The sequence below is a fragment of the Salinicoccus hispanicus genome, assembly GCF_009831115.1.
Lineage (GTDB): Bacteria > Bacillota > Bacilli > Staphylococcales > Salinicoccaceae > Salinicoccus > Salinicoccus hispanicus.
The window spans coordinates 1-57,671 of the sequence record NZ_WUUK01000004.1 but is presented as its reverse complement, the minus strand read 5'-3'; the positions used below and the strand labels follow the sequence as shown (position 1 = coordinate 57,671).

The window sequence follows — 57,671 nt, the reverse complement described above, 5'->3', positions numbered from 1 at the left end:
GAGGCCTGTATAGTCTTCAAATGAATCTTCATAATCGTTGACGATGGATAGCAGATAATCGCTCTCCATGTCCGTCTGTGCAACCGCTACACGGTCCAATGCTTCATTCAGCATGAAGAAAGTGACTTGAGGGGAGGCAATATCCACGACAATCCGGTCGAATTTGTAGTCCGGCAGCGTTTCTTCGTACTCGAATCCGAGTATCTGGAACAATGACTTTGCAGGCATCTCCGATGGATAGTCGACAATCAGAAACTCCTCACTGCCATCCTCCTTTACGGTAGGGTCAAGGCGGTTCATATTATTGTACACATTGATATCAGTGATTCTGGTACCATCCAGAAACTCCCTGACACCGACAACAGCATCTTCATCTATCGTGCCTCTCGCCTCTTCTCCATTCACCCAGATGAGCTGATAGGCACGCATGACACTTTCAAACGGCAGAGGTTCCCCCTGGCCGGTATTCGAGGTGGATTCAATTGAAGTATCAATCTGTGAAAACTCTGGCTGATAGCTCCATACCATATATGTCAGTATGGCACTGCTCACAACCAGAGTGAAAAGGATGATGGATTTGACTGTCTCTCTATACACCCCAATCATCCTCCTCAAGTGTTTCACACGGCAGATTGATGAAGATTGTTGTACCTTTATTTTCTACACTGTTGGCCCAGATCTTACCATCATGGGCTTCTATGATTTCTTTCGAGATGGCCAGTCCAAGTCCCGTGCCACCCATCTTGCGTGCACGGCCCTTGTCGACACGATAGAAGCGTTCGAAAATGCGATCGACCTTGCTTGCCGGAATTCCAAGACCATTATCCTTGATCTGTACCGTCATACGGTTGTAGAGACGGTTCTGTTTCACATGGAACTCTACTTTTTTATTCGTTCTGCTTGAATATTTGATGGCATTCGAAATGACATTATCAAGCACCTGACCCATCTTATCCACTGCGACTTCTGTAAATATTGGAGTGGAGGGGATATTGCGTACAAACTCGACCTCATCCTTATGGGTCATCTCGAAGCGGTCGATGATGCGGTTCAGGAACATATTGAAATCGACAATTTCACGCGTCAGTTCCTCTGCTTCATTATCCATCCTCGAGAGTTGAAGGAGATCTTCAACCAGACGTATCATGCGGTCCGTCTCTTCGCGTGTCACACCGAGGAACTTCGGTGCGAGGGTATCATTCTTCCAGGCACCTTCCTGCAGTGCTTCAATATAGCTTCTCATGGAAGTAAGGGGTGTTCTGAGTTCATGGGAGACATTGGCGACAAATTCCCTGCGCTCGTTATCCACACGCTCCTGCTCAGTGACATCATGCAGCACCGCGATATAGCCGTTGATAAAACCGGTATCCTTCACGATAGTGGAGAAATTGACACGGATTGTCGTCTCTTCCTCATCGTTATCGAGGAACAGCAGCTGGCTTTCATTCATCTCCTGAATGTCTTCAACTGCCATATCCACGTCCAGCTTCAGAATTTCGAGCATATCCTCGCCGTGAAGGTCCTGGCCGGACATGCCGAGCATATCCAGTGCCATTTCATTGACGACCCGGACACGCCCTCTGCGGTCTGTAGCAATGATGCCATCCGACATGTGGGTGATGACGGAGTCGAGACGCTTCTTCTCGCTCTCGGTATTGGCCTGGGCCTCCTGTACACGTTTCGACAGTATGTTGAAAGATCCTGCGAGTTCACCGATTTCATCACTGCTGTATATTTTCACCCGTGATGTATAGTCACCCTCCGACATGAGCAGTGCCTGGTTTCTCATGTCCGTAATCGGTTTTGTAATGGTCCGTGCAATAAAGATTCCGAGAATGCTCGTAATGATCAATGAAATCAAAGTGGCAATGATGAAAGTATTGTTGATCGATTCAAGCTGCTGGTAAACCGTCTCGATATTCGAGGCAGCATAGATGGCACCAAGAATCTGATTGTCCTGGATGACAGGCTGGTTCAGTAGCCACACACGCTGATGGTCCTGCTCTACATTGACATAGATCTCCTCGTTCGGCGTACCGGTGGTGACGGCTTCTTCAGTCAGCGGCGCGTTGATCCGAGAACCGATACTCGATTCATTGGATATGCGGCTTGTCGCCATCAGGACATTATCGGAGTTTACATATCTGATTTCTTCGATTTCCGGCCTGTTTCCATAATCGGAAAGCAGACTCTGAACCTCTTCCCTGAACTGTTCACCGTCATCACCATGTTCCGTGTACAGTTCCTTGACCCTCGTATCTATAAGGCTGACCTGGGTTTCGATATTATCCTGGAAATTCCCGGTCAGTTCCTTCTCAAGCGTATTCGTAAAATACAGACCGATGATCTGCATGCCGATGACGATGAGGAGCACATATATGATTACAAGCTTTATATGAAGAGATTGCAGATTTCTAAAAAACTGCTTCATTAAGTGTTAACCCCTTTATTCGTCACCTTGAATGTAATACCCGACACCTCTTCTTGTCATCAGGTATTCCGGATGGGAAGGATCATCTTCAATCTTCTCCCTGAGTCTTCTGACCGTTACATCTACGGTACGGACGTCACCAAAATAGTCATAGCCCCATACAGTTTCGAGCAGATGCTCCCGCGTCATCACTTGGGAGAGGTGCTGCGCCAGATAATTGAACAGTTCGAATTCACGATGGGTGAGTTCAATGTCCCTGTCATTCTTCTTGATGGCATAGGAATCCGGTATGACCGTGATGGCCTTGACCTGGATGTTGTTGTTCTCCGGTTCCTGATCCTTCGCCGCCGTCTCGACATTTCTTCTCAAGTTGGCTTTGACACGAGCAATCAGTTCACGTGTTGAAAATGGTTTTGTCACATAGTCATCGGCACCCAGTTCGAGACCAAGCACCTTGTCTATTTCGGAATCCTTGGCTGTCAGCATGATAATCGGCATATCATGTGTCTTGCGGACTTCGCGGCACACTTCCATGCCATCCATCCCCGGCAGCATGATATCAAGCAGTACGATATCCGGCACGACTTCAAGTATCAGTGCCAATGCATCATTGCCATCATAGGCGCAATGCACTTCATAGCCTTCCTTCCCAAGGTTGAATTCCAATATATCAGCGATGGGTCTTTCATCATCCACTACAACGATTTTCTTAGGCATTTCATTCCCTCACTTTCGTTAAGTGCCTGTTTGCATAGTCATATCCACTATAAATGTATCACTTTTCCATATTTATTTCCATCCGGGCATAGTAAAAAAGCCATCAGCGTTATGTGCTGATGGCTTTTGAGCTACGGTCCCGACGGGAATCGAACCCGCGATCTCCTGCGTGACAGGCAGGCATGTTAACCGCTACACCACGGGACCATGGTGTTGAATGAAATATGAAAAGTGACCCGTACGGGACTCGAACCCGTGTTACCGCCGTGAAAGGGCGGTGTCTTAACCGCTTGACCAACGGGCCTTGATATTGATCGGCATTGAACACAAAAGTTATTATAGCATGATATAAATTTCATTTTCAACTGAAACTTCAATTTTATTGAAAAATAAATATCCCATGGCATGCCATGGGATATTTGCTAGCTCCAGAAATTTTTCAGGAGATTCGTCTGGTTGCGATCGGGACCGACAGAAAAGATGGAAATGTCGACACCAGTCAGGCGCTCGATCTCCTCCAGATAGTTTCTTGCATTATCCGGAAGGTCCTCGATGCGTTTAATAGCTGTAATGTCCTCTTTCCAGCCGGGCATTGTCTTGAAGATCGGCTTGGCACGATCCAGTGCATGCAGCGTAGCCGGATATTCCGTCACTTCCTTGCCGTCGATCTCATAAGCTGTACAGATCTTTACTGTATCCAGACCACTCAGCACATCAATGGAGTTGAGGGAGAGGTCGGTAATGCCGCTGACGCGTCTTGCATGGCGTACAACGACACTGTCGAACCATCCGACACGTCGCGCGCGACCTGTCGTCGTTCCATATTCACGTCCGATTTCACGGATATGCTCGGCATTTTCGTCAAACAGCTCCGTTGGGAATGGACCATCGCCCACACGAGAAGTATAGGCTTTGCAGACACCGACAACATTTCTGACAGCTGTCGGACCGACACCACAGCCGACCGTTACGTTGCCGGCAATCGGGTTGCTGGATGTAACGAATGGATATGTGCCATGGTCGATATCCAGCATGACACCCTGGGCGCCTTCAAAAAGGACCTTCTGGTTGTTCTGGAACGCATCATCAAGCACTTTTGCAGTGTCGGTCACGTAAGGTGCCAGACGCTCTGCCGCTTTCTGATATGGTTCGAAGATTTCATCGAAAGTGAATCCTTCACGCTCGTAAAGTGCTGTGAACATATGGTTTTTCAGCTTGAGGTTCTCTTCCAGTCTTTTTCTGAACGTTGCTTCGTCAATCAGATCTGCCATACGGATGCCGATTCTTTGTGCCTTATCGACATAGCATGGTCCGATGCCTCTTTTTGTGGTTCCGATCTTATTATCTCCACGCGCTTCCTCTTCCAATTCATCCTGAAGCAGATGATAGGGTAGGATGACCTGCGCACGGTTTGAGATTCTGAGGTTGTCGACGGATATGCCACGTTCGATCAGTCCATCAAGCTCCTTGATGATGGAGATCGGATCGATTACGACACCGTTGCCGATCAGTGAAATTTTATCGTCATAGAATATACCTGAAGGTACAAGGTGCAGTTTATAAGTTTCGCCACCGAACTGGATGGTGTGTCCTGCATTGTTACCTCCGGAAAAACGTGCAATGATATCTGCGTCTTCTGATAGGAAGTCTGTAATCTTCCCTTTGCCTTCGTCGCCCCACTGTGTTCCGACTACTACTGTTCCAGACATGTCTTTGCCCCCATTTACTTTGAATTACCGTAATCATTCTAACAATAAGCACTATAAAAGGCAATAAAAATACGAACGTTTTTATAAGTGGTATATAAAAACATTCGTAAATTTAATTAGGTGGGATATAACTATCGTCATATCCACGGTTATCCTGATCAAAGAAACTGCTGTAGGACTTGTTGAATATCAGTTTTACCGTTCCTGTCGGACCATTCCTGTGCTTGGCCAGTATAATCTCGATTTCATCCTGTTCCCTCTGGGCACCCTCTGCATCATCCTCGCCGTCACCCCGGACATAGTAGTCTTCCCGGTAGAGGAAGGCAACGATATCCGCATCCTGCTCGATCGAGCCGGATTCACGCAGGTCACTCATCATCGGACGCTTGTCCTGGCGTGTTTCCACACTTCTCGAGAGCTGGCTGAGTGCAATGACCGGACATTCCATCTCACGGGCCAAAGCTTTCAGCATACGGGAGATTTCGGAGACTTCCTGCTGACGGTTGTCACTTCTTTTATTGCTCGACCCCTGGATCAGCTGGAGATAGTCGATGATGACCATGTCCATGCCATGCTCCTGCTTCAGACGCATGCATTTGGAACGGATGTCACTCACCCGGATGCCAGGTGAGTCATCTATGAATATCTTGGATTCCGCCAGGCTGCCGATCGCCGTGGTGAAATTATCCCAGTCATCATGGTTGAGATTCCCCTGACGTAGTTTAGTTGCATCAATCATGCCCTGGCTTGAAATCATACGCGACACAAGCTGGTCGGCTCCCATCTCAAGAGAGAAGATGGCGACAGTATACTTTTCGCGGGATGTACCGACATGCCCTGCAATATTGAGGGCAAATGCCGTCTTACCCATGGAAGGGCGGGCAGCCAATATGATCAGATCGTTCCGGTTGAACCCGGACGTCATGAAGTCAAGATCACGATAGCCTGTTGGAATACCCGTTGTACTATCTGTCTGGCCGGCACGTGCCTCGACCTGTTCATATACTTCGTGGACGACGGACTTCATGGATTTGAAGCCTTCATTCCTGCGGCTCTCGGAAATGGACATGATCCTCGACTCGGCTTCAGTGAGGAGATCTTCGACATCCATCTCTTCCGAGAAGCCTTCATTCGCAATTTCTTCCGCTGTCTTGATCAGCGTCCGTTTCAGCGCATATTTCGCCACGATATCCACATAGAAGGCGACATTCCGGCTCGTCGGCACAACATTGGACAGTTCTGCAAGATATCTCGGACCACCGACGGAGTTCAGTACTTCCATGCTTTTCAGCTGGTCGATCAGTGTGACAACATCAATACTCTGATGATTTTCACTTAGAAAACCCATTGCACGATAGACGTGCTGATGCTCTGAACGATAGAAATCTTCCGGCTCCAGCGTTTCCGCTGTGGAAATGAAAATTTCGGGATTGATCAGTATGGCACCAAGGACAGACTGCTCCGCTTCCATGTTATGCGGCATCTGCTGATGTATATCCAAAATCAATCCCTCCCTGATCTACTATTGCTCAATAACATGCACCTTGATTTCTGCAGATACTTCCGGATGCAGTTTGACACTCATCTTGTGGTAGCCGAGACTCTTGAGCGGCTGGGACATGTCGAGCTTCCTTTTGTCGAGCTTGATGCCATGCTGCTTCTCATACGCTTCAACGACCTGTTTGGAACTGATGGAACCGAATAGACGACCATCGTCACCGGACTTCGTCTTTATTTCGACTTCCTTCTGTTCAAGTTCTTCTTTCATCGATTTGGCATCTTCCAATGCCTGCTCTGCCTTTGCTTCCTCAGCATTCTGCTCTTCTTCGAGTCTTTTCAGATTGGCTGGCGTTGCTTCTTCAGCCAGACCTTTCTTGAGCAGGAAATTCTGTGCATAACCTGTAGCGACTTCTTTCACTTCGCCTTTTTTGCCTTTATTTTTAACGTCATTCAGAAAAATTACTTTCATTCCTCTTCACTCCTGTTATCAAGTATTTCTTCAATTGCTTCATTCAGATCATCATAGAGCTCATCCATCGATTTGCCGCTCACCCGTGTTGCTGCATTGGACAGGTGACCACCGCCTCCAAGGGCCTCCATTACGAGCTGTACGTTCATTTCTCCAAACGACCGGGCTGAAATGCCGATCGACTCGTCTTCACGTGCTGCCATGACGAACGAAGCCTGTACACCCTCGATCTGCAGCAGCTGATCGGCTGCCTGGGCCACTGTTACAGGGTGGTATGTCATCATGGAGTCCGCTTTGACGATGGCGATGCCGTTATCCTTGATTTCGGCTGATTTGATCAGATCACTTCGTGCGATATACGTATCAATATCATCCTTCAGGAAGGTCTGGGCAAGCACCGGATCGGCACCGCTGCTTCTCAGGAAGCTGGCTGCATCGAATGTTCTTGATCCGGTACGCAGCGTATAGTTTCTTGTATCCACGATGATGCCTGTCAGCATGATGGTCGCTTCCAGACGGGAAAGCTTCTGTTCCTTGTTCTGATATTCGAGCAGTTCTGCAACAAGTTCACTTGCACTGGAGGCATACGGCTCCATATAGACAAGGAGAGGATTTGAAATGAAGTCATCGGCACGTCTATGGTGGTCGATGATGACCTTGCGGGCTGCCTTGTTGAGGATCACTTCGTCGAGCACCATGTTCGGACGGTGCGTATCCACGACAACAACGGTTGTTTTCGGATTCATCTTCTCCCACGCATCCTCGGATGTAATGAACATCTTCATCAGATCTTCCCGGGCTTTAAGCTCCTTCATCATCCGCTGAAGTGTTTCATCGATGTCTTCCTCGTTCAGTACAATGTTCGCTTCAATGCCGTTCATGGAAGCAATCTTGGCAACACCGATTGCTGATCCGAGAGCATCCATATCCGGATTTTTGTGGCCCATGATGAGCACATTGTCGCCTTCAAGCAGAATATCTCTCAGTGCGTGGGAAATGACACGTGCTTTGACACGCGTTCGTTTTTCCATTGGATCCGTCTTGCCGCCATAAAATCTGGCGTTGCCGTTTACTGCCTTGATGGCCACCTGGTCGCCACCGCGCCCGAGTGCCAGATCGAGACTCGACTGGGCCAGTTCACCGACCTCTATATAGTCATCCGAACCTTCACCGACTCCGACACTCAGCGTAATCTGGGCACCGAGCTCCTGGGAGCGGTCGCGCACTTCATCCAGCAGATTGAACCGTGTCGATTCGATATCTTTCAGACTGCTGGAATTGAGCAGGATGATGAAACGGTCCTGGGAGAATCGTCGGATATAGATATGGTGCCGGTTCGCCCATTCGTTGATGGTATTTGTAATGCTGTTGTTGAGCTCGCTTTTCAAAGCCTCGCTCATGTTCTGGGTCACTTCATCATAGTTGTCGAGAAACAGGATGCCGATGACAGGCTGTTTATTTTCAAGCTCGGTTTCACGGTTGCGCTGGCTTGTAATATCGATCAGGTGGAGTGCCTGATGCTTTTCATCCCAATAGATCTTGAAGTATTTGTCATTATAGGTCGATTCCGTCCTATGGATGTTATTAGCTTTCAGCGTTGTCATGATATTCGGGAACAGCCGGTTGATCGGCGTGTTCAGTTTATCCTTTGAAATTTCCTTGCACATATAATCGTTCATCCACTCGATCTCATCGTCGTCATTCAGTATGATGAGCCCCATGGGCAGTTCATCGATGGCGTACTGCTTACTGCCGGCAATATCGACCACCATCTGCCGGAAACGGTTCTCATTGATGACAAAGGAACGGTAGAGGTACAAGAATAGAAGTGTCAGGAGAATGGTACTTACGATCAGAAAGAGCAGGCCGGTTCTGAAATGGTTCGTCAATACAAATATATTCATTACCAGAATATGAAACGCTGCAATTGCAAAAGGTATGAAGACCATTTTTCTGTCCAGCACGTTATACATTCCCATCACTTCCTTTTCAACTGTAGTAGAGTCCTTATCCTGAAGATCATTTCGAATACACCAATCAATAGCGTGAGCGGTCTTAGAATGATCAATGGAATCAGCAGCAGTACGGAAAGCACCACATTAATCTTCTTCTCCATGAAGAAGAAATAGCTGAAGCTGAGACCATGAATGTAGAGTATCCATTCCACGACAATCAGCAGGTTGCCGACTGTAGACTGGGCCGTCGTTCCTTCAGTTGTAAAAAATGATACTATAAATAGTGTCAAAAATAAATAAAGGATAAATCGTGGGAAAGCCCAATCTTTGAATGAACGGTAATTCCACATTTTTACAGACGAGGAACTGAATAGCACACGCTGCATTAATACAGTATAGAGTGCAAGCATGAACGCAATCACTGTAATATACGCAGGGAGATTGATGAAGATCTGGTCCATCGAAGCACGTATAAGATCGGTATCCAGATCAGAGGCAAGGGTGCCGTACATCTCCAGCTGCTCCATATACCAGCTGCGGATACCCAAGTAGGCATCGGATATCGGCTGGATGACTCCGAATCCCTGGAGCAGATTCAATATGCCGATGAATGAAAGCATCAGCGTGGCAGTCACATAGAACAGTGCCAGCTCCTGGGATATTTCCTTTTTCAATGTGTGGTGAACCACTGTCGCCACTATATATAATACCACAAACCAGGCCCAGGCATCCGGCGAGAGAAGCAGTGCAGCAGGTATGAGAAAGCTGGCAAATGTCAGCCAGAAATGATAGTTTGACTGATGCTTCAGGTTGACCAGAAAATAAACGGCAAACGGCAGCAGGACTGCGCCGAAAAGCAGACTGATGTCGGTAAGTGTGATGAACACGAATACAACAAGCAGCACCAGCATCAGCTGAAGCATCGATACTCTTTTATCCAATTTTTCACTCCTCCAACCATAAAATAAAGCTCCTAAACGAATAGGAGCATCCAATATTACTATTATAACGCTTCAAGCTTTTCCTGACCACTCATATAAGGTCTCAGAACTTCCGGGATTGTCACTGAACCATCCGCATTCTGATAGTTTTCGAGCAGGGCGGCCATCGTCCTGCCGACCGCAAGTCCACTGCCGTTCAATGTATGCAGCAGTTCCGGTCTGGCATCCTGCTCACGCTTGAACTTGATGTTCGCCCGGCGGGCCTGGAAATCGGTCATGTTCGAGATTGAACTGATCTCCTTGTAGTCTTCATAGCTCGGCAGCCATACTTCAACGTCGTATGTCTTGGAAGACCCGAAACCGATATCTCCGGTGCAGAGCAGCACGGTACGATGAGGAATCTCAAGCAGGTTCAGTATATTTTCCGCGTGCGTCGTCATCTCTTCGAGCGCATCCCAGGAATCTTCCGGACGCTCGACCCGGACCATCTCGACCTTGTTGAACTGGTGGAGGCGGATGAGGCCGCGTGTATCCCTGCCGGCAGAACCGGCTTCACTTCTGAAGCATGCCGTCTGGGCAGTGAATTTCACCGGCAGCTGCTCATTGGATAGTGTTTCATCCTTATGGAAGTTCGTCAGAGTAACTTCAGATGTCGGAATGGTATACATCTCCATGCCGTCGATTTTGAAAAGATCCTCTTCGAATTTCGGCAGCTGGCCTGTCGAGTACATCGCTTCCGCCCGGACAATCTGCGGCGTCATCATTTCCCTGTAGCCGTTTCTGCCATGGACTTCAAGCATGAAGTTCATCAGCGCACGCTCAAGACGTGCACCATCGCCGGTATGATACACAAACCGTGCACCGGAAACTTTGGCACCACGTTCAAAATCGGCAAGTTCGAGGTCCTCAAGAATATCCCAGTGGGCTTTCGGCTTGAAGTCGAACTGGCGGGGTTCACCTGTTCTGCGAATTTCAACATTCTCAGAATCATCCGCACCTTCGGGAGTATCGTCATGGATCAGGTTCGGCACACGGCTCATCCTGTCCTCGAAATCGGCTCTGATCGTGTTCAGCTGTGAATCGATGCTTTTTATCTCTTCACCGACTTCTCGCATTGACGCGATGGCATCATCCGCATTTTCCTTATTACGCTTCTTCTGAGCAATCTCTTCGGATACTTTGTTGCGTCGACCTTTCAGTTCCTCGGTTTTCTGAATCAGCTGTCTACGGGATTCATCCAGCTCGAGAATCTCGTCTATGATTGCAGGATCCGTACCACGTTTCTGCGTCTTTGCCTTCACCTGTTCAACATCGTTGCGAATCACCTTGATATCCAGCATAAGTCTACCTCCATCTTTATAAAAAATAAAAGATACCACGTCCCCCGGAAAGGGACGTGGTATACGCGTTGCCACCCTAATTTGATGCACCTAGCATCATCTCATTCAAATAACGGTACGGGGTACCGGCCACTCTTATATAGAAGGATGGAAATTCGTATTCCACTGTGGTCATTTTCACCATCCATGACCTCTCTAAAAACAGGGGAAGACTACTGTTTCCTTCAAGTGACTCATATTCAACTTAGCCCCATTCTATAATGAAAGCCTCTAAAATGCAAGGCTACCTGATCGGTTCAAGACCCGGCTGCTGATATACGACCTGACCTTGGGCAATGACAGTATACGCATGATTGACACCGTAGTGGTAGGGGATGTATTCATGATTCGGCGCATCCCAGATGACGAGGTCTGCCTGATCACCCACTTCAAGCGTTCCTTTATCCGCATCGATGGCATGGGCTGCATTGACAGTTACAGCATTCCATATTTCATTCGGTGTCATTTTCAGCTTGAGACTCGCAATCGCCATGATCATCTGCAGATTGTCCGTGACACAGCTGCCCGGATTATAATCGGTCGCGAGACTGACTGCGCCACCGTTCTCGATCATGCCGCGGGCATCCGCGAACTGGTCTTTGCCGAGATAGAATGTCGTGCCCGGAAGCAGTACGGCAACAGTATCTGTGTCAGGCAGCATCTTTTTGCCTGCTTCGCTTGCGGCAACCAGATGATCGGCACTGATGGCATTCTGCTCGATGGCAAGCTCGAGTCCGCCGAGCGGATCGATTTCATCAGCATGAATCTTCACACGCATGCCGCGGGCATTCGCCGCTTCCATATATTTTCTGGACTGCTCGATTGTAAATACACCCGTCTCACAGAAGATATCGGCAAAATCAGCATAGTCTTTGGCTTCATCCAGCAGACTGATCATCTCATTCAGAAATGCATCTCCATCTGCGCCTTTCGGGATGGCATGCGGACCGAGGAACGTATGTCGCATCGTAACTGGAAATTTCTCGGATATTTCCCGGGAAACTTTGAGCTGTTTCAATTCATTTTCACGATCGAGACCATAGCCGCTCTTGCTTTCGACTGTAAGCACACCGTGCTGGATCATGCGTGTGATGCTTTTGGATGCCTTGTCCATGAGTTGCTGATGGGTTGCCTTTCTCGTCTGTTCCACAGTATTCAGTATGCCGCCGCCTTGTTCCAGTATGGTGAGATAGTCCACACCCTGGCGCTTCAGTGACATCTCATGCTCCCTTGAGCCGCCATGGACGACATGGGTATGCGGATCGACGAGGGCAGGAGAGGCAATCATGCCGCGAGCGTCCATTTCTTCCGAGGCTTCGTATTCATCCGTCTCCGGACCCCGATAGACGACCTGCCCATCCTTGATGACGATCATCGCGCCCTCGATGATCTCCAGTTCATCCATTTCCTTGCCTTTAAGCGGTCTGTCGCTCTTCTTAGGCAGAATAAGTGCATCTATATTTCTGATGATGATATCGTTCATTATTGATCCTCCTTGAGCATTGGAATATTGACGCTGCGTTCTTTAGCCGTGTCGATCGCAATTTCATATCCTGCATCGGCATGTCTTGCCACGCCCATCCCAGGGTCACTTGTCAGTACGCGTTCAATACGACGCGCTGCGTTCTCAGTCCCATCCGCAACCACGACCATGCCGGCGTGAAGCGAGTAGCCCATGCCGACGCCTCCACCATGGTGTACACTGATCCAGGAACCACCGGCAGCAGTATTGACCAGGGCATTCAGAATCGCCCAGTCGCCGACAGCATCACTACCATCCTTCATGCTTTCCGTCTCGCGGTTCGGACTGGCAACGGAGCCACTATCAAGATGGTCGCGTCCGATGACGACCGGCGCGGATATTTCACCACTTGCGACCATTTCATTCAGAGCCATGCCCATCTTTGCCCGCTCACCATAGCCGAGCCATGCGATTCTTGCAGGCAGTCCCTGGAAGGCAATCTTCTCCTGGGCCATATCAAGCCATCTCAGAAGCTTTTCATTTTCAGGGAACAGTTCACGCATCTTTCTGTCCGCCGCTTCGATGTCCTTTGGCTCTCCACTCAATGCAACGAAACGGAATGGTCCCTTTCCTTCACAGAAGAGGGGACGGATATAGGCGGGTACAAACCCTGGGAAGTCGAAGGCATTGTCCACGCCCTCATCTTTTGCCACCTGACGGATGTTGTTGCCATAGTCGAAGACGACTGAACCGTTTTTCTGGAACTCGAGCATCGCTAGCACGTGGCCGGCCATGGATTCGGAGGACAGTCTGACATATTCCTTCGGATCTTTTTCCCTTAAAGCATCCGCGTCTTCAAGACTGTACCCGATAGGGACATAGCCATTCAAAGGATCGTGTGCAGACGTCTGGTCGGTCACGATATCAATCTTGAAGCCGCGCTTCAGAATTTCATGATGGATTTCAGCCGCATTGCCGAGTAATCCGATGGAGAGTGCTTCCCCTTTATTTTTAGCTGCTTCCGCCATTTCGAGTGCTTCATCCAGCGAATCGGTCTGCGTATCCAGATAACGTGTATCAATACGCTTCTGGATCCTTGTCGGGTCGACTTCGACACAGATGGCGACCCCATCATTCATCGTTACTGCAAGTGGCTGGGCACCGCCCATGCCACCGAGACCTGCAGTCAGAGTGATGGTGCCTTTAAGGCTGCCATCATAGTTCTGGTTCGCCAGTTCTGCGAATGTTTCATATGTGCCCTGGACAATGCCTTGGGAACCGATGTAGATCCAGCTGCCCGCCGTCATCTGACCGTACATCATGAGGCCCTTTTTATCCAGCTCGTTGAAATGATCCCAGTTCGCCCATTTCGGTACGAGCACGGAGTTCGACATGAGTACGCGCGGCGCTTCCTCATGTGTTCTGAAAACCGCGACCGGCTTGCCGGACTGGATCAGCATTGTTTCATCCTTCTCCAGATTACGCAGCGTATTCTCGATCGCTTCGAAAGATTCCCAGTTGCGTGCCGCCTTGCCGATACCCCCATAGACCACCAGGTCCTCAGGGCGCTCCGCCACTTCAGGATCCAGATTGTTATGGAGCATCCTCAATGCCGCTTCCTGCTCCCATCCCTTGCATTCGATTTCCAATCCTTTTTTTGCAGTGATTTTTCTAGACATATCTATCTCTCCTTAGAATATTAATAGTGTGAATGGTATGACGATCAACAGTGAAAGTATTACTCTGATCAGCCAGATCACGACCATTTTCCATACTTTCATATTTATTTCAGTCGCAAGAATGCATGGTACAAGTGCTGAGAAGAAGATGATGCATGAAACAGAGATGACAGCTGTAATGAACCGTGTCTCCAATGCTGCATCAACCACAAGCAGTGAAGGGAGAAACATCTCTATGATTGAGATGGTCGCTGCCTCGGCCAGCAGGGGTGCATCCTGTACAGGGAAAATATAGAGTACAGGGTAGAAAATGAAAGATATCCAGTAGATGATATCGGTGAACTCCACGATGATGAGCCCAAGCAGCCCGATGGATAGGATGGTCGGCACAACAGTCATCGTCATTCTGAATGCATCCTTCAGGTTGGTGATGATATTTTTCATAAGCGGATCACTTTCATAGGACTGCTGCTTTGCCTTGTACCAGGCGTATTTCAGACGTCCGCCTTCGAAGTTTTCCTGCTTTGCATTATTCTGGCCATCATAGTAATGGTCCTTTTCCGTTCTGAGTGGTGGAATCCTGACAGAAATCGCTGTAACCAGAAAAGTGATGACGAGCGTTGTCCAGAAGAACAGATTCCAATGGTCCATCAGATCCAACGTCCGCCCGATGACAATCATGAATGTCGCTGAAACCGTCGAGAATCCTGTCGCAATGATCATTGCTTCCTTTCTGCTATACATGCCATCCTTGTAGACCCGGTTGGTAATCAGGAGACCGACGGAATAGCTCCCGACGAACGAAGCCACCGCATCCACTGCGGATCGTCCTGGTGTCTTGAAAAGAGGACGCATGACCGGTTCCATGATGACACCGATAAAAACAAGCAGGCCGTATCCCACAAGCAGGCCAAGTACGGCGCCTCCCACCGGGATCAGAATGCTCAGATTGACTGCCAGAGAGTTGAAAAGAAACGGACCGATATCTTCCCTCAGTATGAAGGCAGGTCCGATTCCGAATACGACCAGCACCCCAACGACAACACCCAGAATTTTGAATATGGTGATGACGATATCAGTGAAGCTTCTGTTCCATTCCTTTGCAAAGAATGGATAGATTGCGCCTAGTACGATGACCAGCAAAGTGTAGTATTTGATGGCATCGCCAAATGTATTTCTTACTAAAGTAACAAAGTGATCCAGCAGTATGGAGCTGCTTTCAAACAACGTCACCGGTATGAAAAACATGATGACACCGATGGCGCTGTATAGAAAAAAGCGCCACATTCCTTTTCCTTTCTGTGCCTGCATCTGCTTTTCTGTTATCATATCTCCACCCCCATGGAATTTATGAATACTTATCTCACCTCTTCTGAAGCAGTTCCCACCCCTTTGATCTGTTTAAGTTCGTCCGATAGGATCTTGATGTCTTTACTGAAATTGCGGTCCTGGCTGATGAATGCGACGTGACCGCGGTAGATGTCGAACTTGTCTCGCGTCCGCGGTGATAGTTTGTCTTCCCCTTTGATCTCAACTGCTGTCAGTGCGATGAACAGTTCGATTGCCAGTACGTTTCTGACGTTGTCGATGATATCGCGAGCATGTCTTGCACCAATGGTGCCCATCGAAACATGGTCCTCCTGATTGGCTGAAGACGGAATGGAATCGACGCTTGCCGGATGGGCGAGTGTCTTGTTTTCCGAAACAAGGCTGGCTGCGGCATACTGTAGAATCATCGCCCCGGACTGCAGGCCTTCCTGTGGACTCAGAAATGCTGGCAAGTCACCATTCAAGGCCGGATTGACAAGACGTTCGATGCGACGTTCTGATATGTTGGCGACTTCACTGACTCCGATTTTGAGCAGGTCCATGGCGATCGCTATCGGCTGGCCGTGGAAGTTTCCGCCTGAAATGACTTCTTCCTCACCGAATATCAGCGGGTTGTCGTTGGCGGCATTCATTTCGATTTCGATCTTTTCCTTCACATAGGCGAGCGTCTGCAGCGAAGCGCCGTGCACTTGTGGAATACATCTGAGTGAGTAGGCATCCTGCACCCTGATTTCGCCCTGACGTGTCGTCAACTCGGAGCCTTCCAGCATGTATCTCATCCTCTCTGCGACTTCAACCTGTTCCTTATAGCCGCGTGACAGATGTACTTTCTCGTTGAATGCATCTGTGATGCCATTCAGTGCCTGGTGGGTAAGTGCGGAGATCCAGATGCTGTCGTCCATGATCTTTTCCGCTTCGATGTAGTTGATCAATCCCTGTGCAGTCATCGGCTGGGTACCGTTGATCAGTGCGAGCCCTTCCTTTGCCTGCAGTGTGAGCGGGCGGATGCCGAGCCGGTCCAGTACTTCGCTGGAAGGGGACAAGCGACCTTCATGGAAGACTTCTCCTTCTCCTATCAGTGCGATGGCGAGATGGGCGAGTGGGGCAAGGTCTCCGGATGCACCGAGTGATCCCTGCTCCGGCACTTTCGGGATGATGCGCTGGTTGATGAATGTCTTGAGCTGGTCGACCAGGTCTACTGTTACACCAGAGTGACCTTTCAGCAGGGTATTGAGTCTCAATACCATCATGGCCAGCACCGTCTTCTCTGCGAATGGTCTGCCGACACCACACGAGTGGGAGCGGATCAGGTTGACCTGCAGTTCTGTCGTCTTGTCACCTGAAATTCTTACATCGCTGAACAGTCCGAACCCTGTAGTGATGCCGTAGATGGTGCTTCCATTTTCAATGATACGTTCAACGGTCTTTCTGGATTGCCTTACATTCGCGTAGGCTGCCTCTGAAATTTCGATGGTGCTTCTGTCATCGTTCAGAAAAGCCTTCATCTTTTCAATGGTCAGTTCCTGTCCGTTCAATGTTAAAACTGTCATGTTTACGCCTCCTTTTTGCATTAAAAAAAGACACATTCATCCCTTTGGGATGTAAAGTGTCTCTAATGGCTGATGTCTATGACATGTGTATTCAATTGTGAGCTAGATATGGTTGATGCCAAGGCCGAGTGTTTCATGCTCCTTGCCTTTGATGGGGGCACCGATGGTACCGTAGAAGCATACTGCAATCCATTCCCCTTCAGCGGTCTCCGGGTACGGTCGTCCTCTGACGACTGAAAATGTCAGTCCGACAGTACGCATCACTTCCCCGACGCTCAATTTTCCGCGTGTCACACCTTCTGCCGCTTCGATGATGGCATGATAGAGTGCGTGGGTTTCACGGTAGATATCTCCATTGATCAGCTGGTTGCGTTTTGACGCCGTCTCAACTGAAGAGATGACCTTCTTCAGGTCCATCGACCCGACTTTTCCTGTCACCACTTTGAAAGACTTGTATTCAGGCATGAGCCCGAGTGCCGTGTCGGCATCTGTCAAAGCGACCAGTGTAGCATATTTGCCGAATGCCTGCTGCTGATTCGAATCCATGGGCATCCCTCTCCGAAATCCATCTATGATTATTTCTCTGATTGACTAATGACTATTTTTATTATAGCGCTTTCACCATGTAAGTGCAATTGCATTCATAATCAAAAAAACCGGTCCATGATATGTCATGGACCGGAGAGACTCAGAAAATGCATTCTATTCTTCTTCAGCTTCCTCAGATTCCATATCTGCATCGGAATCCTCTATGTCCGCTTCAATGACTTCCTTCACTTTCGCAACTGTCGCGACCTGCTGATCGTCACTCATCTTGATCAGTCTGACACCCTGGGTATTACGGCCGGTGGAGGAGACTTCCTCCATGACCAGGCGGATGATGACGCCATGGTTTGTCACGATCATCAGATCTTCATCGCCATCGATGGCAGCAATATAGACAAGCGCACCGATACGCTCTGTCAGATTGGCGGTTTTCACACCCATGCCGCCCCGATTCGTAATACGGTAGTCCGCTTCAGGTGTGCATTTTCCATAACCATTGTCGGTGACAACAAGAATGGACTGGCCTTCAGTCAGAACATCAAGTCCGATGACATAGTCGCCTTCGCGCAGCTTGATTCCTTTCACACCTGCTGCAGTACGGCCCATCGTCCGTATCTGTGTTTCCTCGAAACGGATCAGATTGGCATCTCTTGTGCCGAGGATGACTTCCTTGGAACCATCCGTCAGACGCACTGCCAGCAATTCATCATCGCCACGGAATGAAATGGCGATCTTGCCGTTCTTATTGATGCGTTCAAAGTCGCTCAGAGGAGAGCGCTTGACGAGACCGTTCCTCGTTGCGAATACAAGGAATTTATCCTCAGTATCCTCATCCTTCACACTGATCATCGTACCGATGACTTCGTCCTTGTCGATTTCAAGCATATTGACGACTGGAATACCCTTGGACTGGCGGGAAAATTCGGGAATTTCATAGCCTTTCAGACGGTATACCCGTCCTTTATTCGTAAAGAACATGATGTAGTCATGTGTACTCATCGTCACAATCTGGCTGACGAAGTCATCTTCGACCGTATTCATTCCCTGCACGCCGCGTCCGCCACGATGCTGGGCACGGTAGGTGGAGGATGGCAGGCGTTTGATGTAGTTGTTGTGGCTCAACGTGACAACAATCTGCTCCTCGGGAATGAGATCTTCATCTTCGATGTCGGACAGGCTGCCGAGTGTAATTTCGGTTCTGCGTGCATCGCCAAATTTCTCTTTGATCTCAGTCAGTTCATCACGGATGATCTGAAGCAGTTTTTCATCATCTGCCAGAATCTCCTTGAGATACTGGATGGTCTTCAGTATTTCGTTGTACTCGTCTTCGATCTTACCTCTTTCAAGACCTGTCAGACGTCTGAGACGCATATCCAGGATGGCCTGTGCCTGGCGCTCGGACAGATTGAATTGTTCCATCAGGCCGGTTCTCGCCGCCTCATCATTCTGGGAACCACGGATGAGCGCGATGATCTCATCAATGTTATCAAGAGCGATCTTCAATCCTTCAAGGATATGCGCACGGTCTTCCGCGCGTTTCAGATCGAATTTCGTACGTCTTGTAACGATGACCTTCTGGTGCTCGAGATAGTGTGCCAGTACTTCTTTCAGACCGAGTATTTTGGGCTGTCCTTTGACAAGTGCCAGCATGTTGATTCCAAAAGAGGTCTGGAGAGGTGTCTGCTTGTAGAGATTGTTGAGAATGACATTGGCATTCTTATCCTTGCGGATCTCTATGATGATTTTCACACCTGCTGTGAGACTTGTTTCATCGCGCAGATCGGTGATGCCTTCAATCTTCTTGTCACGTGCAAGTTCTGCAATCTTTTCGACCAGTCTTGCCTTGTTTACCTGATACGGAATTTCGGAGACGACAATGCGCTCCTTGCCGTTGCTCATCATCTCGATTTCACAGCGTGAACGCATCATGACCGAACCGCGTCCTGTTTCATACGCTTTTCTGATGCCACCCTTACCGACAATCAGGCCGGCAGTCGGAAAATCAGGACCTTTCACATGCTCCATAAGTTCAGATAGGGTGATTTCCCCATCTTCCGAATAGGCGAGGACGGCATCGATCACTTCTATAAGATTGTGCGGTGGAATATTCGTGGCCATGCCCACTGCGATTCCGCTCGTACCATTGACGAGGAGATTCGGAAACCTTGAAGGCAGTACGACCGGTTCGCGCTCATTTCCGTCGTAGTTGTCCTGGAAATCGATGGTATCCTTGTTGATGTCCCGCATCATTTCCATGGAGATCTTACTCATTCTTGCTTCGGTATAACGCATTGCAGCAGCACTGTCGCCATCCATGGAACCAAAATTCCCCTGGCCGTCGATCAGCGGATTACGATAGCTGAAATCCTGTGCCATACGGACCATGGCATCATAGATGGAGGAGTCGCCGTGCGGGTGGTATTTACCCATGACGTCTCCGACAATTCTGGCAGACTTCTTATATGGCTTGTCGGAAGTCATGCCATTATCGTGCATGCCATACAGTATTCTGCGGTGTACCGGCTTCATACCATCCCTGACATCCGGCAGTGCCCTTGAGACGATGACACTCATCGCATAGTCAAGGAAGGATGTCCGCATCTCTTTGCTTATATTTACTTCTTTCAACCTATCCGTTCTATCACTCATTCAATTACCTCCACTAATTAGACGTCAAGATTCTGAACGTATAACGCGTTTTCTTCTATAAAGTTTCTTCTATGCTCGACAATATCGCCCATCAGCATTTCGAATGTCTGGTCTGCGTCCACAGCATCATCCAGTGTGACCTGCATGAGCGTTCTGAATTCCGGATCCATCGTTGTTTCCCACAGCTGGTCTGCGTTCATCTCGCCAAGACCCTTGTATCGGGACAATGAGATTTTAGGTGTTTCATTAAGCTCTTTCCTGAGTGTTTCAAGTTCTCTGTCATCAAATACATAGTATTTGTTCTTGCCCTGCTCGACCTTATAGAGTGGTGGCTGTGCGATATACACATAGCCCGCTTCCAGGAGCGGCTTCATGAATCGGTAGAAGAATGTCAGCAGCAATGTACGGATGTGCGCACCATCCACATCGGCATCGGTCATGATGACGATCTTATGGTAGCGGGCCTTGGACAGGTCGAATTCTTCGCCGATGCCTGTACCGAGTGCTGTGATCATCGAACGGATCTCGTTATTGTTGAGGATCTTATCGAGTCTTGCCTTCTCCACGTTGAGGATCTTGCCTCGGAGCGGGAGAATCGCCTGGGTAGTGGAATTACGTCCGGATTTGGCAGAGCCGCCTGCGGAATCCCCCTCGACGATGAACAGCTCACTTTTTGCCGGATCCTTGCTTGAACAGTCGGCGAGCTTACCTGGCAGACTGGATATTTCAAGTGCAGATTTCCTGCGCGTCATCTCACGGGCCTTTTTGGCTGCGACTCTTGCGCGCTGGGCAGTAAGTCCTTTTTCGACGATGATTCTTGCTGCCGTCGGATTCTCGAGAAGGAACCGGTCGAATCCTTCAGTGAACAGCTGGTCTGTGATGAGTCTTGCTTCCGAGTTGCCGAACTTCGTCTTTGTCTGACCCTCAAACTGAGGGTCAGTATGCTTGATGGAGATGACCGCGGTCATGCCTTCACGCACATCTTCACCGCTCAGACGGTCTTCATTCTCCTTGATGATGCGGTTTTTCACACCATAGGCATTGATGACTTTCGTCAATGCACGCTTGAAGCCATCCTCATGCGTCCCGCCTTCATACGTGTGGATGTTGTTTGCGTAGGAAAGCAGCGTGGAATTGTAGCCGTTATGGTACTGCAGCGCAATCTCCACTTCCACATCATCCTTCTCGCTGTGCATGTAGATCACTTCTTCATGCAGAACGTCACGTGTCTCGTTCATCTGCTCGACATAGGATTTGATTCCGCCTTCGTAATAGTACTCGAAAGATTCATCCTCTTCGCCACGTTCATCGATCAGAGTGATTTCAAGTCCCTTATTGAGGAAAGCGAGTTCTTTGATGCGTTTCTGCAGTATTTCGGTATCGTATGACGTCGTTTCGGTGAATATTTCGTCATCTGCCTTGAAACGGATGACAGTACCAGTCTTATCGGTATCATCGATAACCTTGAGATCGAAATCAGGTACACCTCTCGTGTAGCTCTGATGATGGACCTTGCCGTTAAGATGGACATAGACTTCGAGTGTTTCACTCAGCGCATTGACGACGGAGGAACCGACACCATGGAGTCCACCGGACACTTTATATCCGCCACCGCCGAATTTACCACCGGCATGGAGTACAGTCAGAATGACTTCGACTGCCGGACGTCCCATCTTCTCCTGGATATCCACCGGGATTCCGCGGCCGTTGTCAGTCACTTTGACCCAATTGTCTTCTTCGATCGTCACAGTGATGCGATCGGCGTGGCCTGCCATCGCTTCATCGATGCTGTTGTCCACAATTTCCCACACAAGGTGGTGCAGTCCTTTTGAAGCTGTGGAGCCGATATACATCCCTGGACGTTTGCGGACTGCTTCCAGCCCCTCCAGTACTTGAATCTGACCTGCACCATACTGTTCCATATTTTTTTCAGCCATATTATCACCTTCCATTATACTTTCACATTGCCTTCTTCTATGCCGAATACCTGCATTTCATCCATGATTGCGTGATTGATATCACTGATTGATGTCGTTGTGACAAAGGTCTGCACCCTGTTGCGGATCGAGGTCAGCAGATGCGACTGCCTTGTCTCATCCAGCTCGCTCAATACATCGTCCAGAAGCAGTATCGGATACTCACCGACCTCTTCATTGATCAGTTCAAGTTCCGCCAGCTTTACAGAAAGTGCCGTCGTTCTCTGCTGTCCCTGGGAACCGTACGTCTGGACATCATAGTCATTGATGTGGAACGAAATATCATCCCTGTGGGGACCAATCAGCGCCTGGCCTCTTTCAATCTCCCGTTCGAGCGTCTCATCGAGCAGCAGTTTCAGCTCCTGTTCAAGCATCTCCACATCTGTCGCTTCGTATCTGACATTCGGCCTGTATCTGACCGACAGGATCTCCTGGCCATTCGATATGTCACCATGGATTTTCCGGGCATACTTCTCGATGGTATCTACGAACTGCTGCCTCTTTAAAATAATTAAACTTGCATAATATGCAAGTTGTTCATTCAATACATCGATCATGACCCGATCGACATTCCTCTGTTTTAAATAGTTGTTTTTCTGGGCAAGCACCTTCTGGTAGCCGCTCAGCATACTGATGTATACCTTTGAAATCTGTCCGCATTCCATATTGATGAATTTGCGTCTGATCTGGGGAGAGCCTTTGACGATATTAAGATCCTCCGGTGCAAACAGCACCACATTCAGATGTCCGATATACTGGCTCAGCTTCGATACTTCCATATGATTGACTTTCGCACGCTTCCCTTTTCCGCTGACACTGAGGGACAGGGGGAGGGTACTGTAGGCAGTCGTAATATTACCATTGACGTATGCTTCATCCTGACCGAACCGGATGAGTTCCTTGTCCTTTGAGGTGCGATGGCTCTTGGCCAGGGCGAGGAAGTAGATCGACTCCAGAAGATTCGTCTTGCCCTGGGCATTCCTGCCGATGAAGATATTGAGCTTTGGATGGAATTCAAGGTCCAGTGTTCCATAATTTCTGAAATCTCCAAGATGTACTCGATTCAGAATCATTTGGAATATTCTATCCTGAACTGGCCGAATTCTCCCAGATCCAATACGTCGTCTTCATGCAGCTTCTTTCCTCTGCGGTTTTCAGGCTCCCCATTCAGAAGTACTTCATTCTCCTGAAGGAACCACTTGGCTTCTCCGCCGCTCCCTATGATGCCTTCGTGCTTCAGAAATTTTCCTAGTGTAATCAGTTCGTCGAACCGGATACTTTCCATGCACTCATCCTCCTTAATCTCACTTATACATTATACTACATTTTTCAATAAATTTCATCCTGGAAGCCCAAATAAAGCCCTAGGAGCGTTTTGGGGTATAAATAAGGGTTTCCCCCTGAAAATGAAAAAGCGACTGAGAACCCCTTTTTCTAAATTTCTAGGGCTCAGTCGCAGTTTTAACTGAAATTCTAATATGTGCGGATCGGAAGGATCAGCTGGACGACCGCATCCGATTCAGCCGCCTTCAATGTAAATGGACGCATGGTGCCGAAGAACTCGATTGTCACTTCGTCATCATTGATCGCCTTCAGCGCATCCATCATGTATCTGGAGTTGAAGGAGATCTTCAGGTTTTCACCCTCAACATTGCCGGTACTGATATCCTCATGTACCGTACCGACTTCAGGGGAATTGGAGGACAGGGCGACGTTGCCGTCATCCACACTCATACGGATGACGTTGTTGCCGCCTTCTCTCGCCAATAGGGATACGCGATCGATGGCATGATAGAATTCGCCGTTGTTCACAGTAACCTTCGTTTCGTAGTTCTCCGGGAACAGGCGGGATGTATCCGGATAGTTGCCTTCAAGTAATCTGGAAATGAAACGCATGTTGCCATAGCTGATCAGCACCTGGTTTTGTGAAAAATGGATTTCCACTTCATCATCGGAATCGTTGATGATCTTGTTGAGTTCATTCAATGATTTTCCTGGGATGATTGCATGCATACTGTCCATGCCGAACTGGTCACCTTCAAGTCTTCTCAAAGCCAGTCTATGGGAATCTGTTGCCGTGAACTGGATGCCTTTATCATCGAACTGCCAGTTTACACCTGTCAGTACAGGCCGTGTTTCTGAAAGTGATACTGCAAAATTGGTCTGATTGATGATTGTTTTCAGAACTGCAGATGGCAGGATGATACTTTCCTCATCATTTACTTCAGGCAGCAGTGGATACTGGTCAGGATCATTGCCGCTCAGATTGAATTCCGATTGGGAAGCTGTGATCTTGGTCTGGAATGCATCATTGGTTTCAAGCTGTACAAAGTTGCCGGAAAGCTTCTTGATGATATCCACAAAGAATCGACCGGATAGTACAACGGTACCTGTTTCACTGATTTCGAGTATTTCTTCATTATTAATTTCAGTTGGTATGGTGATTTCAATTGAAATTTCAGAATCACTGCCGGTAAGAAGCAGATGATCTTCTTTTACTTCCAGTTTTATGCCATTAAGAATCGGTAGAGTTGTTCTTGGTGAAATTGCTTTAAGACAGTGATTCAGCTGTTCGATGAAGTACTGACGGTTAATACTGATTTTCATAAGTTAGCGACTCCTTATTATATATATTAAGTAGTATTTAAAGTAATAATAGTAGTAAGCCCTGTGGATTTGTGGATAAGTCCAATCAAGCCATATTACATGGGTTATCCACATGTGGGTAAGCTGTTTGTTACAGTGTAACATCTATCCACATCATTCACATCTCTAACTGATCCGGTTTTCAACTTCCTCAAGCTCCTGTTTGAAGCGTTCGTCTTCGGTAATCATTTTTGAGATTTTTTCATGAGCATGGATGACGGTCGAGTGGTCCCGGCCGCCAAAAACTTCCCCGATTTTCGGTAGGGAGTAATCTGTAAGTTCACGTGCGAGATACATCGCAATCTGACGCGGGAAAGCGATGGATTTTGTCCGTTTTTTGGATGCAAACGACTCGATCTGTACGTCATAGAAAGAGGCGACTGCTTCTTGTATGTCCGTAATCGTAATCTTCTTGGATTTGGTCTGGGTGACGAGGTCCTTCAGTGCTTCCGAAACCATTTCTGGTGTCAGTGGCTGGTTGACCAGTTTCGAGTACGCTGCAACCCGTGTCAATGCACCTTCCAGCTCACGGATGTTCGTATGGATATGGTTGGCGATATAGATCATCGCTTCGTTTGGAATTTCAACTTTCTCTTCTTCACATTTTTTTCTGAGAATCGCAATACGCGTTTCAAGATCAGGAGGTGTAATATCAGTGATCAGGCCCCATTCGAATCGGGAGCGCAGCCTGTCTTCAAGTGTTGGAATCTCCTTCGGCGTACGGTCGCTTGAAATGACAATCTGCTTATTGTCTTCGTGAAGCGCGTTGAAGGTATGGAAGAATTCCTCCTGTGTCGATTCCTTTCCGGCAAGAAACTGGATATCATCAATCAACAGCACGTCGACATTACGATAGCGGTTCCTGAATTCCTCTGTTTTATTGTCACGGATTGAATTGATGAATTCATTTGTAAACTTTTCACTGGAAAGATAGGCCACTTTGGCATTTGGACGGTGTTCCAATACATAATGTCCAATTGCATGCATCAGATGGGTTTTGCCTAAGCCGACGCCACCATAGATGAAGAGAGGATTATAGGCCTTTGCCGGTGCTTCGGCCACAGCGAGGGATGCGGCATGACTGAAGCGGTTCCCATTGCCTATGACAAATGTTTCAAATGTATTGTTCACATTCAGCTGGCTGTTTACTGGAACTTCAGGTTCCGATTTTGTTTTCTCGGGTGCCTTTGCCGGTACTGCCTCTTCTTCTGTGACAATCCTGATTTCAGGTTTTTCCCCCATGACTTCATAAAGCTGCTCCTGAATCAGTCCGCTATAGTTCTTCTCAAGCCAATCTCTTTGAAACTGGGTATCTGCTTTGATGACAGCCGTGTCATTGTCCAGATGAATCATTGAAGTATCCTGGAACCATGTCTTATAACTGGCATTGGCGATGGTTTCTTTGATTCCCTTCAGTGTATTCTCCCAGATTTCCTTAATACTACTCATACGATTGTCCTCTTTTCCTATTCACATAATCACAGTGTGTGGATAATAATTTCCACAGTGCTGAACAACTGTCCACAGGTTACTCACAATCTGTGGACAAATCTAGTCATCAGGACGGTTTTCCCACAAATTCATACTCAGAAGTATAACGAAAAAAGTGAGTGATATCAACATCTTTGTAAAGATATAAACATTTCAGGGAGTTATCCACATGACATCTATCAACGTGTGTGGAACTGGGGATAAGTAATGCAATAAGCTGTGGAGAAGAGTTATCCACACATTATTTATCCACATTGTGGGTTATCCACAAAACGGATCTTTAAATTCCCGGTGAAAAATGTATTGAAATCTGTTGGCTCATCTGTTATTCTTTAATAGTTACAATTCTAAAAGCTACACACAGGCAATAGGTATCATGGAGGTGTATTTAATATGGTAAAACGTACTTACCAGCCAAATAAACGTAAGCACAGCAAAGTGCACGGTTTTCGTAAAAGAATGAGCACAAAGAACGGACGCAAAGTATTGGCCCGTCGTAGAAGAAAAGGTAGAAAAGTACTTTCAGCCTAATCCCCAAGATCATCTGATATAGGTGATCTTTTTTTGTGCATACAGGCATGCTGTTTTATAAATATCGTGTAATTTTGTATAATGAAATATCATATGTGAGAGAGCGTAATAGCGATGAAAAAGAGATTCAGAATAAAAAAAGAACGTGATTTCCAACTTGTCTTCAAAAAAGGAAAATCCTACGCAAACAGGCAGTTCGTCGTCTATCTGGCTGATCATCCGAAGACCGATCATATGCGCCTTGGCATCAGTGTGTCGAAGCGTCTTGGCAATGCTGTAAAACGCAACAAGATCAAGAGACGGATACGTGTTTTCTTTCAGCATCACCAGGACAGGCTCAAGCCAAGGGAATATGTGGTCATCGCCAGACAGCCGGTCAGCAGCATGGATTACCATCAGATGGAGAAATCATTACTACATGTGCTGAAAATCGCAAAATGCATAAAATGACACGGGAGGCGCCGTCATGGACAGAGTTTACAGGGATGAAACTGTAGATCGTGCAATCGCAAAAGGGCTGGAAGAACTGAAAGTATCAGAAGCGGATGTCAAAATCGACGTTGAGGAAGAGGGCAGGAAAGGACTGCTCGGTTTCGGTAAAAAGGACGCGGCAGTCAGACTGACTGTCATCAATCCCGAACTGAAGCTTTATGACTCGATCGATGCGCTGGCCGCAAGAGATGCACAGAAGACAAAAATAGTCAGGTCCGAAAAACCACTTGAAAATGAAGTGCAGGAACGAACCCCAGCACAGCATAGTACTATGGAAGAAACAGAACCGGCTCCTTCAGATATAAAGGAACAGGAAGATACTGTGGTCCAGGAAGAGGAACCGGTCGAGACGGCAGGAACCGAGATGTCCATCGAGGACGCGGCAGAGGAAACAAGACGCTATATCGACCGGATCATTCGGGACATGAATATCCAAAGAAGCAGTGAAGTGAAGATCAGGCAGAATGAAGTCCACATCGAACTGTCCTCACCCCTGGCAGCCAAGCTGATCGGCAAGCGCGGAGCGACACTCAATGCTTTGCAGGAAGTAGGGCAGCAGTTTTTCAATTCAATCTACAAGAGCTATGGTTCGATCTTGCTGGATGTCGAGAACTATCGGGAAAAGCGTCGTGAGACGCTTGAGCATCTGGCAGTCAACATGGCCAGAAAAGCACAGCGGACGAATGGGGCGGTGCGTCTCGATCCGATGCCTTCAGCGGAACGAAAGATCATGCACCATGCATTGAGCAGAATCGAAGGTATCCAGACCCATTCCGAGGGATCGGAACCGAACCGCTATATCGTAATAGAAAAGAAGTAAAGGAGTATTGCATCATGCAATTAGAAACAATATCCAGCATTTCCACTCCGGTGGGTGAAGGTGCCATCGCAATCGTACGTCTATCGGGCATCGATGCCGTTGAAATTGCAGACCGTCTCTATAAAGGGGCAAAATCTCTGTCATCAGTGGATTCGCATACAATCAACTACGGGCATATCATGGATCCGGATACACAGGAATCTGTGGAAGAAGTCATGGTGGCAATCATGAGGGCCCCCCGCACCTATACGCGTGAGGATATCGTTGAAATCAATTGTCATGGTGGCGTACACACGGTCAACCGGGTACTTCAGCTGACACTGAAGCATGGTGCACGTATGGCGGAACCGGGTGAATTTACAAAACGTGCTTTTCTTAATGGCAGAATCGACCTGTCCCAGGCGGAAGGTGTCATGGATTTCATCAGATCGAAGACGACTGAAGCGTCCAAAGTGGCCAATCAGCAGATGCAGGGCAGGTTGAAGTCCTATGTCGAAGAACTGCGGCAGAGCATCCTCAACATACTGGCCCAGGTGGAAGTGAATATCGACTATCCTGAGTATGATGACGTTGAGGAAGCGACGACTGAATTTCTCCAGGAAGAATCCCGGAAAGTCAAAAAGGAAATCGAGAAGCTGCTGAAAAGCAGCACACAGGGCAGGATTCTGAGAGAAGGGCTGAGCACCGTCATCATCGGCAAACCGAATGTCGGCAAAAGTTCTCTGCTCAACTATCTCATTCAGGATAACAAGGCCATCGTAACGGATGTTGCAGGGACGACACGTGATATTCTGGAAGAGTATGTGAACGTCAACGGCATTCCGCTCAAGCTGATAGATACGGCCGGTATACGCGATACCGACGACATCGTTGAAAAGATAGGTGTCGAGCGCAGCCGTCAGGCTCTGAAGGAAGCCGAACTCATCCTGTATGTCCTGAATAATAATGAAACACTGACAGATGAAGATGTGGAGATTCTCAATTCCATGTCGGATCAGAAGGTCATCAATATTGTAAATAAACTGGATCTGGAAGCAAAACTGGACGTAGAAGACCTGAAATCAAGATATCCGGAAATGCCCATCGTCAAGACGTCCATCATCAACAGTACGGGCGTGGATGAACTCGAGGACAGGATTGCCGCATTGTTCTTCGAAGGTGAAATACAGTCTGTGGATTCCACCTATGTATCGAACAACCGTCATATCCATCTGCTTGAACAGGCAGCGTCATCAATATCTGATGCGATAGAGTCCGCCGAAATGGATATTCCGGTGGATATCATCCAGATCGATCTTGTAAAAACGTGGGAACTGCTCGGAGAAGTGATTGGCGAGGATGTCAGCGAACAGCTGATCGACCAGCTCTTCAGCCAGTTCTGTCTCGGAAAATAAAAAGGAGGATAACTATGGCAAGTAATATGAAATACGATGTTGTTGTCATCGGTGCAGGACATGCCGGCGTTGAAGCGGGACTGGCCTCTGCACGAAAAGGGCTTAGAACGCTCATGCTGACAATCAACCTTGATAATATCGCCTTCATGCCCTGCAACCCTTCCGTAGGGGGGCCTGCAAAAGGCATTGTAGTCCGCGAAGTCGATGCACTCGGCGGAGAGATGGCAAAAGTGATTGATAAGACGCATATACAGATGCGTATGCTCAATACCGGCAAAGGTCCGGCAGTCCGGGCGTTGCGTGCACAGGCGGATAAGGTCCTGTATCAGCAGGAGATGAAGCGTGTGCTTGAAGACGAACCGAACCTGGATATTCTTCAGGGCATGGTGGATGAAATGATCATTGAAGATGACGAAGTCAAAGGTGTCAGAACGAATATTGGCACAGTATATGAAGCGGATGCAGTGATCGTAACGACAGGTACGTTCCTGCGCGGGGAGATCATCCTCGGAGATCTGAAGTACTCCAGCGGACCGAACCATCAGATGCCTTCCGTACCGCTTGCCGACCAGATGAAAGATCTCGGTTTTGATATTGTAAGATTCAAGACAGGAACACCACCGAGAGTCAATTCCGACTCCATCGACTACTCCAAAACTGAAATTCAGCCGGGAGACGATGTTCCGCGTGCATTCAGCTTTGAAACGACGGAATTCATCATGGACCAGCTGCCATGCTGGCTGACCTATACTACCGAGAATACGCATATCATCATCAATGACAACCTGCACCTCTCAGCGATGTATTCCGGCATGATCAAAGGGACAGGGCCACGCTACTGCCCATCCATCGAAGACAAGATCGTCCGTTTTAATGACAAGCCGCGGCACCAGATCTTTCTGGAGCCTGAAGGCCGGGGCACGAAGGAAGTCTACGTACAAGGACTTTCCACGAGTATGCCTGAAAATGTCCAGAGAGAAATGCTTGCTTCAGTTCCAGGCCTTGAAAATGCCAGAATGATGCGTGCCGGCTATGCCATCGAATACGACGCGCTCGTACCGACGCAGCTGTGGCCGACCCTTGAGACGAAGAAGATCAAGAACTTGTACACGGCAGGTCAGATCAATGGGACAAGCGGTTACGAGGAAGCAGCAGGCCAGGGACTCATTGCAGGCATCAATGCAGCAAGCAAGCTGCTCGGAGAAGAGGAGCTGGTACTCAGCCGCTCGGATGCCTATATCGGCGTACTCATCGATGACCTTGTAACAAAAGGCACGAATGAGCCGTATAGACTCCTTACTTCAAGAGCGGAACACCGTCTGCTGCTCCGTCACGATAATGCGGACATGCGTCTGACAGAGATCGGCCATGACATTGGTCTGATCTCCGACACCAGATATGATGCTTTCCAGGTGAAGAAGCAGAACATCGAAAATGAACTTGGACGTCTGAAAGGCATCCGCATCAAACCGAATGAACTTGCCCAGTCCATCATTGCTGAAAAAGGCGGCACAGCACTCAAGGATGGTATTCTTGCCATCGAACTGCTGAGACGCCCGGAGATGGATTATGATTCCATCATGACTATACTGGAAGATGAAACGACGTTGACACAGGAAGAGTATGAACAGGTAGAGATCCAGGTGAAATATGAAGGCTACATCAAAAAGTCGCTTCTGCAGGTCGATAAGGTGAAACGCATGGAGAAGAAGAAGATACCGATGGACATCGACTATGACGTCATCCATTCACTCGCCACAGAAGCGCGTGATAAACTGAAGACGGTCAAGCCGCTTGATATAGCCCAGGCTTCAAGAATATCGGGAGTCAATCCTGCAGACATCTCCATTCTGCTTGTCTATATTGAACAGGGTGACATCAAACGGGTGAATGCATGAGAGAAGGACAGTTTATCGACGCACTGAAGCAAGAGGGCATTGAATTGAATGATGTTCAGATCGGCCAGTTCAGGAAGTATTTCGACCTGCTTGTCGAATGGAATGACAAAGTCAATCTGACAGCAGTAACCGATGAAGCGGACGTCTATCTGAAACACTTCTATGATTCACTGACACCACTGTTCCATGTGGACATCCCGGAAGGTGCAAGCATCTGCGATGTAGGTGCTGGTGCCGGCTTCCCGAGTATCCCAATGAAGATAGTCAGGCCGGATATCAAGGTGACGATAGTGGATTCGCTGAATAAACGCATCATGTTTCTGAACGAACTGGCAGCAGAGCTTGCTCTGGACAAGATCCACCTGGTGCATGACCGTGCCGAAAACTTCGCACAGGGTGCACAGCGTCATATGTTCGATATTGTAACGGCACGTGCAGTAGCCCAGCTGAATGTATTGGCGGAACTCTGTCTGCCACTCGTCAGAACAGGCGGACACTTCATAGTTCTGAAAGGGCGGAAGGGTGTCCAAGAACTTGAAGACAGCCGCTTCGCCCTGGATCTTCTCGGCGGAGAGCTTGAAGACACGCATAACTTTACGCTTCCTGAAGAAGACAGTGAACGCTATATACTGGATATTAAAAAGCGGAGAAAATCACCCGGGAAATATCCGAGAAAAGCGGGTACTCCGAATAAATCTCCATTAAAATAAAAGGCAGGTGTGGCAAGTGAAGAAACCATTTTCAAGACTTTTTGGTCTGATAGATAAAAGTGAAGATCAGCAGGAGAATGTATCATTGCAGCACTTGCCGATGGAAAATATCGTCCCGAATCGTTATCAGCCGCGGACGGAATTCGACCGTGACCGGATCAGGGAACTGGCGGATTCCATTGAGGAGCATGGATTGCTCCAGCCCATCACCGTGCGTCCGATAGAAGAAGGAATGTATGAGATTATTGCAGGAGAGCGTAGATTCAGAGCACTGAAAATGCTCAATCGGGAAGAAGCGGAAGTCATTGTGAAGTATCTGACCGATACAGAATCTGCTGCCATTGCGCTGATAGAGAACATCCAGCGCGAGAACCTCTCCAGCATAGAAGAGGCGAAGGCCTATAAGAAACTGCTCAAGATGGACGGCATCACACAGAAGAACCTGGCCCAGAATCTCGGCAAGAGCCAATCCTTCATTGCCAATAAGCTCCGTCTTCTGAAACTTTCCGACGAAGTGATTGAAGCACTGCAGAAGCAGGAGATTACAGAACGCCATGCCAGATCGCTGCTTAGTCTTGAAGACGAAATGCAGGGTGAAGTCCTTGAGGAGATCAGACGGGAAAAGATGACGGTCAAGGATACGGAGCATGCTGTCAGAAAGAGGCTCAAGCACACCAATGATTCACTTGATTTCAATGATGATGTCTCTTTCGTTCTGAACGATCTCAATCGGGAAGTCGACAAGCTCAAGGATAAAGGATTCAATGTTTCCTACGAGGCGTCCGATGAAGCGGCATTCCATGAAGTGACGATCAAGATATATAAATAGACACTCACTTGTGTGGGTGTTTTTCTTATGTTACAAATGGCGGGCTGACTGATATAATAACAGCATGTGAATTTTACATAGAGCAATGCTGCACTGGAGGTAGTGGACATGGCGAGGCAGAAAGGACTGGGCAAAAGTCTCGGTAAGGGACTGGATGCTATATTTTCCGGGAACAGGGAAGGTGAGGCAGTCATCGAACTTAAAATTTCCGAAATCAGAAGAAATCCATATCAGCCCCGGGTTGAATTCAATGAAGAAAAGTTGAAGGAACTGGCTGAATCAATTGAAAACCATGGGGTCATCCAGCCGATCATCGTCAGGAAATCTGTCAAAGGCTATGATATTGTTGCTGGGGAACGCCGTTATCGTGCAAGTAGACTGTTGAATCGGGAGACCATTCCGGCCATCATCAAGGAGATGACAGATACGGAGATGATGGAACTGGCCATCATTGAAAACTTGCAGCGGGAGAACCTGAATCCGCTCGAAGAGGCACTAAGCTACCGGCAACTGATGACAACATTGAATATCACCCAGAATGAAGTAGCCCAGCGGCTCGGGAAATCGAGGCCCTATATTGCCAATATGCTGAGACTGCTCAATCTGCCCCAGGCAATCCGGCAGATGATCAACGAAGACGCGCTATCCGGAGCCCATGGACGGACACTTCTGGGGCTAAAAGATCCCATACAGATGGAGGATGCGGCAAAGCACGCTATGGCAGAAGAAATGAGTGTCAGAGCGCTTGAGGCCTACGTCAAAAGTCTTCAGGATGTGACTGTGTCCAGGAAACAGAAACAGAGCAGGCCAGCGTTCATCGAGCGGCATGAAGCAATGCTAAAGGAACGGTTCGGCACGACAGTGGAAATCAGAAAGAAGCGTAAAAAGGGCACCATTTCCTTTGAATTCAGAAGTGAAGAGGAATATAAGAGGATCATGTCCTTATTGGAAAATGAATAAAAAGAAAAGCGAAGGTGAAAGATTGTGAGTTTGTTTAGTCTTGGTAATACAACTTCATTGGAAGATCCGTTGGATCTTTCATTTATTGAAGAGATTATGTTAGAACTTAAGAATCCAGATCTATGGATGGGCATCGGTGGCAGAATACTTGCAGCGATTGCAATAATCGTCGTAGCACTGATTGGAATCAAAATCATAAACAGAGTGATAGGAAACTTCTTTAAGGCAAAAGGCAAATCCCGTCTAAAAGGAACAGATAAACGGAATCAGACCCTTGTCAACGTACTGCAGAATGCGGTCACAGTATTTATCTGGTTCGTCGTCATCATGATGGTTCTTGAATTCTTCAATCTGCCGGTACGAACGCTTCTCGCCGGTGCTGGTGTGGTTGGTTTGGCAATCGGTTTTGGTGCACAGAGTCTTGTGAAGGATATCATCACCGGATTCTTCATCCTTCTGGAGAACCAGTTTGATAAAGGTGATTTTGTAAGAGCGAATACTTCTGGAACTACCGTTGCGGAAGGCGAAGTGCTGTCTTTCGGCCTGCGGGCAACAAGGATCCAAGGGTGGGAAGGTGAACTCTTCATCATACCGAATGGTATCATCAACGAAGTCGTCAACTTTTCCCGGTACAATGCGATATCGATGCTTGATATCAACGTTGCGGTTGAAGAAGATCTGAATAAAGTAGAAAATATACTGGAATCTTACTTCAAGGTGCATTGGCAGGAGGAAGATACGCTGATTACGAAGCCTGAGATCCTTGGTCTGCAAGGCATTCAAAACGGGGAAGCAATCATCCGCGTCATGTTGGAAACGCAGCCGATGGAACATTTCGGAGCAACACGTCGTATGAGAAAAGCAATCAAAAACCATCTCCTTGAAAAAGGCATTCAGATTTCCGTACCCAAGATGGACATTCAGCAGTTCGATGTCACTAAAAATAAGGGTGAATAATCATGTCAAAAGAATATGATCTGAACGATATTGTTGAAATGAAGAAACAGCATCCATGTGGCAATAGACTGTTCCGCATCACTCGCATGGGAGCCGATATCAAAATCAAATGCACCCAATGTGACCGGGTCATCATGATGCCAAGACGCGATTTTGAGAAGAGAATGAAAGCAGTAAAACAAAAATATGAAGCATAAAGGTGATTATAAATGGCTTTGACAGCAGGTATCGTCGGATTGCCGAACGTCGGCAAATCCACACTATTCAACGCAATAACCAAAGCAGGCGCGCTCGCAGCAAACTATCCATTCGCAACAATCGATCCGAATGTCGGAATCGTCGAAGTGCCGGATGAGAGACTGAATGTACTGACGGAGATGGTGGTACCGAAGAAGACCATTCCAACGGCTTTTGAATTTACAGATATCGCCGGGATCGTAAAAGGTGCTTCCAAAGGTGAAGGACTCGGCAACAAATTCCTCGCTCATATCCGCGAAGTTGACGCAATCTGCCAGGTTGTCCGTGCGTTTGATGATGAGAATGTGACACACGTTTCAGGTAAAATCGACCCGATTGATGATATTGAAATCATCAATATGGAACTGATTTTTGCCGATCTTGAAAGTATTGAAAAAAGATTGCCACGCCTTGAGAAGATGGCGAGACAAAAAGACAAGGAAGCAATGGCTGAGCAGGCACTACTCTCCAAGATCAAAGAGGGCCTCGAAAATGACCAGCCAGTTCGTGCGCTTGAATTCACTGAAGAGGAAGCACAACAAGTCAAAACACTCCATCTACTGACGCAAAAGCCCATGCTTTATGTGGCCAACGTTGCAGAAGAAGAACTTGCTGATCTTGATCAGAACGTACACCTTAAATCAATTCAGGAATATGCTGAGAAGGAAGGTTCTGAGGTCATCGTAATCTCTGCGAAGGTTGAAGAGGAGATTGCTGTACTGGATGAGGAAGAAAAGGAGATGTTCCTGGAAGACCTCGGCATCGAGGAATCCGGCCTGGACAAGCTGATCAAGGCGGCGTATGGACTGCTCGGACTCGCGACATATTTCACAGCGGGTGTAGAAGAAGTCAGAGCATGGACGTTCAAGGAAGGAATGACAGCACCGGAATGTGCGGGCATTATCCATACGGACTTCCAGAAAGGGTTCATCCGTGCAGAGACGGTCAGTTATGATGACCTCGTCGGCAACGGCAATATGGCGAAAGCCAAAGAGGCCGGCAAGGTCCGTCTTGAAGGTAAAGATTACATCATGAAAGATGGCGACGTCGTTCATTTCAGATTTAACGTATAGAAACATTGTAAAATGAATCGATGACTGGTATAATATTGGATTGTGAGTAATGAAAATTATTCCTTGCCTATTTCCATGTAGATAGGCCGCTAAAGACCATAAGGAGGTGTAGAAGATGAAGGCATATGAAATTCTATATGTTATCCGCCCGGATGTTGAGGAGGATGCGAAAAAAGCGCTTACTGAGCGTTTTGACAACGTACTGACTTCCCAAGGAGCGGAAATCGTCGAATCAAAAGAGTGGGGTAAACGACGCCTGGCTTACGAAATCAATGATTTCAAAGAAGGCTTTTATCACATCGTCAAAGTCAATGCTGATGTGGAAGCAACAAGCGAATTCGATCGTTTGGCCAAAATCAACAATGAGATAATTCGTCACATCATTGTTGTTGATGAACAAGCTGAAAACAACAAGTAATAATACAATGGAGTTGATTACATGCTGAACCGTGTTGTATTAGTAGGGCGTCTTACTAAAGACCCTGAACTGAAAGTCAGTCAAAGTAATATTTCTGTAGCGACCTTTACGCTGGCGGTCAACCGTCCGTTTACAAGTTCAAATGGTGAGCGTGGTGCTGACTTCATCAACTGTGTGGTTTTCCGTAAACAAGCAGAGAACGTCAACCAGTATTTGAAGAAAGGCAGTCTGACAGGAGTAGATGGCAGATTGCAGAGCCGTTCCTATGAGAATAAAGAAGGTCAAAGAGTGTATGTGACTGAAGTAGTGTGTGATAGTGTGCAGTTCCTGGAGCCTAAAGGGCAGCAGGGGCAAGGCAGTAATCAACAATATAATAACAATTCCGCAGATAGCTACCAGAATGCGTACGGTAACCAGTCCACTGGTTCCAAACCGGCACCTCAGCAGTCGAGGAAGAACTCGAACGAGGAAAATCCATTTGCAAATGCAGACGGACCGGTTGATATCAGTGATGACGACCTACCATTCTAATCGGATACCCCGAGAACGGGTATTTGTAATAAACGTGTGAAAAGTGTGTGTGTGCATATATAGAATATAGTGTGTGTATTCTATATCAGAGGCATTCCGGATTATCCGGAATGCCTTTTTTATTTCACAATAAATCGCTGTGGCTGTATTCTCTAATGTCCTTCACATGTTTATAATTGTAAGTGAACCTTTAATCGAGAATGGAGCATTTTTATGAGAAGGATCATGCTTGCGTGTATACTGGGTACATTTTTAATGATTGCGGGATGCAGCAGTGCTTCCGGCGAAGAAGAGCAATCTCTGACGGTTTCAGCAGCTGCGAGTCTGGGTGATGCCATGGAGGAGATCAAGAAACTCTATGAAGAAACACAGCCGGATGTTGAGCTGTCTTTCAACCTCGGGGGATCGGGTACATTACAGAAGCAGATTTCGCAAGGTGCGCCGGTAGATCTTTTCATTTCAGCAGCAGAAGATAAATTTCAGGTTCTGCTTGATGAAGAAAAGATTGATGCTTCCGCACATACCGAACTGCTCGGCAACTCGCTTGTACTCATTGTGCCAAAAGGAAATGAAGAGATCAGTATGGATGCACTCGATCATGCCGATACCCTTTCCATCGGGACACCAGGTACTGTACCCGCTGGTAAGTATGCTGAAGAAGCACTGGCGTCTCTCGGTCTGTTTGAAGCATTGGAAGCGGATATCGTATATGCAAAGGATGTCAGACAAGTACTGTCCTATGTGGAAACGGGAAATGTCGATGCAGGTATCGTCTACCGTACAGATGCCATCGGAAGTGATAAAGCCGTTATCACTGAAGAACTTTCCCCATCTCTTCATACACCGATCAGTTATCCGGCAGGTGTACTGAAAGATTCAAAAAATCATGAGGCCGCAATGGAATTCTACGAATTCCTCCAGTCGAAAGCGGCGCTAAAGGTGTTTGAAGACTATGGATTTACTATTCAGTAGCATTACATTAGAGGCGTTCCTCGAGCCGGTACTCTTGTCTTTAAGAGTGTCGGTCATTGCGTTGATCATCGTTTTCATTCTCGGTACACTCGTCGGAAAATGGATGGTGGACCGCAGTTTTCCAGGCCAATCCATTGTGGAGACGGTCATCATGCTGCCGCTTGTACTGCCGCCGACAGTAGTCGGGTTTTTGCTGATTGTCATCTTCGGCAACAATAGCATCATAGGGGAATGGATCATCTGGGTGTTCAACCAGCCTGTCATCTTTACTTGGTATGCCGCAGTGATTGCCAGCACGGTCGTCGCCTTCCCGCTCATGTACCAATCTGCCAAGGCAGGGTTTCAAAATATTGATAGAGATATTGAAGAGGCGGCCAAAGTGGATGGTGCAGGGCGTTTCCAGACGTTCCTCCGCATTTCCATGCCACTTGCATCCAGAGCGCTTATGGCAGGCGGTATTCTGAGTTTTGCCAGGGCACTCGGAGAATTCGGTGCAACGTTGATGTTTGCCGGCAACATACCCGGTGTCACCCAGACAGTGCCGACAGCCATTTATATTGCGCTTGATTCAGGCAGGATGGCACTCGCCTGGATGTGGGTCATTACGATAGTCATCATCTCTTTCATCATGCTGTTCATTGCCAGAACCAAAAATCCAAGCAGATAATTGTTTGATTAGAAGATACAATTAACATGATTCTTGGATTGACAACAGAGATGAAAATGTGTAAAATATACCATGCACATACAAAGACACTTCCACACGTTCATAAGAAATAACAAAATTATAGATATGAACATGCTTACGCAGTAACCACACACTACTGCATTGCAACGTTCAATCTGTAGAGGAGGATAACTCATGGCAGGTCCAAGAAGAGGCGGTCGTCGCCGCAAAAAGGTTTGTTACTTCACAGCCAATGGTATTACGCACATTGACTATAAAGAAGTCGAACTCCTTAAAAAGTTCATTTCAGAACGTGGAAAAATTCTTCCAAGACGTGTAACAGGTACTTCTGCGAAGTATCAGCGCCAGCTTACAAAAGCGATCAAGCGCTCACGTCATATGGCATTGCTTCCATATGTTAAGGAAGAGCAATAATATAGGCTAAGTGTTAGACCCTTGAAGCGGTAACGTTTCAAGGGTTTTTTATGTTTTGGTAAATTTTTGGAGAAAATCTTATATGGCTCTAATGTGTTAAGATGAGAGCAATACTAACTTATTACACAGGAGGGCTATCTCCAATGGTTAAAGATAAAGAAACACCTGAACAAGTAAGAGAGAGATTGAGACAGGAAGAATTGAAAAATAATCCTGGTGGTAATTTAAGGGATGCTTCCAATAGAACAGATAACGGTAGTTTGCCTGATTTGACAGGTACCCTGGGATGGAGAGGGCTTGGCATACTGATTCTCATAATTATAATAGTGGCAATCATCGGCTTCTTCATTTTCAATTAACAATATCAATCGTTCACACAATGTTCACTTACGAAGCGGGTTTCCAAATAGGTATACTGACTCTTATTGATCAGAAAAGGAGATTTATGTATGCCAACTACAAAAAAAGAAAGCTTAGTTTTTAGTATGATCATGTGTTTCTTCCTGGTTTTTATAATGACCATATACAATGAGATTTTAAACGGTAATATTTTCACTCTGCCTTTTTCCAAGCAAGTCTTCAGTTTTATTCTTGCCTATACGATTGCTCTATTCCTGGATATGGTTCTGGTTGCTCCTATCGCTAAAAGCATTGGTCATAAGGTGTATAGTCTCACAGCTAAAAAAATCTTTATGATACTGACCATTTCATTCTTCATGGTGATTGGCATGGCACTGTTGATGTCCATATTCGGTCTGATAATGTCCATGAATGCCGGAGCAGTAGGTGATACTTCAATATTGAATCTATATCTATCCACTTTCCTAAAAAACTTCATCTTTGCGCTGCCACTGCAATTGCTTATAGCAGGTCCACTGGTCAGGTTCATTTTCAGTAAAATCCCTTTCAATCAAACTACTGCAGCGTAGCAGGAATAAATATAGGCTATTAAATTTTAATACACAAGAAAAAACCCAAATGACCAAAAGGTCATTTGGGTTTGAATCTATCTTTAGAATCTATTTCTGTCGTTGTCCAAACGGTCATTGTCCAGACCATCTCTATCCGAACGATCGTTACCGAGAGTACCTCTTGTAGAGTCAGTTTCATCGATGTCTACATCTTCACGACGTACATCTTCGGATACATGTTCTGTATCTTTGATTTTATCTTTTTTAACAACAACTTCTTCACTTACAACATCTTCTTTTTCAACATTAACACGTTCTTCATTAACAGAAACGTTAATGGAGTCGTTATCTGTTGTACCGATGTCGCCAGCTGGCCGGTCGCCATCTACTGGACGACGCTCAATTGTAACTTCGTCACGTTCTACAGGGACATCGAATTCCTGATGATCTGTTTCAACGTGCTTATCGATATTTACTTCACCGGTTTTGACATTTTCTTTATCTACATTCAGGCGCTCTTCACGAAGTTGAAGCTTCTCTTCTTCGGTCAGGTCTGTTCTGTCGGAAAACTCATCATTGTTCAGTGCTCTTTCATCCACGTTATATCTACCTTCCCTTTCTCCCAGTGCACTATCTCTTTCAGTGTCCACTACATTTTGATCACGGCGTCCTTCCACCATGTCGTCATTGATTGCGCGGTTGTCTTTGCCTTCATACTGATAATCTTCTTCTATTTCCGGATTTTCTGCACCATCAATGTAGCTGTTTTCATCACGTCCCCGGTCTGAACCGATACCACCAGCGGCAGCTGTTGCACCAGCAGCACCAGTTACACCTGGGCTGTGAGCACTGCCTGGAGTGGAAGCCGGACGATCTGCGGATTCGCCAGTATCTACTCTGTCGGAGTCATCTTCCAATAATGGATCAGTTGGATAGTCGGTCGTATCGCCTTCCATCTCATCATTTACGTATAGAAGAATCTTGCCGCTGTCCAACGCTTGTCTATACTCTTCTTCTTCTTGGGAGCTCAAGTTAAGGTTAGTCATTACACGATCTTCAGGCTGTTCTGCAGAAAAGAATGAAACAACCTTATCCCATGTGCTTCCTTCAGAAGTTTTGTAATTTACATCAGTGTAGTTCAACGAAGAACCTTCAAGCTCTTCTCTGGACACTACAGTAATCTGATCTTCATTGATGCCGTCGGATTTCAACTGTTCAATTCTACCTAGCATTTCCTGTTCGCTTGTATATGATTCAATCTTACGCATAACTCTTACCTCCATTTTTTTAATAATTTAAGTGTCGTTATCGCTTCTACAAGTGACTGTTCATGTTCGATTTTTTATAACACCTTTGCATGTAGTAAAAGTATACCCACGATGAAATCTAATAAACTAAGCACAAAAAATTTAAATGGACATAAGTATTGACAATATGGAATAATATTCTAAAAAGGGTGGGAACATTTGGAAAACGTAGGAGAAAAAATTAGAGGCAGAAGAAAGATGATGGCATTTTCACAGCTGAAATTAGCCGAGAATATTACATCCCAATCTGCGATATCACGGCTGGAAAATGACATATACACAATCCCTTTAAACGAATTGATAGATGTGCTGGAAAGATTGAACCTGAGCATACATGATGTGTTTTGTGGAAACTATATGACTCCTTTTCATATTATTCAACAAGAATTGGATGAGTGTAGAGTACATGGGAACTACATAAGGATGGAAGAGATAATAGAAAGTGAATGTGACCAATTCTGGAGGCAATCTCCTGAATTGGAAGGGTATCATCAATGGCATCTTGCAATTGTAGAATATTCAAAAGGTAACCTTAAAGAAGCACTTAGTAAAATTAATGAAGCAATAGCAGAAAACGATACTAACGAGTGGATGTACGAAAAAGTAGCAGAAATGTATTTGGCTAAAGGTAATATTCTGAGCAAAATGAACATTGATGCTGTTGAATTTTATAAAGAAGCAGAGAGCTATTATGCTCATTCCGGTAAAAAGTCATTTAAATTGATAGTTAAAGTACTATTTAATTTATCGATAAGCTATTGTAAAAGGCATGAATATGGACGAGCAATGAAGTATGCAGATAAAGCAAAGAAAATACTGCAAGAAAAGGAATCAACATATCTACTTTGTGAAATCCTATATAATGAAGTGGTTTCACTCAATGCTTTGGGATATTCAGATGAAGCATTGAAGATTATAAAAAAATCAGAGTACCTTTATAAGTTGGGAAATAAGCTTGAATTGTACGAAAAACTGAAAAATTATTCCCGGGAGAATATTTCGTCGTAAAAGCTATTATAAATCCAGCTCATCTCCTAAAATATAATTAATGCTAGGAATTAGCATAAGAATTATAAAGGGGATGTTCATTTATGAAACAAATGTTTATGGCTTTAGTTATTGTACTTGGTTTTACAAGCATGAGTGTTGATCAAGAATTCGAGCCAGCTAACAAAGGCAACTGCCTATGTCTACCTTATATTTTCTAGACGAAGGGGGACAATGAGATGAAAAACCTGGAAAGTCCGGTTACACGTCTGATATGTTTCAATCATTACAAGATTTTGAGTCTGCTTGATCCGATCAATCGCTCATCGTACAACTACTATATGGATATTCTCGTTGAAGGGATACAGAAAAGATACCCAGATATTCTTGAAATGATAGATGCGGAGGGTGTGGCAGTGGATGTGTCTGATGAGGTGGATCTGATTCTTGAAATGTTTGGTAAGCTGGAGAAATCGTTGGACCGCCTACCGGTTGAGGTTCGGAGTGAGCTGGTTGATAAATATCATGTATACTTCGGAGGCTTTGATTGCAGCAGCAAGGTGGAGCATCATTGTTTTACATACTATAATTTTTTAAAACGTCATCAGAAAATAAAAATTCAAAAAAGAAAAGGCATGCATAAGAAACTATCTCTTTACCATTATAGACAGATGATGGTGACCTATAGATCTCTAGGATATGTGACAGTACTTTCGGCTGATCAGATCAGAAGGGTCTGCATACGAAAAGGACGGGAATCTCAACTGCTTCGGCCAATGCACATCAGTCTTCCTGACACTGGGGGGATGAACAGTGTACAGCTCGTAAAAGAAGATACATTCTATCTCAAGGAATAAGCAGTCATAATAAAAAACGATTTGAAGGCGCAATGTATATGCGCTCCAAATCGTTTTTGTCTATTTAATAGGGTCCCTGGCTTCCGCTTTGAAATCCGCTTCGGCACTTTCCTCTTTGTATTTTCTTCGCTCCAGCATTCCATAATCGGTATAGAATATAAGATAGTTGCCTTCGCTGATTTTAAATAAATATTTTTCTATCTCATCTTCATCGAGTACATAATAATGTAGGAATCTTTCCGCCGGTTCATTTCTGGCCAAGATTTCCTTAAGCCCTCTATCATCCGGTACATGCATGTGGTATGTTACTTCTGTATACTCCAAAGCTTCGAATTCCCTATCGTCCCTGCCGAGCAGATGGATATCTTCTTCATAGTAACCTTCCGATTTCAACTGGGTGATCCTGTCCAGTACAGCTTCCTGGCTATCGTAAAGCTCAAAATAATTCACAATGGACCTCCTTCTTCAGTTTTATGTATGTTTCAATTCATATTCCCTGATCCCCCGCCTCAAAACGCCAATATCCATATTAATTAAATTTTCAGTATTATCTATCTTATTCTAAATGGATTGTTTATGGTGGGCTTTTTTGCTATCATAAGTAATTAATTATTTTATTTCATATAATCATAATAATATGGATTATGAGTTTCTAGGCTTTACCTTAAATAAAGCTGCTATGAAATAACAATTGGATATTCGGCATTGGCTGTATTTCTATTGTTCCTATCATATTATCTTATTTAAGGTGCACTATTTGAAAAATAGGAGGCATTAAGAATGTGGGAGAGAAAGTTTGAAAAAGAAGGTTTGACGTTTGATGATGTGCTGCTTGTTCCAGCACACTCTGAAGTATTGCCAAAAGAGGTGGATCTGTCCGTTCAGCTATCGGATAGGATTAAATTGAATATTCCTGTATTGAGCGCGGGCATGGATACTGTCACTGAATCGGCCATGGCGATTGCGATGGCGCGTCAGGGTGGTCTCGGTGTCATTCACAAGAACATGTCGATTGAACGCCAGCGTGATGAAGTGGAAAAGGTGAAACGTTCCGAGAATGGTGTCATTACCAATCCCTTCTTCCTGACGAAGGAAGAGCAGGTCTTTGCAGCGGAGCATCTGATGAGTAAATATCGTATTTCAGGTGTCCCAATCGTTAACAATCCGGAAGAGAAAAAGCTGATCGGCATCATCACGAACCGTGATCTTCGTTTCATCGAAGACTACTCGAAACCGATTGATGATGTCATGACTAAAGAAAACCTTGTGACTGCTGATGTTGGTACGACACTTGACCAGGCAGCAAAGATTCTACAGCAGTACAGAATTGAAAAACTCCCGCTGGTAGATGAAAACAACATATTAAAAGGGCTCATCACAATAAAAGATATAGAGAAGGTCATAGAGTTTCCTGACGCAGCAAAAGACGGTCAGGGTCGACTGCTTGTTGCAGCTGCCATCGGTATCGCAAAAGAGACCGAGAAGCGTGCCCAGGAACTGGTTGACGCAGGTGCTGACGCGCTCGTCATTGATACAGCACATGGTCATTCTGCAGGCGTACTCGCAGCAATCAAGGATGTCCGCGAAAAATTCCCGGCAGTCGCATTGATTGCTGGAAATGTAGCGACGGCAGAAGGTACGAAAGCACTGATTGATGCGGGTGTTGATGTCATCAAGGTCGGTATTGGTCCAGGTTCAATCTGTACAACACGCGTTGTTTCAGGGGTTGGTGTACCTCAGATTACTGCTGTCTATGATGCAGCTACTGAAGCGCGCAAGCATGGCAAGGCGATCATCGCAGATGGGGGCATCAAACTCTCAGGAGATATCGTCAAAGCACTGGCCGCAGGGGGTCACGCAGTCATGTTAGGCAGTCTGCTTGCAGGTACAGCTGAATCACCAGGTGAAACAGAAATATTCCAAGGTAGAAGGTACAAAACCTATCGCGGCATGGGTTCACTGGGTGCAATGGAACAAGGATCGAAAGATCGTTATTTCCAGGAAGATTCAGAAGCCAAGAAATTTGTTCCGGAAGGCATTGAAGGCCGCACAGAGTACAAGGGTCCATTGAGTGATACAATCTATCAGCTGATGGGTGGACTGAGATCCGGTATGGGTTACACGGGATCACAGAACCTGGAAGCTTTGAGAGAACAGGCACAGTTCGTGAAGATTACAGGTGCTGGATTGATCGAGAGCCACCCGCATAACGTTCAGATCACGAAAGAATCCCCAAACTACTCTAGATAAGATAGGAGCACTGCTGAAAGATGGAAATGGCTAAAGAGCAAGAACTCATACTGGTTATCGACTACGGCAGTCAGTATAACCAATTGATTACACGACGCATCCGGGATCTTGGAGTCTATAGTGAACTCCACAACCCGAGTATTACAATAGATGAAATCAAAGCATTGAATCCTAAAGGCATCATCCTCTCGGGAGGTCCGCGTTCCGTCTATGCAGACGATGCCTTCACTGTGGATCCGAAAGTGTTCGAACTCGACATTCCTGTACTGGGCATCTGCTACGGCATGCAGCTGATTACACAATTGAATGGTGGGGAAGTGGTCCCATCCAATGAAAAGGAATTCGGACCGACTGAAATCAGTCTCGATATCAGTGCCTCACTGTTCAACGGTCTTGCTGAAAATGAAACAGTACTGATGAGCCACAGTGACAAGGTGACACGCATCCCGGAAGACTTCAAGCAGATTGCCTACACGCCACTATGCAAGTATGCAGGCATCCAGCATGAAGAGAAGCACATCTACGGTGTGCAGTTCCACCCGGAATCCAAACATACGAAAAATGGAGACACATTCCTCAGAAACTTCATCCGTGATATCTGTGGATGCCATGGAGAATGGACGATGGGCAACTTCATCGACATTGAAGTGGAGAAGATCCGTGAAGAAGTTGGAGACCGGAAAGTACTCTGTGCAATGAGTGGCGGCGTGGACTCTTCTGTTACCGCTGTACTGATGCATAAAGCCATCGGCGACAAGCTGACGTGTATATTCGTCGATCACGGTCTGCTGCGTAAAGGCGAAGGCGATATGGTCATGGAGCAGTTCGGTGAAGGTTTCAATATGAACATCATCAGAGTCGATGCGAAAGACCGCTTCATGAGCAAACTTAAAGGTGTTGCCGATCCTGAGCAGAAGCGCAAGATCATCGGTAACGAATTCATCTATGTATTCGATGATGAAGCGACTAAACTACAAGACGTGGACTTCCTGGCACAAGGGACCCTCTATACAGACATTATCGAATCCGGTACTGAAACCGCAACAACAATCAAATCACACCATAACGTCGGTGGCCTGCCGGAAGACATGCAGTTCAAACTGCTCGAACCGCTCAATACTCTATTCAAGGATGAAGTACGCGCGCTCGGTATCGAACTCGGTATTCCAGAACACCTTGTATGGAGACAGCCATTCCCAGGTCCGGGCCTTGGTATCCGCATACTTGGTGAAATTACTGAAGAGAAGCTCGAAATTGTACGTGAAAGCGATTGGATTTTGCGTGATGAAATCAGCAAAGCCGGACTCGACCGTGAAATCTGGCAATACTTTACCGTTCTTCCTGACATCCGCTCCGTTGGCGTCATGGGTGACTACCGTACGTACAGCCATACCATCGGCATCCGTGCAGTCACAAGCATCGATGGTATGACAAGTGAATTCGCCAAGATCGACTGGGACGTACTTGAGAGAATCTCAAAACGCCTCGTCAACGAAAGCGAACAGATCAACCGCGTTGTATATGATATAACGAGCAAGCCGCCTGCTACGATCGAGTGGGAATAGTATATGAGAAAACCGCTTTAACCTTTTAGGTTAAAGCGGTTTTCTCATTTAAGATATTTCTTTAACAGTGCCGCTGGAACATGACAGTAGTCATTCGGATGTTTGGAGAGCCTGTCCTGATGTTCTTCTGCACTTCTTACATAGTTTGCAAGGGGGAGTACTTCGACAACTATCAAATCTTGATCCTCTCTGTCCTTAAGAAATGACTTCGCCTTTTTCAAGTGTTCCGGGTTCTCGCTATATACCCCTGTCCTATATTTCTCGCCAACATCATCTCCTTGCTTATTCAGGCTGTATGGATCGATGATTTCAAATAAGTATCCTATCAGTTCCTTGATGGTTACAACTTCCGGATCGAATACTGTTCTTACACATTCGGCGTACCCATCATAATCACTATTCAACGAATTGCTCAATCCATTAGCTCTTCCAGCCTCTGTAGACCGAACTCCGGGCAGAGTTTTCAAAAAGGCCTGCACACCCCATAAACATCCACCGGCAAAATATATGGTTTCCATATCGTTGCTCTCTCCTTTTATCTATGATGTTAGGGTCATTGTAACATTAAGAATTTTAAGTATGTGTTCAATAAAATTTGGTATTACAGAAAGTGAATCGATTTGAAACGCAATCCTGATTTGATGATGTTATTATTCTATTTTTATAGTATTATTTAACCTAGTGTTACAGTAATTGGATAAGTAAATCTGTAAAATATATAAAAATCAAATAGGAGGCTGACATGCGTAAAATCACCTATTATATGGCCGTTCTACTGCTCGTCATAATTCTTCCTGTCTCACGTGCCGCTGCGGATAGTACTGAAGAGATGACACAGGAGGAGTACTCGGAGGAACGGTCTGTCGAAGGGACGATGGAAGAGCCGGTGGCTGAGCCCTCGGTTCAAGAAGAATACACACAGGAATACAGTTCGGAAGAGAACACAACAGAAGAATATACCGACGAGTACTATGAAGAATGGACTGAGGAACCATACGAATCCTACCAGCCCGAGCCTTCTTCAGAAGAGACGTTTGAACAGACGGTTGAACAGTATACTGAAGAGGTGACTGAAGAGCCGGTTGTCGAAACTACTGAGGAGCCTGCCATTGAACCTTCCGTTGAACCTGAGCCGGTTCAGGAACCGGTGAATGTGAGCATCAATCAGATGGAAGTGACGGAATTCTCTATTAAAGGTGAAGTAGTATCTGAAGGTAAAGGTGTAGAGGGCGTTGCGGTTTCTCTGACAGGTGAGATGGAAGCGGAAGTGGTGACGGATGCTGAAGGTCAATTTGTATTCACTGAAGTGCCTGCGGGTGACTACACCATTGAGAGTGATGTACCTGAAGGGTACGAACTTGAGGAAGATAGCCGTACCCTGACGCTTGAGGACAAAAATAAGAAAGGCATTACCTTTGATCTTGCTGCCATTTCTGAGGAATCGGAAGAGGTGCCTGAGACGGTAGCGCCTGATGAGCAGGTATCGGCGAATCAGAATATAAATGATAATGGTATGAATATGCCACTGATAATCATAGGCAGTGCACTTTTGGTACTTGGCCTGCTGATTTTCATGATTCGCGCCATCAGAAACAGATAGATAATAAGCGATGTAAGGAAGTCTGACATATGATGTCAGGCTTTTTTACATAGATTTTGAAGATTCCGAAAATGGTTATATAATGTCTCCATACTTAAATTTGGAGGGATAAATTATGGACAGTATTTTTATATTTCTTTGTACTTTACTCGTATGGCTCATGACACCCGGTCTCGCTCTATTCTACGGTGGTCTTGTACAGTCGAAAAACGTATTGAACACTTCAATGCATAGTCTGGCTGCGATTGTTGTTGTTACTTTTGCCTGGGTGGCCATCGGATTTTCAATCAGTTTTGGAGGTAGTAACCCGTTCATCGGTGATCTGTCATATATTGGTCTTTCCGGTGTCGGATTTGAAGCGAATCCTGCATTCTCCGAAACGATTCCTTTTGCACTATACATGCTGTTTCAACTGACGTTCTGTACAATCGCAGTCTCCATCCTGACAGGATCGGTTGCAGAACGTATGAAGTTTGGTCCTTTTCTGGTATTCATGGCATTATGGGTCGTTCTTGTCTATAGTCCAGTGGCACACTGGGTATGGGGTGGGGGCTGGATCCATGCCATTGGCGCCATCGATTTTGCCGGAGGAACGGTTGTACATATTTCCTCCGGTGTATCGGGACTTGTGCTTGCGCTCATGCTGGGGTCAAGAAAGCCGGATAACAAGAAGCCACCTCACAACCTTGTCATCACAATGGTTGGTGCGATCCTCGTATGGTTCGGCTGGTTCGGATTCAATACAGGCAGTGCGCTGACATTTGATGCGATTGCAATGAGTGCCTTCACCAATACGGTTCTTGCTTCAACTGCTGGTATTGCAGGGTGGAGTATTGTTGAAAGGTTCACTAAAGGCAGAGTATCACTGATCGGTACACTTTCCGGTATGCTGGCCGGTCTCGTAGCAATCACACCGGCAGCAGGATTTGTCACTTATGGTGGTGCGCTGGCACTTGGGCTGCTTGGTGGCGCGATATGCTTCTTCGCCATTACCAACCTGAAAGCAATGCTGAACTATGATGATGCACTTGATGCATTTGGTCTTCACGGCATCGGTGGTATCGTTGGAGCAATTGGAACTGGTGTTCTTCAGACGAGCGCAGTAAACTCAGGGATTGCGGATGGCCTGTTTGCTGGCGGCGGCTTCGCACCATTGTTGGCACAGGTTGTCGCAGTGACGGCAACAATCGTTTTCAGTGCAGTCATGACTTATGCGATTGCTAAAGGCATCAGCATCTTCGTTACATTGCGTACAGATGAAAAAGAGGAGCTGGATGGACTCGATGTGGTCATCCATGGGGAGAAAGCCTATGAGTATTCCAACTCATAGAAGATGATTTGAACAAAGGGGTTTCGATCATATACTAAGGGGTACAAAAAATAAACTGATATATTTCCTTCCAAAGGCCCGATGCCGCTTATATAAGCGGCATTTTTCATGTCTTTTTATACTTTATGAAAGCCTTTACACGTCTGTCTAGACATGCTAAAATTATGGCGATAATACAAATATAAGGGAGTGTGGAAGAAATGGCAGTGAACCGTGATGATGTTAAAGCGATAATTGAAGCGATTGGCGGCAAGGAGAATGTTAATGCAGCCACACACTGTGTCACCCGCTTGCGTCTTGCCCTGGAAGACGAGTCGAAAGTGGATAAGGAAAAACTGGATTCCATCGATCTGGTCAAAGGCTCGTTCGCAGCGAATAATCAGTTTCAGGTTGTTATCGGGCAAGGAACTGTAAACGAAGCATTCAAGATTTTTGAAGAAGAGACGGGCAAAGGGGGCGGCTCGAAGGACGAGGTGAAAGCCGCAGCTGCACAGAAGATGAATCCGCTTCAGCGCTTCATCAAAATGCTCGGTGACATTTTTATTCCCATTCTTCCAGCCATCGTGACCGCAGGTCTTCTGCTCGGTATCAATAACCTGCTGACTGTTCAGGGTCTGTTCTGGGAAAATGATTCGATCATCACCCGCTTCCCTGGGATCGAAGGTATCGCAAGCATGATCAACTTCATCGCGGTGGCACCTTTCATCTTCCTGCCTGTACTCATCGGCTGGTCTGCCATGAAGGTGTTCGGGGGGAATCCGTTACTTGGTATTGCATTGGGACTGGCGCTCTGTCACCCCGATCTTGCCAGCCAGTATGGCCTGTTCGATTCCGAAGCGGGGGAGCTCGCCGAAATTCCGACCTGGAACTTCTTTGGACTACAGATTGAACAGCTGAACTATCAGGGGCAGGTGCTGCCGGTACTTGTCGCAGCATGGCTGCTCGCAAAAGTGGAGCACTTCCTCAACCAGCGCATCCATGACATGTTCAAACTGCTTCTGGTTGCGCCAATTGCACTGCTCGTCGTTGGCATTCTTACTTACACACTGATTGGTCCTGTCACACTTTTCCTGAGTACCATCATTTCCGATAGCATCGTCTGGCTTTTTGAAACGGTCGGCGTGCTCGGTGGCGCAGTATATGGACTATTCTACGCACCACTTGTTGTAACGGGTCTGCACCATATGTTCCTTGCGGTCGATCTGCAGCTTATCGGAACGACAGGCTCGACCTACCTGTGGCCGATTCTTGCCATTTCCAATATTGCGCAAGGGTCCGCAGCTTTCGGTGCATGGGTCATCTACCGCCAGCAGAAGAAAAAGAAGGAAGAAGGCCTGGCAATGACTTCGGGTATCTCGGGATGGCTCGGGGTAACTGAGCCGGCAATGTTCGGTGTCAATCTGCCGCTCAAGTATCCATTCCTCGCAGCAGTCATCACCACAGCAGTCGTCGGTGGTATTTTTGGAATGAATGGATTGACTGCAGCCAGCGTCGGCGTTGGTGGTGTACCTGGTGTCATTTCCATTACAGAAGGGTTCTGGCTGCTCTTCAGTATTGGTATGCTGATCGCAATCGTCGTTCCTTTTGTGCTTACGCTTATTTTTTCCAGATTTGCAAAAGAGAAGACCAAAGATATGGTGAAAGAGTAAATCAAGCATAAGGGAGTTTTTAAAATGACAGCCATGGACTGGAGAAAATCAGTGGTCTATGAAATCTATCCCAAATCGTTCAACGATACGACAGGAAGCGGCCAGGGAGATATCAAAGGGATCATTGAGAAACTGGATTATTTCAAAATGCTCGGCGTGGACTACTTATGGCTTACGCCTGTATATGAATCTCCAATGAATGACAATGGATATGATATCAGTGATTATTACGAAGTGAACCCGCAATTCGGCAGTAAGGAAGATCTTCAAGAACTGATTGAGCAAGCACACGGAAAAGGGATTCGTATCATGATGGATATCGTCATCAATCACACCTCCACAAAACACCAGTGGTTTATTGAATCGAGAAAATCCAAAGACAGCAAATATCGTGACTACTATATATGGAGAGATGGCACTTACGATCATCCACCGACAAATTGGGAATCGAAGTTCGGGGGAAACGCATGGGCCTACGATCAGCAGACAAACCAGTATTACCTTCGTCTATTCGATATCACCCAGGCGGATCTGAATTGGGAAAATGAAGATATGCGTCGTGATATATATGAAATGATCAACTACTGGATCGATTTTGGCGTGGATGGATTTCGCTTCGATGTCATCAACCTCATATCGAAGGGCGAATTCAAAAGTTCTGATGGCCCAGGCAAGGAATTCTATACGGATGGGCCGAAGGTCCATGAATATATTAACGAACTTAACCGCAACACTTTCGGCGGCAGGGATGTAATGACAGTTGGTGAGATGTCGTCAACTACCATAGATCATTGTCTGAAATACACAAACCCTGAACGGAATGAACTGAACTCGGTTTTCAACTTCCATCATCTGAAAGTCGACTATCCTGATGGGGAGAAGTGGACGCTTGCCAACTTCGACTTTCTGGAGCTGAAAAGAATTCTGATGGATTGGCAGGTTGCGATGGATGAAGGCGGGGGCTGGAATGCAATATTCTGGTGCAACCACGACCAGCCGCGTGTGGTTTCGAGGTTCGGTAATGATGAAACCGAAGAGGACCGGGTGCTGAGTGGCAAGATGCTTGCCATTGCACTGCATGGACTGAAAGGAACCCCATATATCTATCAGGGCGAAGAAATCGGCATGACCGACCCCAAGTTCGATCGTATCGACCAGTATCGGGATGTAGAAAGTCTGAATGCGTACTCCATATTGAGAGATCGTGGAATGGATTCCGGGCAGATCATGGATATACTGGCATCAAAGTCGAGGGACAACGCAAGAACGCCTATGCAATGGAACGATTCTGAACATGGCGGCTTTACAGAAGGTGAGCCATGGATTGATGTACCTGATCGGTACGGAGATATCAACGTGACCCGCGCGCTTGAGGATGAGCATTCCATTTTCTACACGTATCAGAAGCTGATCCAGCTCAGACACGAACTGGACGTGCTCACTTATGGCAATGTGAAGCCGTATCTGATGGATGATGAAAATCTCTTCGTCTATACGCGTACTTATGAAGACGAAAATATCACGGTTATTGCAAACTTCAGAAACAAGGAAGTACCTTATCCGGAAAAAGTCAGCGTAGAAGGAGAAACCCTCCTATCCAATTATGATGACAGAAAAAATGTGCTCAGACCTTACGAAGCGCTGATGATATATGGACAAGGCAAATAAAAAAAGTTATGATGTATTTAATTTAAATACATCTTCAAGGACAATAAGGTGAGTGCAATGAATCTGAACAAATACAATCATATCTATCAAGTGCTATCGAGTGATATTTCAGAAGGCAACTATGGAAGAGGGGATGTACTGCCTTCTGAACATACCTTGGTCAGGACATTCGATGTTTCCCGGGAAACGGTCAGAAAAGCATTGAACCTGCTGCAGGAGAATGGCTACATCCAGAAGATGAAAGGAAAGGGATCGGTTGTCATCTATAATCCTTCGATGGATTTCACGGTCTCCCATCTGACAAGCTTCAAGGAGATCCAACAGTTGAAAACGAAGCAGTACACGACAAAAGTCGTCGATCTCGCCCAGTATCCTGCTGCAGAATTTCCGAAAGTGCTGGAGGCGTTGAAGCTGGAACCTGAAGACAGGATATGGCGTCTGATCCGTCAGAGACAATTCGAAGGCAGGACGCACATTGTGGATACGGATTATTTCATTGTTGAGATGATGCCGGGATTGAATACGCGGATAGCAGGGGATTCAATCTACGAGTATATAGAAAAACGTCTTGGTCTGACGATTGCCTATTCTCATAAGGAAATCACTTTTGATCCGATGAATAAGCAGGATCTTGAACTGTTCGGCAATGTCATCCCGCCATATACGGCAACGGTACGTTCAGTCGTCCACCTGACCGATGCCCGGCCTTTCCAGTTCAATGTATCGAAGCATCTGGCCAATGAATTCAAGTTCGTCGATTTTTCAAGACGTTTCCATGGAGAATAGATGTTTAAATCTTGCATTGGCCATCGGATTTTGATATTATAAAATATGCCGTGCTAAGTGGGGAGGTAGCGGTGCCCTGTACCTGCAATCCGCTCCAGCAGGACTGAATTCCGCTTCCGAGGGTACTCGGTGTGGGGACTGCCTTGATCTCACCGGTGTTGAGATTCCGGTCCTATGCAATAGAACGTCACGAATCATGTCAGGTCCGGAAGGAAGCAGCATTAAGTGGCCCATTCTATGTGCCGTAGGACAGCCGGAGTTGAGCTGGTGGATCAAGTAACGCTTGTGCCGATATTCAAAGAAGCGGTGCACGGTTACATAATGTATGACTGTATCTGAGGATACAGTCATTTTTTATTGCTCTGAATTAGGGCTGATAACACATATATGGTATAATCAATAGCAGAAATGATTCACTATGGAGGTGCCGCTGGATGGAATATCAAGCGTTATACCGGGCGTTCCGTCCCCAGACATTTGAAGATGTGGTGGGGCAGAAACATGTTACTAAAACTCTAAGAAACGCAATCGTCAGAGACAAGGAATCCCATGCCTATCTGTTCAGCGGACCCAGAGGGACAGGGAAGACGAGTATAGCGAAAATCTTTGCCAAGGCGCTCAATTGCCGCTTTGGCTCTGGTGGTGAGCCATGCAATGAATGTGATATTTGCATGAGCATCACCGATGGTAGTGCCAATGACGTAATTGAAATCGATGCTGCCAGCAACAATGGTGTCGATGAAATCAGAAACATACGGGAAAAAGTGAAGTATGCACCTTCCGAAGCCAGATATAAAGTCTATATCATCGATGAGGTGCATATGCTGACAACGGGCGCTTTCAATGCTCTATTGAAGACACTTGAAGAACCGCCCGGCCACGCCATCTTCATACTGGCGACGACGGAACCGCATAAGATTCCTGCAACCATCATTTCGAGGTGTCAGCGTTTCGATTTCAAAGCGATCGAGCTGAATGAGATTGTAAGCAGGCTTGAATATGTAGCGCGCAGTGAATCTCTGGAATACGATAAAGATGCCATCGAGTATATTGCAAGAACTTCAGAAGGCGGAATGCGTGATGCACTCAGCATCATGGACCAGGTAATCGCCTACAGCAACGATGTGATCACTTTGGAAGATGCAGTCATGATTACGGGCGGCATCCGATCGGAAGAGCTGAATGAATGGCTGAAACTGATCGACCATAGAGATTCCCGGGAAGCCTTCATGAAGTACCATCAGTTCATCGAGGAAGGCAAGGATCCGACGAGGCTGGTCCATGAGCTCGTATACTACATCAGGGACATCATCCTGATGAAGCATGCAGGAGAGATGGACGATGACATTGCATTTGCCCATACAGAAGACAAAGTACTCTATGAAATGATCGATGTCTTGAATGATGCGATGGTCATGATGCGGTTCTCCGTCAATACGAGTGTCCATCTTGAGGTTGTCATCGTCAAACTGATCCAGGTACTCAATAATAATGATCGTTCCATTGAGCCGCAGGCGATGGACCTGTCGCATATTGAGCAGAAATTGGCCGAGCTCGATAAGAAGCTCTCCAGTCAGCAGCAAGTATCAGCGACTCCAGCGCCGGAACCTCAGAACAGGTCGGTAAACCAGTCTTCGAAAGGTTTTTCTCTGAGACAGATCGAGAAAGTACTGGACCATGCCAACAAGGAAGACCTTGTGAAGCTCAAGGATGACTGGCCGAAAGTCTACCAGCATGTTGAAGAGAAGGGACTGCAGGCCTTGCGCTCCCTGATCAAGGATTCCGAACCGGTGGCTGCCAGCGATACGCATGTACTGCTCAAGTTCAACAGCGATGTCCACAGTGACCTCATCAATAAGGATGAAAAGAAACGTCAGGAACTTGAAGCGGTCATTCCTTCCATTATAGGAAAAGAAGTGACTGTTGTAGGTGTCCCCGATTCCAGCTGGCTGCAGGTAAGGCACGACTACATTCAGGAGAAAAAGGCGAGCAAGCAGAAGCAGTCGGCAGGCGATGACAAGAAACCTTCTGATGTCGCAAAGGAAATATTCGGGAGTGACGTTGTAGAAACGCGCTCGTGATATCGGTTTATTAAAGAAAGCATTTCATATATACTATATAGAAGAAAAATGAAAATTGATTTGGAGGAGAATATATATGCGTGGTGGAATGAACAATATGCAAGGCATGATGAAACAGATGCAGAAGATGCAGAAGAAGATGCAGGAAGAGCAGGAAAAACTGAAAGAAGAAAAAGTCGAAGGTACAGCTGGCGGCGGTATGGTCAAAGTGATTGTTTCCGGACATAAGGAAGTACTCGACGTGGAAGTTCATGAAGAAGTGGTCGATCCTGATGATGTCGAAATGCTCCAGGACCTGATTGTTGCAGCGACTAATGAAGCAATGAACAAAGCGGATGAACTTTCAAGCGAGCGTTTGGGTCAGCATACTAAAGGTATGAATATCCCGGGAATGATGTAGCATGCATTATCCCGAACCGATATCAAAGCTGATCGACAGCTTCATGAAATTGCCGGGTATTGGGCCGAAGACTGCCCAGCGCCTGGCATTTTATGTACTTAATATGAAAGAGGACGATGTCGTCAATTTTTCACGCAGCCTGATGGAAGTCAAAAGGGATCTGCAATTCTGTTCAATATGCGGGCATATTACGGATATTGATCCATGCTATATATGCCAGGATAAAAACAGAGATCGTTCCATTGTGTGTGTCGTCCAGGATACAAAGGATGTCATCGCCATGGAGAAGATGCGTGAATATGGCGGACTGTACCATGTACTCCATGGTGCCATCAGTCCGATGGATGGGATTGGGCCTGAAGATATCAATGTTGCATCATTGATCGAAAGGCTGAAGGACGATCAGATTAAAGAAATCATACTGGCGACCAACCCGAACATTGAAGGAGAGTCCACAGCAATGTACATTTCGCGTCTGGTCAAACCGATTGGTATCAAGACGACGCGTCTAGCCCATGGGCTGCCGGTCGGTGGCGACCTGGAATACGCGGATGAAGTGACCTTATCGAAGGCGATAGAATACCGCACAGAACTATAAAGAACCTGGGCCATTCAATAAAAAATGGCTCAGGCAAACTTTTTTTAAAAAACCCCTTGCGTTAATCAGCCAAACCCTGTATAGTTATTTCTTGTCGGACGAAACACAAAGCCGACACAACAAACTTACTATTAAGTTAAAAAGATTTAAAAAAGATGTTGCATCGCTGAGATGAACATGCTATAATAGTAAAGCAGTCAAAACAGAACATTGAAAACTGAATGACAATATGTCAACGTTTAATTCCGATAAACGGATGGTTTCGGCCATCCACTTGGGCGCCAAGTAAAAACGCAACGGAGTCAGAGAACTTCCAATTATGGAGAGTT

Annotated in this window: 53 protein-coding genes, 2 tRNA genes, 1 other RNA gene and 1 riboswitch (1 of these 57 running past the window's edge); of the genes, 31 read left to right on the top strand and 25 right to left on the bottom strand. The window is 46.5% G+C overall.

What is annotated here, in order from left to right:
* The 22 genes from GQ671_RS10110 to dnaA form a co-directional block, all read right to left on the bottom strand.
* Positions 1-606, bottom strand: the beginning of a protein-coding gene (locus GQ671_RS10110; RefSeq protein WP_170288687.1) for a YycH family regulatory protein. The gene continues 717 nt to the left of window position 1, outside the view; 606 of the gene's 1,323 nt are visible here — the first part of the coding sequence; it begins with the start codon at positions 604-606; its stop codon lies beyond the left edge, outside the window.
* A complete protein-coding gene (walK, locus tag GQ671_RS10105; protein WP_160656545.1) occupies positions 590-2,431 on the bottom strand; it encodes a cell wall metabolism sensor histidine kinase WalK in 1,842 nt (613 codons plus the stop codon). Before walK ends, GQ671_RS10110 begins: the two co-directional genes overlap by 17 nt.
* Before the next feature lie 15 nt (positions 2,432-2,446).
* Complete coding sequence (yycF, locus tag GQ671_RS10100) at positions 2,447-3,148, bottom strand: response regulator YycF (RefSeq protein WP_160656542.1); 702 nt, start codon at positions 3,146-3,148, stop codon at positions 2,447-2,449.
* A gap of 134 nt (positions 3,149-3,282) precedes the next feature.
* Positions 3,283-3,355: transfer RNA gene (locus GQ671_RS10095), tRNA-Asp, on the bottom strand.
* 25 nt (positions 3,356-3,380) lie between these two features.
* Positions 3,381-3,452, bottom strand: a tRNA-Glu gene (locus GQ671_RS10090).
* A gap of 118 nt (positions 3,453-3,570) precedes the next feature.
* On the bottom strand, positions 3,571-4,857 hold the full coding sequence (locus tag GQ671_RS10085) for an adenylosuccinate synthase (protein ID WP_160656539.1): 1,287 nt from the start codon (positions 4,855-4,857) through the stop codon (positions 3,571-3,573).
* A 112-nt stretch (positions 4,858-4,969) separates the two neighbouring features.
* Entirely contained in the window at positions 4,970-6,340 is a 1,371-nt protein-coding gene (dnaB, locus tag GQ671_RS10080; RefSeq protein ID WP_170288699.1) for a replicative DNA helicase, read from the bottom strand.
* Between the two features lie 39 nt (positions 6,341-6,379).
* Positions 6,380-6,826, bottom strand: a complete 447-nt coding sequence (gene rplI, locus GQ671_RS10075; RefSeq protein ID WP_160656533.1) for a 50S ribosomal protein L9 — start codon at positions 6,824-6,826, stop codon at positions 6,380-6,382.
* Positions 6,823-8,799: a DHH family phosphoesterase gene (locus GQ671_RS10070; RefSeq protein ID WP_160656530.1), complete on the bottom strand. Its 1,977-nt coding sequence runs from the start codon at positions 8,797-8,799 to the stop codon at positions 6,823-6,825. Before GQ671_RS10070 ends, rplI begins: the two co-directional genes overlap by 4 nt.
* A gap of 5 nt (positions 8,800-8,804) precedes the next feature.
* Complete coding sequence (locus GQ671_RS10065; RefSeq protein WP_246153239.1) at positions 8,805-9,722, bottom strand: DUF2232 domain-containing protein; 918 nt, start codon at positions 9,720-9,722, stop codon at positions 8,805-8,807.
* A gap of 62 nt (positions 9,723-9,784) precedes the next feature.
* Entirely contained in the window at positions 9,785-11,062 is a 1,278-nt protein-coding gene (gene serS / locus GQ671_RS10060) for a serine--tRNA ligase (protein WP_160656527.1), read from the bottom strand.
* A 283-nt stretch (positions 11,063-11,345) separates the two neighbouring features.
* Positions 11,346-12,584 carry an imidazolonepropionase gene (gene hutI / locus GQ671_RS10055; RefSeq protein ID WP_160656524.1) on the bottom strand — a complete coding sequence of 413 codons (1,239 nt, stop codon included), beginning with the start codon at positions 12,582-12,584 and terminating at the stop codon, positions 11,346-11,348.
* Positions 12,584-14,242 carry a urocanate hydratase gene (gene hutU, locus GQ671_RS10050; protein ID WP_160656522.1) on the bottom strand — a complete coding sequence of 553 codons (1,659 nt, stop codon included), beginning with the start codon at positions 14,240-14,242 and terminating at the stop codon, positions 12,584-12,586. Before hutU ends, hutI begins: the two co-directional genes overlap by 1 nt.
* 12 nt (positions 14,243-14,254) lie before the next feature.
* Complete coding sequence (locus GQ671_RS10045; protein ID WP_160656519.1) at positions 14,255-15,571, bottom strand: YjiH family protein; 1,317 nt, start codon at positions 15,569-15,571, stop codon at positions 14,255-14,257.
* A 29-nt stretch (positions 15,572-15,600) separates the two neighbouring features.
* Positions 15,601-17,121 carry a histidine ammonia-lyase gene (hutH, locus tag GQ671_RS10040; protein ID WP_160656517.1) on the bottom strand — a complete coding sequence of 507 codons (1,521 nt, stop codon included), beginning with the start codon at positions 17,119-17,121 and terminating at the stop codon, positions 15,601-15,603.
* Positions 17,122-17,223: 102 nt separating this feature from the next.
* Positions 17,224-17,667, bottom strand: coding sequence for a hut operon transcriptional regulator HutP (gene hutP / locus GQ671_RS10035; RefSeq protein ID WP_160656514.1), 444 nt, complete (start codon positions 17,665-17,667; stop codon positions 17,224-17,226).
* A 156-nt stretch (positions 17,668-17,823) separates the two neighbouring features.
* The gene (gyrA, locus tag GQ671_RS10030) at positions 17,824-20,316 is read right to left on the bottom strand and encodes a DNA gyrase subunit A (protein ID WP_160656511.1); all 2,493 of its coding nucleotides are present in this window, start codon (positions 20,314-20,316) and stop codon (positions 17,824-17,826) included.
* Positions 20,317-20,333: 17 nt separating this feature from the next.
* The gene (gyrB, locus tag GQ671_RS10025; RefSeq protein WP_160656508.1) at positions 20,334-22,253 is read right to left on the bottom strand and encodes a DNA topoisomerase (ATP-hydrolyzing) subunit B; all 1,920 of its coding nucleotides are present in this window, start codon (positions 22,251-22,253) and stop codon (positions 20,334-20,336) included.
* Positions 22,254-22,267: 14 nt separating this feature from the next.
* On the bottom strand, positions 22,268-23,365 hold the full coding sequence (recF, locus tag GQ671_RS10020) for a DNA replication/repair protein RecF (protein ID WP_160656505.1): 1,098 nt from the start codon (positions 23,363-23,365) through the stop codon (positions 22,268-22,270).
* Entirely contained in the window at positions 23,362-23,577 is a 216-nt protein-coding gene (gene yaaA, locus GQ671_RS10015) for a S4 domain-containing protein YaaA (protein WP_160656502.1), read from the bottom strand. The genes recF and yaaA overlap by 4 nt, the downstream gene beginning before the upstream one ends.
* Positions 23,578-23,765: 188 nt before the next feature.
* Complete coding sequence (gene dnaN / locus GQ671_RS10010) at positions 23,766-24,899, bottom strand: DNA polymerase III subunit beta (protein ID WP_160656499.1); 1,134 nt, start codon at positions 24,897-24,899, stop codon at positions 23,766-23,768.
* Positions 24,900-25,064: 165 nt separating this feature from the next.
* Positions 25,065-26,387, bottom strand: a complete 1,323-nt coding sequence (gene dnaA, locus GQ671_RS10005) for a chromosomal replication initiator protein DnaA (RefSeq protein WP_160656496.1) — start codon at positions 26,385-26,387, stop codon at positions 25,065-25,067.
* A 435-nt stretch (positions 26,388-26,822) separates the two neighbouring features.
* On the opposite strand from dnaA, the gene rpmH reads away from it, so the two are divergent.
* The 18 genes from rpmH (at position 26,823) to GQ671_RS09915 (ending at position 40,282) form a co-directional block, all read left to right on the top strand.
* Entirely contained in the window at positions 26,823-26,960 is a 138-nt protein-coding gene (gene rpmH / locus GQ671_RS10000) for a 50S ribosomal protein L34 (protein ID WP_000240855.1), read from the top strand.
* A 114-nt stretch (positions 26,961-27,074) separates the two neighbouring features.
* Positions 27,075-27,410, top strand: coding sequence for a ribonuclease P protein component (gene rnpA, locus GQ671_RS09995; RefSeq protein WP_160656493.1), 336 nt, complete (start codon positions 27,075-27,077; stop codon positions 27,408-27,410).
* Between the two features lie 16 nt (positions 27,411-27,426).
* Positions 27,427-28,272 (top strand): RNA-binding cell elongation regulator Jag/EloR, encoded by an 846-nt coding sequence (jag, locus tag GQ671_RS09990; RefSeq protein WP_160656490.1) that lies wholly within the window; start codon positions 27,427-27,429, stop codon positions 28,270-28,272.
* Between the two features lie 14 nt (positions 28,273-28,286).
* Positions 28,287-29,666 carry a tRNA uridine-5-carboxymethylaminomethyl(34) synthesis GTPase MnmE gene (mnmE, locus tag GQ671_RS09985; protein WP_160656487.1) on the top strand — a complete coding sequence of 460 codons (1,380 nt, stop codon included), beginning with the start codon at positions 28,287-28,289 and terminating at the stop codon, positions 29,664-29,666.
* Positions 29,667-29,680: 14 nt separating this feature from the next.
* Positions 29,681-31,564: a tRNA uridine-5-carboxymethylaminomethyl(34) synthesis enzyme MnmG gene (gene mnmG / locus GQ671_RS09980; protein ID WP_211364910.1), complete on the top strand. Its 1,884-nt coding sequence runs from the start codon at positions 29,681-29,683 to the stop codon at positions 31,562-31,564.
* Positions 31,561-32,274, top strand: coding sequence for a 16S rRNA (guanine(527)-N(7))-methyltransferase RsmG (gene rsmG, locus GQ671_RS09975; protein WP_160656484.1), 714 nt, complete (start codon positions 31,561-31,563; stop codon positions 32,272-32,274). The genes mnmG and rsmG overlap by 4 nt, the downstream gene beginning before the upstream one ends.
* Before the next feature lie 16 nt (positions 32,275-32,290).
* Positions 32,291-33,103 (top strand): ParB/RepB/Spo0J family partition protein, encoded by an 813-nt coding sequence (locus GQ671_RS09970; RefSeq protein ID WP_160656481.1) that lies wholly within the window; start codon positions 32,291-32,293, stop codon positions 33,101-33,103.
* Positions 33,104-33,211: 108 nt separating this feature from the next.
* Positions 33,212-34,063, top strand: a complete 852-nt coding sequence (locus tag GQ671_RS09965) for a ParB/RepB/Spo0J family partition protein (protein ID WP_160656478.1) — start codon at positions 33,212-33,214, stop codon at positions 34,061-34,063.
* Positions 34,064-34,159: 96 nt separating this feature from the next.
* Positions 34,160-35,020 carry a mechanosensitive ion channel family protein gene (locus tag GQ671_RS09960; RefSeq protein WP_160656475.1) on the top strand — a complete coding sequence of 287 codons (861 nt, stop codon included), beginning with the start codon at positions 34,160-34,162 and terminating at the stop codon, positions 35,018-35,020.
* Positions 35,021-35,022: 2 nt separating this feature from the next.
* Entirely contained in the window at positions 35,023-35,217 is a 195-nt protein-coding gene (locus tag GQ671_RS09955) for a DUF951 domain-containing protein (protein ID WP_160656472.1), read from the top strand.
* A gap of 12 nt (positions 35,218-35,229) precedes the next feature.
* The gene (gene ychF, locus GQ671_RS09950; RefSeq protein ID WP_160656469.1) at positions 35,230-36,330 is read left to right on the top strand and encodes a redox-regulated ATPase YchF; all 1,101 of its coding nucleotides are present in this window, start codon (positions 35,230-35,232) and stop codon (positions 36,328-36,330) included.
* Between the two features lie 115 nt (positions 36,331-36,445).
* A complete protein-coding gene (rpsF, locus tag GQ671_RS09945) occupies positions 36,446-36,748 on the top strand; it encodes a 30S ribosomal protein S6 (protein ID WP_160656466.1) in 303 nt (100 codons plus the stop codon).
* 21 nt (positions 36,749-36,769) lie between these two features.
* On the top strand, positions 36,770-37,279 hold the full coding sequence (gene ssb / locus GQ671_RS09940; protein WP_160656463.1) for a single-stranded DNA-binding protein: 510 nt from the start codon (positions 36,770-36,772) through the stop codon (positions 37,277-37,279).
* Positions 37,280-37,486: 207 nt separating this feature from the next.
* Positions 37,487-38,251 carry a molybdate ABC transporter substrate-binding protein gene (gene modA / locus GQ671_RS09935; protein WP_322789481.1) on the top strand — a complete coding sequence of 255 codons (765 nt, stop codon included), beginning with the start codon at positions 37,487-37,489 and terminating at the stop codon, positions 38,249-38,251.
* Complete coding sequence (gene modB, locus GQ671_RS09930; protein ID WP_160656458.1) at positions 38,232-38,918, top strand: molybdate ABC transporter permease subunit; 687 nt, start codon at positions 38,232-38,234, stop codon at positions 38,916-38,918. The genes modA and modB overlap by 20 nt, the downstream gene beginning before the upstream one ends.
* Positions 38,919-39,113: 195 nt before the next feature.
* Positions 39,114-39,353 carry a 30S ribosomal protein S18 gene (gene rpsR / locus GQ671_RS09925; RefSeq protein ID WP_160656455.1) on the top strand — a complete coding sequence of 80 codons (240 nt, stop codon included), beginning with the start codon at positions 39,114-39,116 and terminating at the stop codon, positions 39,351-39,353.
* Positions 39,354-39,454: 101 nt separating this feature from the next.
* The gene (locus GQ671_RS09920) at positions 39,455-39,712 is read left to right on the top strand and encodes a DUF6366 family protein (RefSeq protein WP_246153238.1); all 258 of its coding nucleotides are present in this window, start codon (positions 39,455-39,457) and stop codon (positions 39,710-39,712) included.
* 90 nt (positions 39,713-39,802) lie between these two features.
* Entirely contained in the window at positions 39,803-40,282 is a 480-nt protein-coding gene (locus GQ671_RS09915) for a DUF2798 domain-containing protein (RefSeq protein WP_160656449.1), read from the top strand.
* A gap of 83 nt (positions 40,283-40,365) precedes the next feature.
* Here GQ671_RS09915 and GQ671_RS09910 read toward each other — a convergent pair whose 3' ends face one another.
* A complete protein-coding gene (locus tag GQ671_RS09910) occupies positions 40,366-41,532 on the bottom strand; it encodes a DUF2382 domain-containing protein (protein WP_160656446.1) in 1,167 nt (388 codons plus the stop codon).
* Between the two features lie 198 nt (positions 41,533-41,730).
* Here GQ671_RS09910 and GQ671_RS09905 point away from each other — a divergent pair, with 198 nt between their 5' ends.
* Positions 41,731-42,579 (top strand): helix-turn-helix domain-containing protein, encoded by an 849-nt coding sequence (locus GQ671_RS09905; RefSeq protein WP_160656443.1) that lies wholly within the window; start codon positions 41,731-41,733, stop codon positions 42,577-42,579.
* A gap of 218 nt (positions 42,580-42,797) precedes the next feature.
* On the top strand, positions 42,798-43,415 hold the full coding sequence (locus GQ671_RS09900) for a YfbU family protein (protein ID WP_160656440.1): 618 nt from the start codon (positions 42,798-42,800) through the stop codon (positions 43,413-43,415).
* A 60-nt stretch (positions 43,416-43,475) separates the two neighbouring features.
* On the opposite strand, the gene GQ671_RS09895 is transcribed toward GQ671_RS09900, so the two are convergent.
* The gene (locus GQ671_RS09895; protein ID WP_160656437.1) at positions 43,476-43,865 is read right to left on the bottom strand and encodes a general stress protein; all 390 of its coding nucleotides are present in this window, start codon (positions 43,863-43,865) and stop codon (positions 43,476-43,478) included.
* Positions 43,866-44,014: 149 nt separating this feature from the next.
* A riboswitch (purine riboswitch) is annotated at positions 44,015-44,115 on the top strand.
* An 80-nt stretch (positions 44,116-44,195) separates the two neighbouring features.
* Here GQ671_RS09895 and guaB point away from each other — a divergent pair.
* Together guaB and guaA are read left to right on the top strand one after the other, a co-directional pair.
* Positions 44,196-45,665 (top strand): IMP dehydrogenase, encoded by a 1,470-nt coding sequence (guaB, locus tag GQ671_RS09890; protein WP_160656434.1) that lies wholly within the window; start codon positions 44,196-44,198, stop codon positions 45,663-45,665.
* Positions 45,666-45,685: 20 nt separating this feature from the next.
* The gene (gene guaA, locus GQ671_RS09885; protein ID WP_160656431.1) at positions 45,686-47,230 is read left to right on the top strand and encodes a glutamine-hydrolyzing GMP synthase; all 1,545 of its coding nucleotides are present in this window, start codon (positions 45,686-45,688) and stop codon (positions 47,228-47,230) included.
* Positions 47,231-47,274: 44 nt separating this feature from the next.
* Here guaA and GQ671_RS09880 read toward each other — a convergent pair whose 3' ends face one another.
* Positions 47,275-47,748, bottom strand: a complete 474-nt coding sequence (locus tag GQ671_RS09880) for a peptide-methionine (S)-S-oxide reductase (protein WP_160656428.1) — start codon at positions 47,746-47,748, stop codon at positions 47,275-47,277.
* A gap of 224 nt (positions 47,749-47,972) precedes the next feature.
* Here GQ671_RS09880 and GQ671_RS09875 point away from each other — a divergent pair, with 224 nt between their 5' ends.
* From GQ671_RS09875 to recR, 9 genes are all read left to right on the top strand, one after another.
* Complete coding sequence (locus GQ671_RS09875) at positions 47,973-48,830, top strand: carboxypeptidase-like regulatory domain-containing protein (protein WP_160656425.1); 858 nt, start codon at positions 47,973-47,975, stop codon at positions 48,828-48,830.
* 115 nt (positions 48,831-48,945) lie between these two features.
* On the top strand, positions 48,946-50,160 hold the full coding sequence (locus GQ671_RS09870) for an ammonium transporter (protein WP_160656422.1): 1,215 nt from the start codon (positions 48,946-48,948) through the stop codon (positions 50,158-50,160).
* Between the two features lie 200 nt (positions 50,161-50,360).
* Positions 50,361-51,809 (top strand): PTS system trehalose-specific EIIBC component, encoded by a 1,449-nt coding sequence (gene treP / locus GQ671_RS09865; protein ID WP_160656418.1) that lies wholly within the window; start codon positions 50,361-50,363, stop codon positions 51,807-51,809.
* Between the two features lie 24 nt (positions 51,810-51,833).
* Positions 51,834-53,477, top strand: a complete 1,644-nt coding sequence (gene treC, locus GQ671_RS09860) for an alpha,alpha-phosphotrehalase (RefSeq protein ID WP_160656415.1) — start codon at positions 51,834-51,836, stop codon at positions 53,475-53,477.
* A 57-nt stretch (positions 53,478-53,534) separates the two neighbouring features.
* Entirely contained in the window at positions 53,535-54,263 is a 729-nt protein-coding gene (treR, locus tag GQ671_RS09855) for a trehalose operon repressor (protein WP_160656412.1), read from the top strand.
* A gap of 48 nt (positions 54,264-54,311) precedes the next feature.
* Positions 54,312-54,577: signal recognition particle sRNA large type (gene ffs, locus GQ671_RS09850), an RNA gene on the top strand.
* A gap of 120 nt (positions 54,578-54,697) precedes the next feature.
* Positions 54,698-56,344 carry a DNA polymerase III subunit gamma/tau gene (gene dnaX, locus GQ671_RS09845; protein ID WP_160656410.1) on the top strand — a complete coding sequence of 549 codons (1,647 nt, stop codon included), beginning with the start codon at positions 54,698-54,700 and terminating at the stop codon, positions 56,342-56,344.
* Positions 56,345-56,420: 76 nt separating this feature from the next.
* A complete protein-coding gene (locus GQ671_RS09840) occupies positions 56,421-56,744 on the top strand; it encodes a YbaB/EbfC family nucleoid-associated protein (RefSeq protein ID WP_160656407.1) in 324 nt (107 codons plus the stop codon).
* Between the two features lies 1 nt (position 56,745).
* Positions 56,746-57,342 (top strand): recombination mediator RecR, encoded by a 597-nt coding sequence (gene recR / locus GQ671_RS09835; RefSeq protein WP_160656404.1) that lies wholly within the window; start codon positions 56,746-56,748, stop codon positions 57,340-57,342.
* Positions 57,343-57,671 lie beyond the last annotated feature (329 nt).

Coding starts and splice junctions, on each gene's coding strand:
- walK (WP_160656545.1), bottom strand. CDS start 2,431: ATGAAGCAGTTTTTTAGAAATCTGCAATCTCTTCATATAAAGCTTGTA.
- yycF (WP_160656542.1), bottom strand. CDS start 3,148: ATGCCTAAGAAAATCGTTGTAGTGGATGATGAAAGACCCATCGCTGAT.
- GQ671_RS10085 (WP_160656539.1), bottom strand. CDS start 4,857: ATGTCTGGAACAGTAGTAGTCGGAACACAGTGGGGCGACGAAGGCAAA.
- dnaB (WP_170288699.1), bottom strand. CDS start 6,340: ATGCCGCATAACATGGAAGCGGAGCAGTCTGTCCTTGGTGCCATACTG.
- rplI (WP_160656533.1), bottom strand. CDS start 6,826: ATGAAAGTAATTTTTCTGAATGACGTTAAAAATAAAGGCAAAAAAGGC.
- GQ671_RS10070 (WP_160656530.1), bottom strand. CDS start 8,799: ATGTATAACGTGCTGGACAGAAAAATGGTCTTCATACCTTTTGCAATT.
- serS (WP_160656527.1), bottom strand. CDS start 11,062: ATGCTGGATATCAAGGTGATTCGCAACGATGTTGAACAGGTGAAGGCA.
- hutI (WP_160656524.1), bottom strand. CDS start 12,584: ATGAACGATATCATCATCAGAAATATAGATGCACTTATTCTGCCTAAG.
- hutU (WP_160656522.1), bottom strand. CDS start 14,242: ATGTCTAGAAAAATCACTGCAAAAAAAGGATTGGAAATCGAATGCAAG.
- GQ671_RS10045 (WP_160656519.1), bottom strand. CDS start 15,571: ATGATAACAGAAAAGCAGATGCAGGCACAGAAAGGAAAAGGAATGTGG.
- hutH (WP_160656517.1), bottom strand. CDS start 17,121: ATGACAGTTTTAACATTGAACGGACAGGAACTGACCATTGAAAAGATG.
- hutP (WP_160656514.1), bottom strand. CDS start 17,667: ATGGATTCGAATCAGCAGCAGGCATTCGGCAAATATGCTACACTGGTC.
- gyrA (WP_160656511.1), bottom strand. CDS start 20,316: ATGAGTGATAGAACGGATAGGTTGAAAGAAGTAAATATAAGCAAAGAG.
- gyrB (WP_160656508.1), bottom strand. CDS start 22,253: ATGGCTGAAAAAAATATGGAACAGTATGGTGCAGGTCAGATTCAAGTA.
- recF (WP_160656505.1), bottom strand. CDS start 23,365: ATGATTCTGAATCGAGTACATCTTGGAGATTTCAGAAATTATGGAACA.
- yaaA (WP_160656502.1), bottom strand. CDS start 23,577: ATGGAAAGTATCCGGTTCGACGAACTGATTACACTAGGAAAATTTCTG.
- dnaN (WP_160656499.1), bottom strand. CDS start 24,899: ATGAAAATCAGTATTAACCGTCAGTACTTCATCGAACAGCTGAATCAC.
- dnaA (WP_160656496.1), bottom strand. CDS start 26,387: ATGAGTAGTATTAAGGAAATCTGGGAGAATACACTGAAGGGAATCAAA.
- rpmH (WP_000240855.1), top strand. CDS start 26,823: ATGGTAAAACGTACTTACCAGCCAAATAAACGTAAGCACAGCAAAGTG.
- rnpA (WP_160656493.1), top strand. CDS start 27,075: ATGAAAAAGAGATTCAGAATAAAAAAAGAACGTGATTTCCAACTTGTC.
- jag (WP_160656490.1), top strand. CDS start 27,427: ATGGACAGAGTTTACAGGGATGAAACTGTAGATCGTGCAATCGCAAAA.
- mnmE (WP_160656487.1), top strand. CDS start 28,287: ATGCAATTAGAAACAATATCCAGCATTTCCACTCCGGTGGGTGAAGGT.
- mnmG (WP_211364910.1), top strand. CDS start 29,681: ATGGCAAGTAATATGAAATACGATGTTGTTGTCATCGGTGCAGGACAT.
- rsmG (WP_160656484.1), top strand. CDS start 31,561: ATGAGAGAAGGACAGTTTATCGACGCACTGAAGCAAGAGGGCATTGAA.
- GQ671_RS09965 (WP_160656478.1), top strand. CDS start 33,212: ATGGCGAGGCAGAAAGGACTGGGCAAAAGTCTCGGTAAGGGACTGGAT.
- GQ671_RS09960 (WP_160656475.1), top strand. CDS start 34,160: ATGTTAGAACTTAAGAATCCAGATCTATGGATGGGCATCGGTGGCAGA.
- GQ671_RS09955 (WP_160656472.1), top strand. CDS start 35,023: ATGTCAAAAGAATATGATCTGAACGATATTGTTGAAATGAAGAAACAG.
- ychF (WP_160656469.1), top strand. CDS start 35,230: ATGGCTTTGACAGCAGGTATCGTCGGATTGCCGAACGTCGGCAAATCC.
- rpsF (WP_160656466.1), top strand. CDS start 36,446: ATGAAGGCATATGAAATTCTATATGTTATCCGCCCGGATGTTGAGGAG.
- ssb (WP_160656463.1), top strand. CDS start 36,770: ATGCTGAACCGTGTTGTATTAGTAGGGCGTCTTACTAAAGACCCTGAA.
- modB (WP_160656458.1), top strand. CDS start 38,232: ATGGATTTACTATTCAGTAGCATTACATTAGAGGCGTTCCTCGAGCCG.
- rpsR (WP_160656455.1), top strand. CDS start 39,114: ATGGCAGGTCCAAGAAGAGGCGGTCGTCGCCGCAAAAAGGTTTGTTAC.
- GQ671_RS09920 (WP_246153238.1), top strand. CDS start 39,455: ATGAGAGCAATACTAACTTATTACACAGGAGGGCTATCTCCAATGGTT.
- GQ671_RS09915 (WP_160656449.1), top strand. CDS start 39,803: ATGCCAACTACAAAAAAAGAAAGCTTAGTTTTTAGTATGATCATGTGT.
- GQ671_RS09910 (WP_160656446.1), bottom strand. CDS start 41,532: ATGCGTAAGATTGAATCATATACAAGCGAACAGGAAATGCTAGGTAGA.
- GQ671_RS09900 (WP_160656440.1), top strand. CDS start 42,798: ATGAAAAACCTGGAAAGTCCGGTTACACGTCTGATATGTTTCAATCAT.
- guaB (WP_160656434.1), top strand. CDS start 44,196: ATGTGGGAGAGAAAGTTTGAAAAAGAAGGTTTGACGTTTGATGATGTG.
- guaA (WP_160656431.1), top strand. CDS start 45,686: ATGGAAATGGCTAAAGAGCAAGAACTCATACTGGTTATCGACTACGGC.
- GQ671_RS09880 (WP_160656428.1), bottom strand. CDS start 47,748: ATGGAAACCATATATTTTGCCGGTGGATGTTTATGGGGTGTGCAGGCC.
- GQ671_RS09875 (WP_160656425.1), top strand. CDS start 47,973: ATGCGTAAAATCACCTATTATATGGCCGTTCTACTGCTCGTCATAATT.
- GQ671_RS09870 (WP_160656422.1), top strand. CDS start 48,946: ATGGACAGTATTTTTATATTTCTTTGTACTTTACTCGTATGGCTCATG.
- treP (WP_160656418.1), top strand. CDS start 50,361: ATGGCAGTGAACCGTGATGATGTTAAAGCGATAATTGAAGCGATTGGC.
- treC (WP_160656415.1), top strand. CDS start 51,834: ATGACAGCCATGGACTGGAGAAAATCAGTGGTCTATGAAATCTATCCC.
- treR (WP_160656412.1), top strand. CDS start 53,535: ATGAATCTGAACAAATACAATCATATCTATCAAGTGCTATCGAGTGAT.
- dnaX (WP_160656410.1), top strand. CDS start 54,698: ATGGAATATCAAGCGTTATACCGGGCGTTCCGTCCCCAGACATTTGAA.
- GQ671_RS09840 (WP_160656407.1), top strand. CDS start 56,421: ATGCGTGGTGGAATGAACAATATGCAAGGCATGATGAAACAGATGCAG.
- recR (WP_160656404.1), top strand. CDS start 56,746: ATGCATTATCCCGAACCGATATCAAAGCTGATCGACAGCTTCATGAAA.